This window comes from Streptomyces sp. NPDC093261, assembly GCF_044753645.1.
Lineage (GTDB): Bacteria > Actinomycetota > Actinomycetes > Streptomycetales > Streptomycetaceae > Streptomyces.
In genome coordinates this window covers 165,029-207,485 of sequence record NZ_JBIVNO010000014.1, presented here as the reverse complement: position 1 = coordinate 207,485, position 42,457 = coordinate 165,029, and the positions used below count along the sequence as shown (strand labels likewise).

45 protein-coding genes, 1 tRNA gene and 2 pseudogenes (1 of these 48 only partly in view) are annotated in these 42,457 nt (G+C 72.1%); 26 read left to right on the top strand and 22 right to left on the bottom strand.

The features are described from left to right. From ACIP94_RS27070 to ACIP94_RS27050, 5 genes and pseudogenes are all read left to right on the top strand, one after another. Window positions 1-1,196: AAA family ATPase (locus ACIP94_RS27070; protein WP_402430857.1), on the top strand; the 1,196-nt coding region annotated here is incomplete at its 5' end. Next, a pseudogene (locus ACIP94_RS27065) lies at window positions 1,193-1,599 on the top strand (thioredoxin family protein); the annotation flags it as partial. The gene ACIP94_RS27070 and the pseudogene ACIP94_RS27065, both read left to right, overlap by 4 nt. A gap of 3 nt (window positions 1,600-1,602) precedes the next feature. Then, window positions 1,603-1,881 (top strand): annotated as a pseudogene (locus ACIP94_RS27060) (cyclic nucleotide-binding protein); the annotation flags it as partial. A 46-nt stretch (window positions 1,882-1,927) separates the two neighbouring features. Beyond that, window positions 1,928-2,422, top strand: a complete 495-nt coding sequence (locus ACIP94_RS27055) for an Hsp20/alpha crystallin family protein (RefSeq protein WP_402430855.1) — start codon at window positions 1,928-1,930, stop codon at window positions 2,420-2,422. A gap of 68 nt (window positions 2,423-2,490) precedes the next feature. Further along, window positions 2,491-2,919 (top strand): DUF2267 domain-containing protein, encoded by a 429-nt coding sequence (locus ACIP94_RS27050; RefSeq protein ID WP_402430852.1) that lies wholly within the window; start codon window positions 2,491-2,493, stop codon window positions 2,917-2,919. A gap of 140 nt (window positions 2,920-3,059) precedes the next feature. On the opposite strand, the gene ACIP94_RS27045 is transcribed toward ACIP94_RS27050, so the two are convergent. Then, window positions 3,060-3,290: a hypothetical protein gene (locus ACIP94_RS27045; RefSeq protein WP_402430849.1), complete on the bottom strand. Its 231-nt coding sequence runs from the start codon at window positions 3,288-3,290 to the stop codon at window positions 3,060-3,062. A 230-nt stretch (window positions 3,291-3,520) separates the two neighbouring features. Between ACIP94_RS27045 and ACIP94_RS27040 the strand changes: the two genes are divergently transcribed. Beyond that, window positions 3,521-3,594 (top strand) — tRNA-Pro (locus ACIP94_RS27040). 218 nt (window positions 3,595-3,812) lie between these two features. Here the strand turns inward: ACIP94_RS27040 and ACIP94_RS27035 are convergent. Then, on the bottom strand, window positions 3,813-3,959 hold the full coding sequence (locus ACIP94_RS27035) for a hypothetical protein (RefSeq protein ID WP_402430846.1): 147 nt from the start codon (window positions 3,957-3,959) through the stop codon (window positions 3,813-3,815). Between the two features lie 235 nt (window positions 3,960-4,194). On the opposite strand from ACIP94_RS27035, the gene ACIP94_RS27030 reads away from it, so the two are divergent. Together ACIP94_RS27030 and ACIP94_RS27025 are read left to right on the top strand one after the other, a co-directional pair. Continuing rightward, window positions 4,195-4,638 carry a hypothetical protein gene (locus ACIP94_RS27030; protein WP_402430843.1) on the top strand — a complete coding sequence of 148 codons (444 nt, stop codon included), beginning with the start codon at window positions 4,195-4,197 and terminating at the stop codon, window positions 4,636-4,638. A 10-nt stretch (window positions 4,639-4,648) separates the two neighbouring features. Beyond that, window positions 4,649-4,846, top strand: coding sequence for a hypothetical protein (locus ACIP94_RS27025; RefSeq protein WP_402430840.1), 198 nt, complete (start codon window positions 4,649-4,651; stop codon window positions 4,844-4,846). Window positions 4,847-4,870: 24 nt separating this feature from the next. Here ACIP94_RS27025 and ACIP94_RS27020 read toward each other — a convergent pair whose 3' ends face one another. After that, window positions 4,871-7,552 carry a LuxR C-terminal-related transcriptional regulator gene (locus tag ACIP94_RS27020; protein WP_402430837.1) on the bottom strand — a complete coding sequence of 894 codons (2,682 nt, stop codon included), beginning with the start codon at window positions 7,550-7,552 and terminating at the stop codon, window positions 4,871-4,873. Between the two features lie 282 nt (window positions 7,553-7,834). Between ACIP94_RS27020 and ACIP94_RS27015 the strand changes: the two genes are divergently transcribed. From ACIP94_RS27015 to ACIP94_RS26995, 5 genes are all read left to right on the top strand, one after another. Then, complete coding sequence (locus tag ACIP94_RS27015) at window positions 7,835-8,269, top strand: cupin domain-containing protein (RefSeq protein ID WP_402430834.1); 435 nt, start codon at window positions 7,835-7,837, stop codon at window positions 8,267-8,269. After that, on the top strand, window positions 8,266-9,537 hold the full coding sequence (locus ACIP94_RS27010; RefSeq protein ID WP_402430831.1) for a beta-ketoacyl-[acyl-carrier-protein] synthase family protein: 1,272 nt from the start codon (window positions 8,266-8,268) through the stop codon (window positions 9,535-9,537). Before ACIP94_RS27015 ends, ACIP94_RS27010 begins: the two co-directional genes overlap by 4 nt. Beyond that, window positions 9,534-10,751: a ketosynthase chain-length factor gene (locus tag ACIP94_RS27005; protein ID WP_402430828.1), complete on the top strand. Its 1,218-nt coding sequence runs from the start codon at window positions 9,534-9,536 to the stop codon at window positions 10,749-10,751. Before ACIP94_RS27010 ends, ACIP94_RS27005 begins: the two co-directional genes overlap by 4 nt. Before the next feature lie 107 nt (window positions 10,752-10,858). Continuing rightward, entirely contained in the window at window positions 10,859-11,113 is a 255-nt protein-coding gene (locus tag ACIP94_RS27000) for an acyl carrier protein (RefSeq protein ID WP_402430825.1), read from the top strand. Between the two features lie 2 nt (window positions 11,114-11,115). After that, window positions 11,116-11,592, top strand: coding sequence for an SRPBCC family protein (locus tag ACIP94_RS26995; RefSeq protein WP_402430875.1), 477 nt, complete (start codon window positions 11,116-11,118; stop codon window positions 11,590-11,592). A gap of 195 nt (window positions 11,593-11,787) precedes the next feature. Here ACIP94_RS26995 and ACIP94_RS26990 read toward each other — a convergent pair whose 3' ends face one another. The 3 genes from ACIP94_RS26990 to ACIP94_RS26980 all read right to left on the bottom strand — a co-directional run bounded on the left by ACIP94_RS26990 (window position 11,788) and on the right by ACIP94_RS26980 (window position 16,348). Next, window positions 11,788-12,387 (bottom strand): DUF1707 domain-containing protein, encoded by a 600-nt coding sequence (locus ACIP94_RS26990; protein ID WP_402430821.1) that lies wholly within the window; start codon window positions 12,385-12,387, stop codon window positions 11,788-11,790. Between the two features lie 67 nt (window positions 12,388-12,454). Then, a complete protein-coding gene (locus ACIP94_RS26985) occupies window positions 12,455-14,620 on the bottom strand; it encodes an MMPL family transporter (RefSeq protein ID WP_402430818.1) in 2,166 nt (721 codons plus the stop codon). A 147-nt stretch (window positions 14,621-14,767) separates the two neighbouring features. Continuing rightward, the gene (locus tag ACIP94_RS26980; RefSeq protein ID WP_402430815.1) at window positions 14,768-16,348 is read right to left on the bottom strand and encodes an MDR family MFS transporter; all 1,581 of its coding nucleotides are present in this window, start codon (window positions 16,346-16,348) and stop codon (window positions 14,768-14,770) included. A gap of 115 nt (window positions 16,349-16,463) precedes the next feature. Here ACIP94_RS26980 and ACIP94_RS26975 point away from each other — a divergent pair, with 115 nt between their 5' ends. After that, the gene (locus tag ACIP94_RS26975; RefSeq protein ID WP_402430812.1) at window positions 16,464-17,048 is read left to right on the top strand and encodes a MarR family winged helix-turn-helix transcriptional regulator; all 585 of its coding nucleotides are present in this window, start codon (window positions 16,464-16,466) and stop codon (window positions 17,046-17,048) included. A 74-nt stretch (window positions 17,049-17,122) separates the two neighbouring features. Here the strand turns inward: ACIP94_RS26975 and ACIP94_RS26970 are convergent, their stop codons facing one another. The 5 genes from ACIP94_RS26970 to ACIP94_RS26950 are packed head-to-tail and all read right to left on the bottom strand — an operon-like array spanning window position 17,123 to window position 21,785. Further along, complete coding sequence (locus tag ACIP94_RS26970) at window positions 17,123-17,536, bottom strand: hypothetical protein (RefSeq protein WP_402430809.1); 414 nt, start codon at window positions 17,534-17,536, stop codon at window positions 17,123-17,125. Further along, window positions 17,533-18,915 carry an FAD-binding oxidoreductase gene (locus tag ACIP94_RS26965; RefSeq protein ID WP_402430806.1) on the bottom strand — a complete coding sequence of 461 codons (1,383 nt, stop codon included), beginning with the start codon at window positions 18,913-18,915 and terminating at the stop codon, window positions 17,533-17,535. The genes ACIP94_RS26970 and ACIP94_RS26965 overlap by 4 nt, the downstream gene beginning before the upstream one ends. A 42-nt stretch (window positions 18,916-18,957) precedes the next feature. Then, window positions 18,958-20,019 (bottom strand): NAD(P)/FAD-dependent oxidoreductase, encoded by a 1,062-nt coding sequence (locus ACIP94_RS26960; RefSeq protein ID WP_402430803.1) that lies wholly within the window; start codon window positions 20,017-20,019, stop codon window positions 18,958-18,960. Between the two features lie 10 nt (window positions 20,020-20,029). Then, the gene (locus tag ACIP94_RS26955) at window positions 20,030-21,412 is read right to left on the bottom strand and encodes a class I tRNA ligase family protein (RefSeq protein ID WP_402430800.1); all 1,383 of its coding nucleotides are present in this window, start codon (window positions 21,410-21,412) and stop codon (window positions 20,030-20,032) included. Next, on the bottom strand, window positions 21,399-21,785 hold the full coding sequence (locus tag ACIP94_RS26950) for a cupin domain-containing protein (protein WP_402430796.1): 387 nt from the start codon (window positions 21,783-21,785) through the stop codon (window positions 21,399-21,401). The genes ACIP94_RS26955 and ACIP94_RS26950 overlap by 14 nt, the downstream gene beginning before the upstream one ends. 171 nt (window positions 21,786-21,956) lie before the next feature. Here ACIP94_RS26950 and ACIP94_RS26945 point away from each other — a divergent pair, with 171 nt between their 5' ends. Both ACIP94_RS26945 and ACIP94_RS26940 read left to right on the top strand, forming a co-directional pair. Continuing rightward, window positions 21,957-22,424: a hypothetical protein gene (locus ACIP94_RS26945; protein WP_402430793.1), complete on the top strand. Its 468-nt coding sequence runs from the start codon at window positions 21,957-21,959 to the stop codon at window positions 22,422-22,424. Between the two features lie 29 nt (window positions 22,425-22,453). Continuing rightward, window positions 22,454-22,600 carry a hypothetical protein gene (locus ACIP94_RS26940; protein WP_402430790.1) on the top strand — a complete coding sequence of 49 codons (147 nt, stop codon included), beginning with the start codon at window positions 22,454-22,456 and terminating at the stop codon, window positions 22,598-22,600. Window positions 22,601-22,712: 112 nt separating this feature from the next. On the opposite strand, the gene ACIP94_RS26935 is transcribed toward ACIP94_RS26940, so the two are convergent. The 5 genes from ACIP94_RS26935 to ACIP94_RS26915 all read right to left on the bottom strand — a co-directional run bounded on the left by ACIP94_RS26935 (window position 22,713) and on the right by ACIP94_RS26915 (window position 27,966). Beyond that, window positions 22,713-23,693 (bottom strand): LLM class F420-dependent oxidoreductase, encoded by a 981-nt coding sequence (locus tag ACIP94_RS26935; RefSeq protein WP_402430787.1) that lies wholly within the window; start codon window positions 23,691-23,693, stop codon window positions 22,713-22,715. 120 nt (window positions 23,694-23,813) lie between these two features. Continuing rightward, window positions 23,814-24,497, bottom strand: coding sequence for a TenA family protein (locus ACIP94_RS26930; protein WP_402430785.1), 684 nt, complete (start codon window positions 24,495-24,497; stop codon window positions 23,814-23,816). Continuing rightward, window positions 24,485-24,907, bottom strand: a complete 423-nt coding sequence (locus tag ACIP94_RS26925; protein WP_402430782.1) for an SCP2 sterol-binding domain-containing protein — start codon at window positions 24,905-24,907, stop codon at window positions 24,485-24,487. Before ACIP94_RS26925 ends, ACIP94_RS26930 begins: the two co-directional genes overlap by 13 nt. Window positions 24,908-24,968: 61 nt before the next feature. After that, the gene (locus tag ACIP94_RS26920) at window positions 24,969-26,597 is read right to left on the bottom strand and encodes an FAD-dependent oxidoreductase (protein ID WP_402430779.1); all 1,629 of its coding nucleotides are present in this window, start codon (window positions 26,595-26,597) and stop codon (window positions 24,969-24,971) included. Between the two features lie 64 nt (window positions 26,598-26,661). Continuing rightward, window positions 26,662-27,966 carry a lysine N(6)-hydroxylase/L-ornithine N(5)-oxygenase family protein gene (locus ACIP94_RS26915; protein WP_402430776.1) on the bottom strand — a complete coding sequence of 435 codons (1,305 nt, stop codon included), beginning with the start codon at window positions 27,964-27,966 and terminating at the stop codon, window positions 26,662-26,664. A 356-nt stretch (window positions 27,967-28,322) separates the two neighbouring features. On the opposite strand from ACIP94_RS26915, the gene asnB reads away from it, so the two are divergent. Next, the gene (asnB, locus tag ACIP94_RS26910) at window positions 28,323-30,161 is read left to right on the top strand and encodes an asparagine synthase (glutamine-hydrolyzing) (protein ID WP_402430773.1); all 1,839 of its coding nucleotides are present in this window, start codon (window positions 28,323-28,325) and stop codon (window positions 30,159-30,161) included. A 92-nt stretch (window positions 30,162-30,253) separates the two neighbouring features. On the opposite strand, the gene ACIP94_RS26905 is transcribed toward asnB, so the two are convergent. Beyond that, window positions 30,254-30,964: a SchA/CurD-like domain-containing protein gene (locus tag ACIP94_RS26905; RefSeq protein ID WP_402430770.1), complete on the bottom strand. Its 711-nt coding sequence runs from the start codon at window positions 30,962-30,964 to the stop codon at window positions 30,254-30,256. A gap of 412 nt (window positions 30,965-31,376) precedes the next feature. Here ACIP94_RS26905 and ACIP94_RS26900 point away from each other — a divergent pair, with 412 nt between their 5' ends. From ACIP94_RS26900 to ACIP94_RS26870, 7 genes are all read left to right on the top strand, one after another. Next, on the top strand, window positions 31,377-31,706 hold the full coding sequence (locus ACIP94_RS26900) for a TcmI family type II polyketide cyclase (RefSeq protein ID WP_402430767.1): 330 nt from the start codon (window positions 31,377-31,379) through the stop codon (window positions 31,704-31,706). A 2-nt stretch (window positions 31,707-31,708) separates the two neighbouring features. After that, entirely contained in the window at window positions 31,709-32,176 is a 468-nt protein-coding gene (locus tag ACIP94_RS26895; RefSeq protein WP_402430764.1) for an anthrone oxygenase family protein, read from the top strand. A 74-nt stretch (window positions 32,177-32,250) separates the two neighbouring features. Then, window positions 32,251-33,288, top strand: coding sequence for a methyltransferase (locus ACIP94_RS26890; RefSeq protein ID WP_402430761.1), 1,038 nt, complete (start codon window positions 32,251-32,253; stop codon window positions 33,286-33,288). A 58-nt stretch (window positions 33,289-33,346) separates the two neighbouring features. Continuing rightward, window positions 33,347-34,096 carry an SDR family NAD(P)-dependent oxidoreductase gene (locus ACIP94_RS26885; RefSeq protein WP_402430758.1) on the top strand — a complete coding sequence of 250 codons (750 nt, stop codon included), beginning with the start codon at window positions 33,347-33,349 and terminating at the stop codon, window positions 34,094-34,096. 3 nt (window positions 34,097-34,099) lie between these two features. Further along, window positions 34,100-34,426, top strand: a complete 327-nt coding sequence (locus ACIP94_RS26880) for an antibiotic biosynthesis monooxygenase family protein (RefSeq protein ID WP_402430755.1) — start codon at window positions 34,100-34,102, stop codon at window positions 34,424-34,426. Continuing rightward, window positions 34,423-34,728, top strand: coding sequence for an antibiotic biosynthesis monooxygenase family protein (locus tag ACIP94_RS26875; RefSeq protein WP_402430752.1), 306 nt, complete (start codon window positions 34,423-34,425; stop codon window positions 34,726-34,728). The genes ACIP94_RS26880 and ACIP94_RS26875 overlap by 4 nt, the downstream gene beginning before the upstream one ends. A gap of 78 nt (window positions 34,729-34,806) precedes the next feature. Then, window positions 34,807-35,076, top strand: a complete 270-nt coding sequence (locus tag ACIP94_RS26870; protein ID WP_402430749.1) for a hypothetical protein — start codon at window positions 34,807-34,809, stop codon at window positions 35,074-35,076. A gap of 141 nt (window positions 35,077-35,217) precedes the next feature. Here ACIP94_RS26870 and ACIP94_RS26865 read toward each other — a convergent pair whose 3' ends face one another. The 5 genes from ACIP94_RS26865 to ACIP94_RS26845 all read right to left on the bottom strand — a co-directional run bounded on the left by ACIP94_RS26865 (window position 35,218) and on the right by ACIP94_RS26845 (window position 40,904). After that, complete coding sequence (locus ACIP94_RS26865) at window positions 35,218-36,015, bottom strand: BTAD domain-containing putative transcriptional regulator (protein WP_402430747.1); 798 nt, start codon at window positions 36,013-36,015, stop codon at window positions 35,218-35,220. A gap of 237 nt (window positions 36,016-36,252) precedes the next feature. Beyond that, the gene (locus tag ACIP94_RS26860) at window positions 36,253-37,596 is read right to left on the bottom strand and encodes an acyltransferase domain-containing protein (protein ID WP_402430745.1); all 1,344 of its coding nucleotides are present in this window, start codon (window positions 37,594-37,596) and stop codon (window positions 36,253-36,255) included. A gap of 123 nt (window positions 37,597-37,719) precedes the next feature. After that, entirely contained in the window at window positions 37,720-38,157 is a 438-nt protein-coding gene (locus ACIP94_RS26855) for a cobalamin B12-binding domain-containing protein (protein WP_402430744.1), read from the bottom strand. Window positions 38,158-38,301: 144 nt separating this feature from the next. Beyond that, the gene (locus ACIP94_RS26850; protein ID WP_402430741.1) at window positions 38,302-39,906 is read right to left on the bottom strand and encodes a methylmalonyl-CoA mutase; all 1,605 of its coding nucleotides are present in this window, start codon (window positions 39,904-39,906) and stop codon (window positions 38,302-38,304) included. Further along, window positions 39,903-40,904, bottom strand: a complete 1,002-nt coding sequence (locus ACIP94_RS26845) for a beta-ketoacyl-ACP synthase III (RefSeq protein WP_402430738.1) — start codon at window positions 40,902-40,904, stop codon at window positions 39,903-39,905. The genes ACIP94_RS26850 and ACIP94_RS26845 overlap by 4 nt, the downstream gene beginning before the upstream one ends. A gap of 292 nt (window positions 40,905-41,196) precedes the next feature. Between ACIP94_RS26845 and ACIP94_RS26840 the strand changes: the two genes are divergently transcribed. After that, entirely contained in the window at window positions 41,197-41,667 is a 471-nt protein-coding gene (locus ACIP94_RS26840; protein ID WP_402430735.1) for an anthrone oxygenase family protein, read from the top strand. Window positions 41,668-41,685: 18 nt separating this feature from the next. Next, a protein-coding gene (leuA, locus tag ACIP94_RS26835; protein WP_402430732.1) for a 2-isopropylmalate synthase crosses the window boundary here: on the top strand, window positions 41,686-42,457 show its start. The gene runs 947 nt beyond the window's last position; the window shows 772 of its 1,719 coding nt (coding positions 1-772); it begins with the start codon at window positions 41,686-41,688; its stop codon lies off the right edge, out of view.

Here is a 42,457-nt window from a genome sequence, read left to right as displayed (position 1 = left end):
AGGAACTGGAACAGGTCCGCCACGAGGCGGAGGAGGCCGAACGCGCCTACGACCTGAACCGCGCCGCCGAGCTCCGCTACGGCCGCCTCCAGGAATTGGAGCGCCGGCTGGCCGCCGAAGAGGAGCAACTGGCCGCCAAACAGGGCCAGAACCGGCTGCTGCGGGAGGTCGTCACCGAGGAGGAGATCGCCGAGATCGTCGCCGCATGGACCGGCATCCCCGTCGCCCGCCTCCAGGAAGGCGAGCGGGCAAAGCTGCTGCGCCTGGACGAGATCCTGCGCGAACGGGTCATCGGACAAGACGAGGCGGTCAAACTCGTCGCCGACGCCATCATCCGCGCCCGCTCCGGAATCCGCGACCCGCGCCGGCCCATCGGCTCGTTCATCTTCCTCGGCCCCACCGGCGTCGGAAAGACCGAGCTCGCCAAGACGCTCGCGGCGGCCCTCTTCGACTCCGAGGAGAACATGATCCGCCTCGACATGAGCGAGTACCAGGAGCGGCACACCGTCAGCCGGCTGGTCGGCGCGCCACCGGGCTACGTCGGCTACGAGGAGGGCGGCCAGCTCACCGAGGCCGTGCGCCGCAAGCCCTACTCGGTCGTGCTGTTCGACGAGATCGAAAAGGCGCACACCGATGTCTTCAACACACTGCTGCAGGTCCTCGACGACGGCCGCATCACCGACGCCCAGGGCCGCACGGTCGACTTCCGCAACACCGTGATCATCATGACGTCCAACATCGGCTCGCAGTACCTCCTGGACGGCGTCACCGCCGAGGGGGAGATCAAGCCGGATGCCCGCGCCCTGGTGATGGGCGAGCTGCGCGGGCACTTCCGACCGGAGTTCCTCAACCGCGTCGACGACATCGTGCTGTTCAAGCCACTCGGCGAGGCCCAGATCGAGCGGATCGTGGAACTGCAGTTCGACGAGCTGCGCCGCCGACTCGCCGAACGCCGCATCACCGTCGAACTCACCGACGCCGCCCGCGAGCTGATCGCCCACCAGGGCTACGACCCGGTCTACGGGGCACGCCCGCTACGCCGCTACATCTCCCACGAGGTCGAGACACTGGTCGGACGCGCCCTTCTGCAGGGCGACGTCCAGGACGGCGCGACGGTCCGCGTCGACGCCGAGGCGGGGGAACTGGTCGTCACGTACGACCAGCCCGCGGTCGTGGAAGAGGCGAGGGCCGCATGAGCACCGCGCGAGCGACGACCGTCAGCTGCCCTCACTGCGGGCGCACCAACCCCGTGCCCGTGGCGGCCGAGGGCCGCCCGAGGTGCGGCCCCTGCAAGCAGCCGCTGCCCTGGATGGTCGATGCGGGGGACAACGACTTCACGGACGTGGTCGAGAAGGCCTCCGTGCCCGTCGTGGTCGACCTGTGGGCCACCTGCTGCGGCCCCTGCCGGATGGTCGGCCCCGCCCTGGAAAAGGTCGCCACCGACCTCGCCGGCCGCATCAAGCTCGCCAAGGTCGACATCGACAAAAACCCCCGTTGGCAGGGAGATTCGAGGTCCAGGCGGTGCCGACGCTGCTGGTGCTCGACCGGGGCGAGACCGTCGCCCGGCAGACGGAGGCCGCGCCCGCCCCCGTCCCGCGGGAGCGGGGTTTCGTGCTCACCGGGTCCGAGGCCCAGGCCTGCTCCGTCCCGGAACTGTGGCAGAGCCAGGGCCGCGACTGCCTGACCCTGGAGACCAGCCTGCCCGGTGTCTTCGCGGCCGGTGACGTCCGCAGCGGTTCGGTGAAACGGGTGGCCTCGGCGGTCGACGAGGGCGCGATGGCCATCCACCTCGTCCATCGGTACCGCAGCCGCACGGCCGCACCCGGCAGCACGGACAGTTCACCTCGAACCCGCCCCAAGGAGTGCGCATGGCTCGCCTGACAAGGGCGGCCGACGAGAGCGACAACAAGGAGAAGGAGGCGATGGCATGGCCACGCCCGTCCGGCGTCACGGCGGTGGCGCGATACAAGGCAGGCCCGTCGGTTGGGCACGCAACCCCCTGACCGAGTTCGACCAACTGCTCGGTGAGATGAGCGGCCTGCTCGAATCCACGGTCGGCACCGCGGCGCCCGCCGCGTGGGCCCCCCTTGCGGACGTCACGGAATCCGACGACGCCTTCCACGTCGAAATCGAACTCCCCGGCGTCAAGAGCAAGGACGTCAACGTCGAGGCCAACGGCCAGGAACTGGTGGTCACCGGAGAGATCAGGGAAAAGGAACGCAAGGGCGTCCTGCGCCGCAGCACCCGCCGCACCGGAGCCTTCGAATACCGGCTCCAGCTGCCCGGAGAGGTCGACACGGACAAGATCACAGCCGACATGAAGGACGGCATCCTCACCATCACCGTCCCCAAGGCCGAGGTCGTGAAACCGCGCCACATCGAGATCAGCGAGGCGAGCGGAAGCGGCCAGAGCGGCGGCTGAAGGACGAACCCGGCGGTGCCGGACATTGATCCGGCACCGCCGCGTCCGTGAGCGAAAGGTCCAGGAAAATGGTTGAGACAGGTTTCTCCTCGTTCGACACCATGGTGGACAAGGCCAATCGGCTCCTCAGGGACGTCGAGGAGACCTTCGGATGGCCCAAGGAACGGCGCAAGCAGTCGTACGCCGCACTGCGTGCCGTGCTGCACCCCCTCAGGGACCGCCTGCCGGTCGAGACGGCCGTGCAGTTCGGCGCCCAACTGCCGACCATCGTCAGGGGCATGTACTACGACGGCTGGAAGCCGGCCGAGACCCCTGTGAAGATGAGCAACGACGAATTCTTCCAGCGGGTCCGGAGCGAGTTCCCCTACGCGGTCGAGGGCGGCAGCGAGCACCTGGTGCGCATGGTTCTGAACTCCCTGGCACGCCATGTGAGCGAGGGCGAATGGCAGCACCTCAAATCCCGGGTCCCGAACTCGCTCGCTGCGCTCCTGCCGTGATCCGGGCGACCGGCGGCCCCCCGTGCACCCCGGTCGGATGCGGCGGTGGCGCCCATCGATATCCGCTGAGCGTTGGCCTGCTCGTCCGCCGGCGGATCACGGCAGGGTAGGGCCCCTCGGTGGCTCCCGAAGTGACTGCGTCAGCCGAGCCGGGTGCGCAGGAGCTGCTTGCCGAGTTCGGCGCCCTTGCGACTGTCGGCCTGGGCCTTGCGGAACAGTTCCACGACCTCGTTGTCGTTCTCCCGCTCCGCGTCCTGGATGTAGGTCTCCAGCCGCAGGGCGTTGCTCAGACAGGCCTCGATGAACCAGATGAGGTTGTAGTCCTTGTCCTTGGTACCGGTGACATCGCCGGTTTCCGTGCTGCTGGCCATGGTGTTCCTTCCCTTTCCTTCGTCAGCGAGGACGACGGGCCCTCTAGGTCAGGGTGCGCGACAGGGCTCAAGATCGCCCGGCGGCCGCCTGCCGTCACGGATGACGACGTGACGCCGACCGGGCGGGGTGTCGCGCCTTCGCCGGGCCCTGTCCAGGTCCGGTGAGGTCCCGCAGGAGGGTGCGGTAGGGTTTACGTGCGTGATCACGCGGAATACCGCGGAGGACGCACCGGGACGTGGCGCAGCTTGGTAGCGCACTTGACTGGGGGTCAAGGGGTCGCAGGTTCAAATCCTGTCGTCCCGACGGTGAGGTCGGAAGTTTCCGCAGGTGAGGGGCTCTCTTCGGAGGGCCCCTCATGTGTGGCACGGAGCAGCCCGGCAGCCCTGTCGAGTCGGGCCGGTTCGAGCGGCGCCAGGGCCGGCTCGTCACCCACGGTGGCAGCGGCCTCGACGCTTCGCCTGTGGTTCACCCACAGCCGCCGCCGTGTGCCGGCCGGGATCCGGGTGAGTCCCTCGACCCCGTCAGGACGAGGGCGTCTGCGCCTCGTCGGCCGGAGGGTTGGGTTCGTCCGTGGAGGTCGGGCGTAGGAAGAGGAATTCCTCGAAGGCGGCCATTCCGAAGAGGAAGGCCATCATCACGACCGGCGCGAGGAGGGCAATCAGGATCACAGGACCTCCCGTGGGTGGTCGGCCTGTGCGGCCTGGTGTGGTGGGCCGTTTCAGGATGCGGCCGAATGGCGGAACGCGCATGTCGTAGCGCCCCGTCACGGACCGTTCCGCCCGAGCCCAGGCGCCTGAGGCTCCCCGTGTCACCCGCCGCGGGTGAGGCCCGGACGCGAGGAGGGGCGGCACCCTCGCCGGAGAGCGGCTGCGCGCGGCAGCCGGGCACGGAAGGGAGTTCCCCATGGCCGCCACGACCCCGTCCCCTCAGCGCTCACCCTGCAGCCTGACGGCAGCGGCGGCCATCGGTCTGACGCTGTTCGCCTCCGTGATGCTGTTCTTCTCCGGCGTTCTCGCGATCTACCGAGGCATCATGGCGATCACCCGGGACGGCGTCTTCGTCGCCACCCGCGACTACGTCTTCAGGTTTCATCTGACGGGGTGGGGCTGGGTCCATGCGTTCCTCGGGGTGGTCGCCGTGGCCGTGAGCTTCGGTCTGCTGGCGGCAGCCGCCTGGGCAAGGGTCCTCGGGGTGGCCATGACGGCCCTGCTGATCGCCGTCCACTTCCTGTCCCTGCGGTACTACAGGGAGTGGTCGCTCACCCTGATCGGGCTGTACGGGCTCATCATCTGGGCGCTGTGCGTAACCGACCGCGAGACTTTCCGCAGTGTGCTCAGGCCGATGTGACCGGGCCCGCATGCGCTGCGAGATCCGTGTCGAGGGGGAGCTGACGAGGGCGCTGAGCGAGGCGTTCCCGGAACTGGACAGTTGCGTCGTGTCCGATGAGACCGTGCTGTTCGGCCGGGTCACCGACGAGGCGCAGCTGTACGGCCTGCTGGTGCGCTGCCGCTCGCTGGGCCTGCGGGTGCTGGAGATGCGGCGCCTGCCCGAGTGATCCGCGCCCCGCCCGGGGCAGCCCTCACAGCAGATGCAGTTCCCTGGCCCGGCGTACGGCCTCGCTCCGCCGGGTGGCCCCGAGCTTGCGGTACAGGCTCTTCAGATGGGTCTTGACGGTGTTCACCGACAGATACAGGTCGGCGGCGATCTCCTGCGTCGACATGAGGTGCGCCAGCCGTTCCAGCACCTCGTGCTCACGCTCGCTGAGCGGCTCCGTCACCGGCGCGGGCGCGCCGCCCTCGGCCGCGTCCGGGGCGTGCCCCGTCAGCCCGGCCCCCAGCCAGTCGTGGCCGCCGGTCAGGACCGTCCGGCGCCGCGCCAGGTGCCGTAGCCAGGAGCCGGACTCCAGAAACGGCCGTCGCAGCCGCTCCGGCCGGGCCAGGACGAGGGCCCGGGCGACCAGGCGGTGGGCCATGGCGTCGTCCCCCGCCGCGTCGGCGGCCTGAGCCCGCGCGAGCAGCACCCGTACCGTGATGGCCGGGCCTTCGCCCTGGCCGGTGGGCAGCCGCGCGAGCAGGGCCTGTGCCGCCGTGCCGTCGCCGGCGGCGAGGTGGGCGCGGGCCGCCACGACCACGGTCTCCGCTCCCCCGCCCACGCCCTCCAGCACCCGGCATGCGGCCAGGGCACGGCCCTCGGCGAGATGGGCGGCGGCCCTCGCCAGGGCCGTACGCTCATGGAGCCAGGGGGACGGTTCCACGGAGACGGACGGTGGTTCCAGCTCTGCCACCAGCCGCAGTGCCGCCCGTGGCTTTCCCCGGGCGAGCAGCAGGCGTGAGCGCAGCAGCACCAGGCCCGCGCTGACGAGCGGGTCGCGCGGGGCCGCGGCCGCCGCGTGGTCGAGGTGGGTGCGGGCCGCGGTGAGGTCGTCGCGCTCGATCGCCACGGCGGCCAGCACGAGCTGGGCGACGCCGGCCCGGGCGGTGGGCGGCAGACCGGCCCGCTCGGCCTCGGCGACCGCTTCCCCGGCCCGGGTCTCGGCGCGGACCGGCCAGCCCTGCAGAAAGTCGATCAGGGCCAGCCGGCCGAGGCACTCCTGCCGCAGCGGCGCGGTCTGCGGACCGTCGTCGAGCTGCGTGACGGCGCTCAGGGCGGACCGCGCGGCCTTGAGGCGTCCCGCCCACAGTTGCGTGGAGCCCAGGTCCGAGAGCAGCAGCGCGGACAGTTCCGGGTGCCGGGCGAGACGCTCGGCGGGCAGGGCGCGCCGGGCCGCCTCCGCGTCCCGGGCGGCGGCCTCGGCACGGTCGGCGGAGCCCGTCGTCCTGGCGGCGAGGACGCGCAGCACGGCGCGGCTCAGACGCAGGGCGGCGGAGTCGGGGGCGTCGTCGGCGGGCAGGTGCCGCTCGGCGCGGCGCAGATGGCCAAGGCCCCGGTCGATGTCGTGGCGGGCCAGTGCGCGGGCGGCGCGCACGAGCTCGGGGGCCGGTCCCCGGGCGTCCGGGGGCATCCGGGAGAAGAGGGCGTCGAGGCGTTCGGCGTCGAGTCCGGTGAGCAGCCGCCCGATGGCCGGTTCCGCGACGAACCGGGTGGCGGCCGGCTCCCAGTCGCCGGCCGCCTCGGCGTGCGGGAGGGCCTCGGTGAGCAGACCCGCCTCGCTCAGCCAGCGCCCCGCCCTGCGGTGGAGTTCGGGCTCCAGGCCGGGATGCCTGACGCGCAGATGGACCCGTAGGATCTCGGCGAACAGGGGGTGGAGCCGGTACCAGGCGCCGCCGATGCTCTCGATGAAGGCGTTGGCGCGCTGGAGTTCCGCCAGGATCCGTTCGCCGTCCTGACGGCCCGTGAGGGTGTCCGCGAGTCCGGGATGGATCCGGTCGAGGACGCTGGTGCGCAACAGCAGGTCCTGGGTCTCGGCCGGCTGTGTCCCGAGCACCTCGGCGAGCAGAAAGTCGGCGAGTGTGCTGCGGCCCGCCTCGAAGTCCTTCAGGAAGGTCTCCGGGTCGTCGGCGCCCTGTGCCGCGAGGATGCACAGCCGCAGGCCGGCCGCCCAGCCCCCGGTCCGCTCGGTCAGGGCCCGGATACCGGCGTCCGACAGGCGCATGCCGTGGCGGTCCAGCAGCTCGGCGGTCTCCTCGGGGCTGAGGGCAAGGTCGGCGCCGCGGATGTCGGTGACCTCGCCGGCGGCCCGGTACCGGTGCAGCGGCAGCAGGGGCTCCGTACGGCTGATGACGAGCAGGCGCAGTCCGCCGCCCGCGTGGCGGAGGACGAACTCCAGCTGCTCGGCGACCTCGGTCGAGGTCACGATCCGGTCGAACTCGTCGAGGACGAGGATCAGGGGCTGGGTTCGCCGGCTCAGCCGCGCCGCGAGCCTGGTCAGCAGGGAGTGGTCCACCTCGCCGGGGCGGGCCGGGCTGCCGATGTCCGTGGAGGCCTCGAGGCCGCGGCGGCGCAGGGACTCCAGCGCATAGGTCCAGAACACACCGGGCCCGTTGTCGTCGGGTTCCACCGTCAGCCATGCCACGGGGCCCGGGGCGCCCCCGGCGGTGATCCAGTCGGCGACGAGCAGCGTCTTGCCGGCTCCGGCGGGGCCGTTGACCAGCGTCAGGGGCCCCTGGACGCCCTGCTCCAGCCGCTTGGTCAGGCGCTGCCTGCGCAGACAGGTGCCGGGCGGGGCGGGCACGGTGAACCGTGCCGCCAGGAGGGGGTCGCCGTTCGGGGCCGGCGGGCCCGGTGGCGGATCCCCGTGTCCGCCGGAGGGGGGAAGCGGCATGGCAGGTCCACCAACAGCCCTCAGCTCGTGTAGCCGGACGGTCCCCCCTTGGATCTTCGCCCCGTGCCGGGGAAGCCGCCATCGGAGAGCGTCCGCCCGGATACATGCCGACGGCACGCCGCACGCCCGCCGCCAGACGGGTGGCCGGGCGGCCGGAAACCGCCGGCCGGTGGTCTTCAGATGCTCCCCAGGCTTCTTGGAGAGCCCGTTGTCATTCTTCGACTCGGCCCTGGCGTGCCGCTGTGTGGACGGGGCCCCACCTGGTCGGAGAAGGAGATTGCCATGCCCCCAGCCCCGCGGACAGAACCCGGGAAGGTCGCGTTCGCCGACGTGGAGCCGAATCGTCGCCGGGGCGGCGACCTGCGCGTCCTCCTGAGCCCGAAGACCTGCGGCGCCACCGCCGGCTTCATGGGTGCGGGGACCCTGCTGCCCGGGGAGTTCGTCTCCGAGCACTACCACCCGTACTCCGAGGAGTTCTTCTACATCGTGCGCGGACAGATGACGCTCCGCCTCGACGGACGGCCGGTCAAGCTGTCGGCCGGCGACTCGTTCATGGTGCCGAAGAACGTCCGGCACCGCATGGACAACGACGGCGACGAAGACATGTTCGCGGTGTTCTTCCTCGGCCCGCTGGCCCCGCGGCCCGAACTGGGGCACGTGGACACCGAGGAGCTGCCCGGCGAGGGCGGTCTCCCCCAGGTCGGGGGGCGCGCATGAGCGAGCGGCGTGTCGTCGTCACCGGCATCGGCGTGGCGGCCCCCGGCGGCCTCGGTGTGCCCGCGTTCTGGGACACCCTGATGGCGGGCCGCTCGATGACCCGGCGGATCACCCACTTCGATCCGTCCGGCTTCCGCTGCCAGGTCGCGGCCGAGATCGACTTCGACCCGGCGGCCAACGGGCTCTCCCCGCAGGAGGCCCGCCGCCTGGACCGGGCGGGCCAGCTTGCGCTGGTCGCCTCGCGGGAGGCGCTGGCCGACAGCGGTCTGGACACGGACGCGCTGGAGCCGTCCCGCGTGGGTGTGTCGCTCGGCAACGCCATCGGCTGCACCGAACTGATGGAGCGCGAGTACGTCGTCCTCAGCGACGGCGGCCGCAAGTGGCTGGTGGACCCGGAGTACGCGGTGCCGCAGCTGTACGACGTGATGGTGCCGAGTTCGATGGCGGCCGAGGTCGCCTGGACCGTGGGCGCCGAGGGCCCGGTGGCGCTGGTGTCCACCGGCTGCACCTCGGGTATCGACGCGCTCGGCCACGGCTTCGAACTGGTCCGGGAGGGCAGCGCCGATGTGGTGCTGGCGGCGGGCACGGACGCGCCGGTCTCGCCCGTCACGGTGGCGTGCTTTGACACCCTGCGCGCCCAGTCCACCGCCAACGACGACCCCGAGCACGCGTGCCGGCCCTTCGACCGGGACCGCAAGGGGCTGATCCTCGGCGAGGGTTCGGCCGTGATGGTCTTCGAGGAGCGGGAGCACGCCCTGCGCCGCGGCGCCCGCGTGTACTGCGAGGTACGCGGCTACGCGAGCCGGGCCAACGGCTACCACATGACCGGACTCAAGCCCGACGGGCGGGAGATGGCCGAGGCGATCCGGGTCGCCCTCGGCCAGGCACGGCTCAACCCGGAGGACATCGACTACATCAACGCGCACGGCTCGGGGACCAAGCAGAACGACCGGCACGAGACGGCCGCGTTCAAGGCCAGTCTCGGGCACCACGCGTACGAGACGCCGGTCAGCTCCATCAAGTCGATGATCGGGCACTCGCTCGGCGCGATCGGTGCCATCGAGGTCGCCGCCTGCTGTCTGGCGATCGACCGGGACGCCATCCCGCCGACCGCCAATCTGTCCACCCCCGACCCCGAGTGCGATCTGGACTATGTGCCGGTCACCGCCCGGGAGCAGCGCACCGACGCGGTGCTCAGCGTCGGCAGCGGGTTCGGCGGCTTCCAGAGCGCCATCGTGGTGGCCGCACCGGAGAGGACGTACGCATGACACGCCGAGCGGTGGTGACGGGGCTCGGCGTGCTGGCGCCGACCGGCATCGGGACCAAGGCGTACTGGGCCGCCGCGCTGGACGGCCGCAGCGGGCTCGGCCCGATGACGCGGATGGACCCCTCCGGCTATCCGATCAAGGTCATCGGCGAGGTGCCCGACTTCGTGCCGGGTGATCTGCTGCCCAGCCGGGTGGTGGTGGAGACCGCGCTGATGACCCAGTTCGGGCTGGTCTGCGCCGACGAGGCGTTGCGCGACGGCGAGCTGGACCCTGCGGAGCAGCCCGAGTACGAGATGAGCGTCGTCACCGCGAACGCGACGGGCGGCGCCGAGTTCGGCCAGCGGGAGATGCAGAACCTGTACGCGAAGGGGCCGTCCCAGGTCGGCGCGTACATGGCTATCGCCTGGTTCTACGCGGCCAACTCCGGCCAGATCTCCATCCGGCACGGGATGCGCGGGCCGAGCGGGGTCTTCATCACCGACCAGGCCGGCGGTCTCGACTGCGTCGGGCAGGCGCGGCGGGTGATCCGCAACGGCAGTACGTTCGCGTTGTCGGGCGGCACCGACTCGTCGTTCTCCCCCTCCGGTCTCGTGGGGCAGATCCCGCCGGGGCTGGTGAGCCTCGGCACGGACCCCGCCCGCGCCTATCTCCCCTTCGACGTGGCGGCCCGCGGCTACACACCGGGAGAGGGCGGGGCGATCCTGCTGGTCGAGGAGGCCGCCTCGGCACAGGCCCGTGGGGTGCGCCCGTACGGGGAGATCGCCGGGTACGCCACGGCCTTCGACCCGCATCCGCGCACCGGGCGCGGGCCGAACCTCCGGCGTGCGATCGAGGGTGCCCTCGCCGACGCGCGGACGGCCCCGGAGGACGTGGACGTGGTGTTCGCCGACGGGTACGGCGTGCCGCGTCTGGACCGGCTGGAGTGCGAGGCGCTGGCCGGTGTGTTCGGGCCCCACGGGGTGGCGGTGACCGTGCCGAAGACGGCCACCGGCCGGATGTACGCGGCGGGGCCGACCGTCGACCTCGTCGCGGCGCTGCTGTCCCTGCGGCACGGGGTGATCCCGCCCACGCTGAACGTCACCCACGTCTCGCCCGAATGCCCGGTCGACCTGATCCTCGGGGATCCCCGGGAGGCGCGGGTGCGCACGGCATTGGTGATCGCCCGTGGCCACAACGGGTTCAACGCGGCCGTGGTGGTCAAGGCCGTCGCCTGACCGGCCGGCCCAGGCGGCAGGCGCGGGGCGGCGGCGTCGACGGCCCCCGCCCCGCGCCCCGGCAACCGCTCAGCTCCTCAACGACTCGTCATGGAACGGAGACAGACATGGACGAACTGACCCTCGACGGCCTCCGCGAGATCATGCGGCACTGTGTGGGCACCGGTGAATCGGTGAACCTGGACGGCGACATCGCGGACACCGCGTTCACCGACCTCGGCTACGACTCGCTGGCCGTCCTCGAGGTGGTGACGCAGGTGCAGGGGCGCCTGGGCGTGGCCATCCCGGACGAGGCGCTCAACGACATCGAGACGCCGGGCGCGTTGATCGAGTACGTGGCCGCGCAGAAGGCGGGGGCGTGACCATGGCTGCCGGGCACACCGAGTCCAGCGTGTTGATCGACGCCCCGATGGACCTCGTATGGGGGATGACGAACGATGTGGCGTCCTGGCCGGACCTGTTCACCGAGTACGCGTCGGTGCAGATCCTCGACCGGGACGGTGACACCGTGAGGTTCCGGCTGACGATGCATCCGGACGAGGAGGGCATCCAGCGGTCGTGGGTCTCGGAGCGCACCACCGATGTGCGGACGCGCACGGTGCGGGCGCACCGGATCGAGACCGGGCCCTTCGCGTACATGAACATCTTCTGGGAGTACCGGGCGGTCCCGTCGGGCGGGGTCGAGATGCGGTGGGTGCAGGACTTCCACGTCCGGGACGAACTGCCCTACGGCGACCCGGAGATGGCCGAGCATCTGCTCAAGAACACGAAGGTGCAGATGAGTGCCATCAAGGAGCGGATCGAGCGGGTGGCCCGCGCGGAGGCGGCGCCGGCCGGCTGAGCGGGACGGGGGACAGCGGAGCGCGCCCGGCCGGGCCTGTCGTGGGGGCAGGTCCCGGCCGGGCGTTCCGCTTGCGCTGTTCCGGTCGGTCGTGCGGGGGTGTCGACGGCATGAGTGTGGCCCGGGGAGCACATCGCGGCCGACACCGTCGGACGTGCTCCCCGGGCCACGTGGCCCGTCAGTGCGCGGGGGATGTCACACTGACGGGAGCCGGGGGTTCGAGCCATGACCACGGCCGCCTCGGCCGGGGCGTCCGCCGCCGTGACCGAAGGGGCCGCCATGGCCCATCGGCCCGCCCTGGCGCAGCTGCCCGCCATGGCCCAGCTGCCCGCCATGGCCCGGGATGTGGCCGTCCGGGCCGCCCCGTACGCGGCCCGGACGGCGTTCGTGGCCGGTGCGGTGGGGGCGGCCGCCCAGCAGCGCCACCGCGAACCCGCCCACGAGCAGGAGCCGGCCGGGCCAGGACAGCGGCCAGTCCGCGCCGAAGAGGGCCCCGCCGGCCGCCCAGGCGGCGAGGGTGAGGGCCAGCGCGCGTGTGCCGCGCCGCGACTTCAGACGGGCCGCGGCACCGGCCCAGCGGCCCCGCCGCTTCTGACCCGACGGTGGCTCGGCGGGCCCCGGCAGGTCCCGCAGCACCTCGTTCAGGGCCGGCGCGGTCTCGGCGGCGAGGGCCACACCGAGCCGTTCGTCGAGCTGGCTCTTGGTCAGACGGCCGCTCGCGAAGTGCTCGCCCAGTGTGCGTGCGGCGGCCTCCCGCTCCTGGTCGCCGATGCGGTGGTGGATGGGTGCGGCCATGGTGATCGTGCCTCCTTGGCAGTCGTCCCCGGCGTCGTAGGGCAGTCGTACGGGAGTCGGGCGAGGTTCAGTGGCGGGGTCGCGCGCCGGCGGACTCCGATGGGCCGGGCTCCCCCGCCCGCGCCGGTCCCGGCGCGGGGACCGTGCGCCGGGGCGCCGTCCGCACCGCCGCCTCGCGGGCGAGTGCGCTCGGCCACCACAGCCTGGGGCCGACGTCCAGGGCAAGCGCGGGCACGAGCAGGGTGCGCACCAGCAGGGTGTCGAACAGGACGCCGACGGCGACGAGCAGTCCCATCTGGAGCATGCTCACCGCGGGCAGCACGCCGAGCACGGAGAACGTGGCGGCCAGCACCAGTCCGGCGCTGGTGATGACGCCGCCGGTGACCGCGACCGCGCGCACCACACCGGGCGCGTGGCCGCGGACGGCGGCCTCCTCCCGGGCGCGGGTCACCATGAAGATGGTGTAGTCGACGCCTAGCGCGACCAGGAACAGAAAGCCCATCAGGATGAGCGACTCGTCCGAGCGCGGATGCCCGATACCGCGGAAGAGCAGGACGGAGATGCCGAGGGCGGCGAGGAAGGACAGCGCCACGCTGGCGAGCAGCAGCACCGGCGCGACCAGTGCCCGCAGCAGGGCGACGAGCACCAGGAAGACGACGGCGAGGACGAGCGGGATGACGGTGCGTTCGTCGTGTGTGTAGGCGCGGGCGGTGTCGAGCCGGGTCGCGGTGTCGCCGCCCACGAGAGCCGAGGAGCCGGGCACGGCGTGCACCGCGTCCCTGACCTGTTCGATGGTGTGTTCGGCGGCCTTGCCGTCGGGTGGGTCGGTGAGGACGGCCTTGAGGTGCACCCAGTCGCCGGACCGTTGCGGGTCCAGGACGCGGGCGACGCCGCGGGTGCGCTCGAGTGCCGCGGTGACCTCGGTCGTGCGGTCGGCAGCGGCGTAGACGTCGAACGGGGCGGCGAGGCCGGCCGGGAAGTGCCGGGCCACGATGCTCTGGCCGACGACGGACTCCTGGGTGGTGGTGAACGAGTCCGCCTGGGTCAGTCCGGTGCGCAGGCCGAGACCGCCGAGGGCGCAGGCGGCCAGCGCGACGGCGCCGACGAGCCAGACGGTGCGCGGACGGCGGGCCACCCAGCGGGCGATGCGGCCCCAGGTGCCGTGTTCCGCGTCGGCTGTGGTCTCGGCGCCGGCGCGCGGCACGAACGGCCAGAACAGCCAGCGGCCTAGGATCACCAGCAGGGCGGGGAGCAGGGTGGTCATGGCGAGGTAGGCGACGACGATGCCGACGGCGGCCACCGGGCCGAGACCGCGGGTGGAGTTCATGCGCGCGGCGAGCAGGCAGAGCAGGCCGAGCGTGACGGTGGTGGCGGAGGCGAGGATCGCGGGCAGCGAGCGACGCAGGGCGAGGGCCATCGCCTCGTGGCGGTTGGTGTGGTGGCGCAGTTCCTCGCGGTAGCGGGCGATGAGCAGCAGGGCGTAGTCGGTGCCCGCGCCGAAGACGAGGACGGTCAGCACACTGGCGCTCTGGCCGTTGACGACGAGTCCGGCGTGCGTGGCCAGCAGATAGACGACCGCGTTGGCCAGGGCCGCGCTCAGGCCGACGGCGAGCAGCGGGACGAGCCAGAGGACGGGGCTGCGGTAGGTCAGCAGCAGGACGAGGGCGACGACGGCGATGGTGGCCAGCAGCAGCGGCCCGTCTACGCCGCCGAAGACACCGGCGAGGTCGGCGGCCGAGCCGCCGGGTCCGGTGACATTGACCTGGAGTCCGCCGGGGGCGCCCGTACGGGCCTGGTGGCGGATGTCCTTGACGTGGTCGACGAGTTGGTTGAAGCCGTTGTCGCCACGCATGGTCAGCGGGACCGTCAGCAGCAGCGCCTTCCGGTCCTGGGAGGTGGCGACCGGCGCGAGGGCGCCGTCGCTGTAGCGGGCGAAACGGGCGCGGTCCGCGTCGGCCTTCGCCCGGTCCTCGGGGGTGACGGCGCCGTCGCGGGAGTACACGACCACCGCCGGCAGGGTGTTGCCGACGCCGAAGTGGTGCTTGCCCGCCTCGAAGGCGAGGGTGGACTCGGCGCTCTTGGGCAGCCATGCGGTGGCGTCGTTGCTCTGGGCCGAGGTGAGCTTGGAGCCCAACGGCCCCGCCACGAAGGCGAGTAAGAGCCACAGCAGCAGGACCGCCCACTTGGTGCGGGAGCCCGCGGGCCAGACCGCGAGCCGCTTCCAGACCGGCATGGTGTTTCCTTTCCCGACCCGCCCGGTGAGGCGGGGTTGTGGAGGTACGAAGGTGCGAGGCAGGTACGGGAGTCGCGGGCCGGCGGGGCCGTCCCCTCCCCGCCCGGGGGACGGCGGGGAAGGGACGGCGGGGCAGGCCCCCGCCGGTCAGCCGGTGGCTTCGGCGGGGGTCTCGGTGTCGGCGCCGCCCCAGCCGCGCTGTTCGAGCACGACGTCCTTGAGGAACAGGGAGGCGGCGAAGCCCACGGCGAGGATCACGGCGGCCGTCAGGAAGACCGGGCTGAGGGCGTGCGCATAGGCCTGGGCCAGCCCGTCGCGCAGAGTCTGCGGCTGGTGCTTGAGCCACTCGGGGCCGATGGACCCGCCCGACGGCAGACGGCTCGCGTCCTTCGGCGAGAGGTACCGGGGGATCTCGTGGCCCAGCCGGTGGTTGAGGATCGTCGCGAACACGGAGACACCGAAGGAGGTGCCGAGCATCCGGCTGAAGGTGACCGTGGAGGTCGCGGCGCCCATGTCGCGGGGCGGCGCGGCGTTCTGCACGGCGACGACGACCACCTGCTGGGACAGGCCCGCGCCCACGCCGAGCAGGAACATGTAGAAGCCGGAGGTGACTCTGCCGGTGTCGGCGTCCATGGTGGAGAGCAGGTAGGCGGCGATGCCGGAGACGGCCATGCTGGCGACCGGGAACCACTTGTAGCGGCCGCTCTTGGCGACGGCGCCGCCGACTCCGAAGGAGGCGATCATCAGGCCGAACATCATCGGGAGCAGCAGCAGTCCGGAGTTGGTGGCCGTGGCGCCCGAGGAGATCTGCAGATACAGCGGCAGGAAGAAGACGAGGCCGAAGCCGGTCAGGCCCGCGACCAGCGACACGAGGTTGCAGATGTCGAAGGTGGAGTCGCGGAACAGGTGCAGCGGGATGACGGGTTCGGCGGCCCGGCGTTCCACGAGGACCCAGGCGACCAGCAGGGCGAGGGCGCCGGTGAAGAGCCCGATGACCACCGGGGAGCCCCAGGCGTACTTGGTGCCGGCCCAGTTGGCGGCCAGGACGAGGGCGACGAGCCCGCCGGAGAGCAGCAGCATGCCGAGGTAGTCGATGCGCGGACGCTCCACGTGCGTACGGCCCTTGAGGAACACCGCGACGAGCGCGAAGGCCACGACGCCGATGGGCAGGTTGACGTAGAAGACCCAGCGCCAGGTGAGGTGGTCGGAGAAGAAGCCGCCGGCGAGGGGGCCACCGATGGCGGACAGGGCGAAGACGCCTGCCGAATACCCCTGGTACTTGGCGCGTTCGCGGGGGCTGAACAGATCTCCGGTGAGGGCGAACATCGCGGCCATCACTCCGCCGCCGCCGATGCCCTGCACCACCCGGAAGACGATGAGCTGGGTCATGCTCTGGGCCGCGCCGCAGGCCGCGGAGCCGGCGAGGAAGACGACGGTGGAGGCGAGGAACACCGGCTTGCGGCCGAGGAGGTCGCCCAGTTTGCCGGCGAGCGGCATCACCGCGCTGGTGGCGAGGATGTAGGCCGCGCCGACCCAGCCGATGCGGTCGAGTCCGCCGAGGTCGCCGACGATCGTCGGCACCGCGGTGGCCACGATGGAGGAGTCGAGGGTGGCCATCAGCATCGCGAACAGCAGACCGAAGTAGACGAGCATCACCTGCTGATGGCTCATGGTCGGCGTCGACCGCGGTGCGATGGCACCGTCGCGCGCCTCGTGGGCGGTGGACACGGGCAGCCCCCTGGAACGAAGGATTTATTTGACAATTGCACATATGTGCCAAAGTCAATTACATGCCTTCAGCATAGAAGTGCCTAAGTCACACGTCAACCGCTACCATGAGGACATGACCAAGCCCGTGGATTCGACCTCTCCCTCCGACGCCTCCGAGGCCGCGCCCACGGCCCCTCTCGCCGACGGCGAGCCGGACCCGGCGCTGGTCGCCGTCGAGCGCGCCATGGTCCGCATCCGGCGCAACCAGACCAAGCGGACCCTGGGCCGCTTCGTGACGAGCCGTCTCGACCGGTCCATCGACCTGACGCACACCGTCGTGGTCGACGCCGTAGAGGAGGAACCCGAGGAGCCGGGCCAGGAGGTGACGGTGGGTCTGGTCGCCGAGCGCCTCGCCGTGGACCCCTCACGGGCGAGCCGACTGGTGGCAGCGAGCGTCGAGGCGGGCTACGTGCGGCGGGTGCCGTCGCAGGCCGACAGCCGGCGCGCCTGCCTGGAGCTGACCGAGGCGGGACACGACCTGGCCGCCCTCGCGCACCGGGTTCGCCAGGAGTACTTCGGCGAGATCATGCAGGACTGGTCCGCCAGGGACCGCAAGGACTTCGCCCGGCTGCTGAGCAAGTTCGCGGGTGTCCCCGTCCGCAGCCAGTACGCCTACGACCCGGTCGAGGCCGGCGAGGACGAGCGCGCCGGGCACTGACCGGGCGGACAGACGAACGCGCCGCCGGGGAGGGAGATCCCCGGCGGCGCGTTCGTCTGCCCGGCGCGCCCGCCCTAGGCGCCCTCCGGGGAGAGGACCGTCTCCGCCAGGACGGTCCCGTGAGCGGCGGCCACTTCCTCGATGTACGAGACGCCCGACGAACCCGCCGCATCGAGGCGCCGCCACTCCTCCCGCAGCCGGATCCGGCCGTCCGGGAGGATCTCGGGGGTGCTGGTGCACTCCCCCGCCACCACCGTGCCGCCGTCCAGCGCCTGGCAGTACGCCAGATGGAGGGTGCCGTCCGGGTCGCACGTGCCGACGAGCCGGCCGATGAGCACCTTCCCGCCACGGAACTCGGCCCACACGATCGGCCCCGCCTGGTGGTAGTGCCCCACCGGCACCTCGTGGTCGGGGCCCGCCGTCTCGGCCGCGCTGGAGACGAAGAAGCGGTTGTTGTAGTCCGGGGCTCCCCCGGCCGACGCGGTCATCGGGCGGGCTCGATGTTGTAGTTGGACCGGAAGAAGTTGTCCGGGTCCAGCCGCCTCTTCAGCGCCGTCAGCCGGCGGTGTCCCTCGACGCCGTACGTGCGCACTGCCCGGTCCGCGGCACCGGCTCCGCCCGCGCCGCCGTCCGTCACGTAGTTGATGTAGCCGTCTCCCGACACCGCCCACGGCTGCGCCGCCGCCGACACCGACTTGGCCCAGGCGATCTGCTCCTCGTCGGCCCAGGCCGGCTCCCAGATCGCCATGCCGGTCACATTGAAGCGGGCGCCGCGGAACGGGACCGCCGAGGGCCACTCGGGCTCCCGGCGCACGGCACCGTGGAACGCCTCCAGATAGACGGTGTCGTTGAAGTCGCCGCGCCACTTGCCCGCCTTGAACCGCTGGACGAGCGTCTCCACCAGCTCGTCCGGCAGCTCGTGCGTGCAGCGCGCGCTCCAGTAGTGGCGCAGCCCGTACCGCAGCCGGCCCAGGATCTGCTGCATCGCGATGTACGGCCGTTCCTGGATCTGCCAGTCGAGGACCTCGGGGCCGCGCAGTCTCTTCTCCAGCGAGGCGATGTACTCCGGGTCCGTGCCGCAGTAGCTGACGCTCATCACCGCGGCCGGGATCTGCGCCGGCCCGTACCGCTCCAGCAGCAGGATGCACACCAGCTCGTCGGGCGCCTCGGTCATCAGCTCCCGGAACAGCCGCACCGCGGCGGCCATCTCGTGCTGCGGGTAGGCGACGATGCCGCCGTGCACCCGCTCCAGGGGGTGCAGCCGGAAGGTGAACTCGTCCACGATGCCGAAGTTGTGTCCGGCGCCGCGCAGCGCCCAGTCCAGCTCGGGGTCGGACTCGGGGTCCACGGCCAGCCGCCTGCCCTCGGCGGTCGTCAGAGTGTACGACAGCACGTTGTCGCAGGACAGGCCGTACTTGCCCATCAGGTGGCCGATCCCGCCGCCGAGGGTCAGCCCACCCACGCCGGTGGTGTCGAAGGTGCCCCCGGTGACCGCGAGGCCGTGCCGGGCGGCCGTGGCGTCGAACTGCGCCCAGGTGGCGCCGCCCTGGACCCTGGCGGTCCGGGTGCCGGGATCGAGCTCGACCCGGTCCAGCAGCCTCAGGTCGATCACCAGACCGTCCTCCACCCCTCCGGAACCTGCGATGTTGTGGCCGGCGCCGCGCACCGCCACGGGCAGGCCTGTGTCACGTGCGGCACGCACCACGTCCTGAAGCTCGCCGGGGGTGCGGGGCAGCACGATCAGCGCGGGATGGTGGTCGTACATGCCGTTGAAGAGCAGACGCGTGGCGTCGTAGCGGGGGTGGTCCGGGGTGATCACCCGGTCCGGGCAGATGCCGGCCAGGGTGCGGCGCGCGGCGCGGGCCATGGCGACTCCTCACTGGGTTTGGCGTCCTGACGGGTCGGGCGGTCAGTCGTGGGGCGGGCCGCCGAGCAGCTCTCCGGCCGCCCGCCTGCCCGCGGCGAGCGCGGACTTGGCGGCGCCGCCGCTGCCGCCGGTGAAGGTGAACAGCGACGGCAGGGCGGTGGGCCGCAGCCCCAGCAGCCCGGAGGCGCAGTAGGCGTCCGCGGCCACGACACCGCGCCGGTGGGCGACCAGCCCGAGGCCCGGCAGTCGCGTCGCGGCGTGCTCTTCGGCCCGGGCCCGCTGGGCGGTCGAGATCCGCAGCCGCTCCGCCTCCTCGTCCCAGCTCTCGCTCGGCACGCCGAGCAGCATGCCGTCGGTGCCGTCCGGCCGCCCGTACAGGCCGCACGTCTCGTCGACGAAGGCCGGCGGCCGACGGCCGGAGACGGTGTACAGGTCGTACTGGACGAGCTTGACGCGCAGCCCCTCGGCGGGCAGTCGGCTGCGGTGCAGCAGGGCGCCGGTGCGCCAGCCCGTCGCCAGGACCACCACGTCGAAGCGGCGTTCGGCGTCGGGGCAGTCGACCACCACTCCTCCGTCGGAGGACGGCAGGACGCGGTGGGCCAGCCCCGTGACAAGGGTGCCGCCACGGTCGAGCACATCGCGGATGACCGCCTCCCGCAGCCGGGCCGGCCGGATATGGCCGGCGGCCCGCTCGACGATCGCGTACGCGTGCTCGGGCACGACGATGCCGTGCTCACGCTCCAGGGCAGCGGCGTCGGCGAGTTCCGCCGATCCCGTCAGGAACTTGTCGATCAGGGCCAGTTGCTCGGCCGGCTGCGGGGTCTGCCGCCCGTCGTGCGCGTACACAGAGGGACCCTCGCGGTACTCCGCCCATCGGGCGAGCCGGGGATCCGAGCGCAGCTCGGCCAGGCTCTCGCAGGCGAGCCGGCAGGCGGCTGGGTCAGGTTCGTAGCCCCGCACCAGGCCGCCGGAGGCCGCCGTGGCCTCGCCGGGCAGCTCGCCGGGCGCGGCCAGCAGCTCCACCTCGCTCTTCGGGTCGGCCCGCAGCAGATGCCAGGCCAGCAGGGTGCCGGCGATGCCCGTACCCACGACACAGATCCGCATCGGCTCTCCCTCAGCGCCCGGGGCCGCCGGAGCGGCCGGTGAGAAGACCCAGCAGTTGCTGCGCCCGCGCATGCCCGGTGTCCAGTGCCGCGGGCAGCAGGCAGCGGGCGGCGAGAGCCGGGTCGAAGGACTCCCAGGACAGGGCCTGTTCGGCCCGGTCCAGCTCGGCGCGCACCAGCGCGAGGTCCTGGCGGGGGCCACCGGCGCCGGCCCCGGTCGCGCTCAGCGGCCAGCGCCGTACGCTCGCCTCGAAGGCGTCGGCGGTGAAGTTGCTGGCATGGGGGGCCGGGCGGTCCCAGGACAGGAAGAGACGGACCGCGCGCGGATCCCGCTCGGCGAGCGTCTCGTGCGCCCAGACGGCGTGACCGCGGCTGGTGGAGAACTTCCGGCCGTCCAGCCGGTAGAACTCGTTGACCACGAGCCCGGTCAGCGCCTTGTCGCGGGGCACCCCGACGGCCACGGCCAGTGCCGGGAACAGCACGGCGTAGTAGAAGGCGTTGTCGAGGCCCAGGAAGGGCCACAGGGCGCCGAGTCCGGCGAAGGCCCGGGCGTGCTCCGCCAGGCTGACGGCTCCCGGAGCGAGGTGACGCCCTATCACGTACAGGTAGGCCAGACCCATTTCGAACCAGACGTCGAGCCGTTCGGTGCCGTCGGCAGTCTCGATGCCCCAGTCCGTGGGATAGGTGACCGGGACGTCCGGCAGCCCCTGCTCCAGCAGCCGGGCCAGCAGGGCGCGCACCCGGGGCGGGATGTGCGCCCGGGACCAGATCTCGGTCAGCGCCTCCCGGTGCGGGCCCAGCGCGAACACCGGTCCGCGGTGGCGCACCCGGCGCGGGACGCCCCCGCAGCCGGCGCAGCGCACATCGGCGAGGCCGGCGGCGGTCGTGAAGCCGCCGCAGCCCTCGCAGGTGCCGCCGCCCATCGACGCGCCGCAGGACGGGCAGGAGCCGGTCGCATAGGCGTGGTGCAGGGTGCGCCGGCAGGAGTCGCACACCGCCATGGTCCACGCGCCGTCCTGGACAAGCCCGGCCTCGCGCAGTTCCTCGAGGAACCGCAGGACCGCGGACCGGTACCCGGCGTCGGTGCGCGGCGCGGTGAACACATCGTGGCCGATGCCCGCCAGGGAGAACGCCTGCTGGATCAACTCCCGGTATTCGTCGGCGACTTCCTCGGGCTTGCGGCCCAGCTGCTCGGCCTTGGTGACGACGTAGTTCTGATGGTCGTCGGTCCCGCACACGGCCAGCACCCGTTCGCCCCTGGCGCGGGCCGCCCGGGCGGCGATGTCCGCCGCGAGGTAGGGCCCGGAGAGATGGCCCAGGTGGAGCGGGCCGTTCGGGGTCGGCGGGGGGCTCAGCACGGCGACCGGCCCGCGCGCGCCGTCAGCGGGCGTCACGGGCCACCTCGGCGTCCCCGGCCGTACCGGCCGTACCGTCCTCGGGGAGCCAGTAGATGCTCAGCAGCGTCACCGGCTCCGTGTCGGACAGATTGTGGATGACGTGCCCCTCCTCGGGGTCGAGCAGGACGGCCGTGCCGACCGGGGTGGGCTCGGGCTCCCCGCCCTCGACGGCGAAGGCCGCCCGTCCGCCGACGACGACGGCGAGTTCGACCTCCGGGTGACGGTCCGGGGCGCTGCTGCCGCCGGGCGGGACCACGCACCACATCGCGCCGAAGGGCAGCGCCTCGCTGCCGGCGTACTGGCTCCACCGTCCGATCCGTATCGCGTACTCGTCGGTGAGAACCGCGGATTCGCTGCTCAGCCTGCGCACCTCGCACCATCCCTTTGTCGGTGGACGCGCCCTGTGTCGGTGGACGCGCTCATCGTGGCCCAGCGCGCTGGTGGGCATCTCGAAGGCCGCTCATGGTCGGCACGCCCGGGCAGGGCCGGGCTTGTGGCCGCCACCAGCGGGTCCTCAGAAGCCCCGCCTACCCTGCGGGCCATGGCTGTGGGAGAAGTTCCGCTGGTGTACGCGCCCCGCCGCATGGTGGCCTACGCGCCCGACGGCGTACGGGGCTGGACGGTCAAGCGATACGGGATCTCGGCCACCCGGCCGGCCCCGCCCGAGGAGGTGGTTCAGGCGGCGCGCGCCGCGGTGGAGCGGACGCTGCCGGAGGCGTACGGCGACGCGCTCGCGTACGGCTACAGCGTGCTGCACGAGGATCCCGACGGCTGCTACGTGGTCGTCGGCTGGTGGAGCCGCAACAAGGTCATCCTGCACACCCGGACCTGGCTGTCGACCTGGGACGACCCGGCCGACTGGCAGCCCGCGCCCCACTGCGCCACCGCGTGTGTCTGGGAGATGGTCGCGATGGCGCACGAGCGGGACGCCTGGGTGCGGCATGTGGTGCAACCCGGGACGCCGGATCTCGCGGGCTATCTGGCCTCGACGGTCAGCGGCGAGTTCTGACGACGGCGACACCGAGGGAGGCATCTGCCGTGACACTCGCTCTGCTGCTCCTGCTGCTGGGAGTACTGCGCTACCTGGGTGTGGGCCGGGAGAGGATCGACCGGTGGGGCGCGGCGGTCCGCCGCCGGATCGGCCGGCGTCGTCCCGACGCCGAGGGCGAGGTACCCGAGTCCTGACGCCGAGGAGGATGTACCCGAGTCCTGACGCCGAGGGGGCCTTCGGAGTCCTGACAGGACCGGGGCCGGAGCGTGCGGCGCACGCTCCGGCCCCGGTTTCCGCCGGGTGCCCCTACCGCCCCGCCGGGACGATCTTCGCGATCTCGGGCACCACCTCGGCCCACAGGTCGAGCGCACCCTCCTCCGCCGGGTTCGGCGGTTCCACGATCGCGTGGTCGACGCCCAGCTCCGCGAGCTGGTGGAACCGTTCGATCGCGCTCTTGACGGTGTACGAGCCGTCGGCGCCGTCCTTGGTCAGCGCGCCCGTGCCCAGAGTGGTCTTCTCGATCTCGCCGTATGGCCGGCCGGCCTCCTCGCACCGTTCGCGCAGCACCGCGAACTGCTTGCGGATCACCTCGGCCGGCTTGATGTGCGCGTTGCGGCGCATAGGGTGCTGCGGCGGCAGCTTGGCCAGCTTCTCGCGGATCATGTCCGGGTCGGGAAGCTCGTAGACGTTGCAGGCGTCCGCGTACCGCGCCACCAGCCCGAAGGTCTTCTTCGGTCCCTGCCCGCCGATCAGGATCGGCGGGTGCGGGCGCTGGGGGGTGTTCGGCTCGTTCAGCGGCCGCTCCAGGCGGTAGTGCCGGCCCTCGTACGGCTCGGTGGTGCCCGCCCACATGCGCCTCGCGATCTGGATGGCCTCCTCCAGGCGCTCGAAGCGCTCCGCCTTCGGTACGACGGGGATACCAAGGCCGCGCTGTTCGTCCTCGAACCAGCCGGCCCCGATGCCGAAGTACATCCGGCCGCCGGAGAGCGCGTCGAGTGTGCTGACGGTCTTCACCAGCACCCCGGGGTGCCGGTTGACGACGCCCGTCACCAGGGTGCCCAGGCGGATGCGGGAGGTCTGCCCGGCCACGAAGCCGAGCGTCGCGTACGCCTCCGGACAGGCGCCCTCGGGCCCGCGGTTGAGCGGTGTCTGGAAGAAGTGGTCCATCACCCAGAAGCTGTCGAAGCCGACCTCCTCGGCGGTGCGGGCGATCCGCCCGAGCACCGGGCCGAGGTTCTCCGGAGAGCCGGGCCAGCTGAAGTTGGTGAGGTTGAGTCCAAGGCGCATGCGCCCCTCCGATCGGCGAGTAGGGCGGCTCGGGAGCCGGACGGTCAGACGGGCCGGTCGATCCGGCCCGGGAGCGGAACGGGCGGACGGGCCGTTCCGGCCGGCTCGGAAGCCGTACGGTCAGATGGGCCAGTCGAGTCGGTGCAGGGCCGCGTCGAGGAAGGACCACTCGTAGCGCGCGGCCGTCAGGAAGGTCCGCGTCAGCCGGTCCCGGTCGTCCGCCGAGGCCCGCTCGCCCACCTCGTCGGCGACGGCCAGGAACTCCTCCAGCACCTCGCGGTAGTCGTCGCCGGGGTGCAGGGCCTTGACCCAGTCCGCGTAGCGGGTGGTGGGGTCGTGCCGCTCCTTCAGGTCGTCGGCGATGCTCAGATAGAACCAGGAGCAGGGCAGCAGGGCCCCGATCGCCTCGGCGAGGGAACTCGCGGCGGCCGACGAGAAGAACGAGGTGTAGGCGTGGGTGACCGGGTCGGCCGGTGCCGTGCGCCAGGAGTCGTCCCCGTCGCCGAGCTGTGCCGCCATGATGTCGTAGCCCATCGCCATGGCCTGGCGGGCCTCCAGAGTGCCGACCGCCATCCGGGCCAGCACCATCGCGTGTGCGTCGTCGTGGGCGAGCGCGGCGGTACGGGCGAGCGCGCGGCCGTAGGCCGGCAGCAGGAAGTCGGCGTCCTGGCGCGCGAAGTGGAGCAGCGCGGCCCCGTCCAGCGTGCCGTCCCGGAGCCCGGCGAAGAACGGGTGGTCCTTGATCTTCGCCAGCGTCGGGGCGGCGGCGGACTCGAGTTCGGTGCGCAGCATCAGTCGAACCACTCGCCCTGCTTCATGCCGAAGAAGGCGTTGCCGCGCAGCTTCAGCTTGCCGGTGATGAACGCCTTCTGGCCGCTGAGCTTCCCGGTGGCCAGGTGCAGCATGTCGGCCAGCTTGATGCCGATGATCACGTCGGCGCCCTCCCGGGTGCCGTGCCCGACGACACAGGTGTCGTTCTCGACATGCAGGTAGTACTCCTTGGTCCCCTCGGCGGTGGTGACCTCGTACTGGAAGGTGCCCTGCTCGCCGCCCGCCTTGGCCGGGTTGAAGGTGGAGGCCAGCTTCTCGTAGACCGTGTCGAGGGCCGCGTCGACGCCGCCGGGCCGCTCGGCGAGCAGCTTCTCCAGGTCGTCCTTGGGGGTGGCGTCGACGAACGTGACGAGTTCCGCGAAACGCGAGGCCGTCTCGGACATGGCGAATCTCCTTGGGAGGTGGGTGACGAGGTGAGAGGTGTGCTCTTCGGCGCGGTGCCGGCTAGCGCTTGACGGCCAGCACCTGGGCCAGCGCGTCGGTGAGCCGGTCGTCCGCGCCCGTGGCGTCCGTGCCGCGCCAGGCGACGAATCCGTCGGGGCGCACCAGGACGGCGCCGTCCTCCTTGACGCCGTGCCGGCCGGCCCAGTGGCCGAGGGGGTCGTGCACGTCCGTGCCCACCCGGTACACATCGAGGTCGACGCCGAGGGTCTCGCGGGCCCGGGCCGCCGCGGGCCCCCAGGCCTCCCCCGCCGCTCCGGCGACCAGCGTGAAGCGCGGGCCGTACAGATCGAGGGTGGACACGGTCTCGCCCGCCCGCTCCAGCGGCAGATGCGGGGCACGGGTGCCGGGCAGTCCGTTGAGCTGATGCGGCGGGTAGGCGGGGCGGTCGTCGTCGTCCTCGGGGAGGACGGCTGCGGAGCGGTAGCGGTAGCCGAGGACCACGGACCACCAGTCGTGGACGTAGACGCCGCCGACGTCGGCGGCCTCGTTGCCGGTGCGCCCCACCATCTGCGCCATGGCCTGCTCCATGGTGAACTCCGAGACCGGGCGGCGCTCGGCGTCGTAGGTGGCGAGGAGGTCCTCGCCCGCGTCGCCGCGCAGCACGGCGGCCAGCTTCCAGGCGAGGTTGTGGGCGTCCTGAATGCCGGTGCTGCCGCCGAACGCGCCGGTCGGGGGCACGATCCGGGCAGCGTCGCCGGCCAGGAAGACCCGGCCCTCGGCGAAGCGTTCGGCACAGTGCGCGCCGATGACGAAGGGCAGCACCGACGTTCCCTCGCTGGGCAGCTGGGGGATGAGACGGCCGGTGAGGTCCGGCATGCCCACGGCCTGGCGGAACAGCTCCAGGCAGCGTTCCTCGGGGTAGTCCTCGACGGTCTCCCCCCGGTCGGGGTGGTAGGGCACGCCGAAGCACCAGCGCTTGGCGCCGTCGTGCGGGAAGATGACCGAGCCCTTCTCGGGCTTGTCGAGGTAGGCGAAGCCGAAGCGGCGGCCGCCGAGGACGGCGTCGATGTCGGCCTCGACGACCATGGACAGGGTGTGCAGCAGGATGCCCGGGCCCTCGACGGGGATGCCGAGCGCGTGCCGCAGCGGGCTGCGCTGGCCGTCGGCGGCGATCGCGTAGGCGGCGCGTACGGTGCTGCGCTCGCCCGTGCGGCGGTCGCGCAGCACGGCGCTGACGCCGTCGGCGTCCTGGGCCAGCTCCTCGCACTCGGTGCTGAAGCGTATCTCCGCGCCCAGACCGGTGGCCCGGTGCCACAGCGCGATCTCCAGCCGGTCCTGGTCGACGGGGCACCACTCGCAGGGGCTCACCCCCTCCGCGTCACCGGTCGCCAGGTCCAGGAAGTCATGGTCCTGGCTGGCGAGGGACTCGGCGATGAGCATCCGGGAGGACTCCTCGTCGGAGGCGACGATGCCCTCGGCCCGCTGGGCGAACAGGGTGTCCTCCAGGCCGACTTGGCGGTACAGCTCGACGGAGCGGGCGTTGACGCCGCGTGCCCGGGGGTGGATCAGGGTCTCGGCGTGCCGTTCCACGAGCAGGGGCCGCACACCGTGCCAGGCCAGGAACACCGCGGCCGACAGGCCGACCATGCCACCGCCGACGATGAGGACCTGGGTCCGTTCGTCCTGCATCTGCTGTTCCTCCAAGGAGTGTTGAGCGATCGGGGTCGTGCGCGGGCATCGGGGAGAGCGGTCCTCACGCCCAGAGCGTCTGCACCTGCTCGTCGCGGATGGGGAACGCCTCGCGTTCCAGCAGGGAGTTGAGGATGGCCGCGCTGCGCACCGACAGCAGGCTCAGGTTCGGGTCGGCCACTCCATGGCTGGACTGGGCGCGGTTCTGTACGAAGACCTTGTGGCGGTCGGCGTGCTTCCAGCGCAGTGAGTAGTCGGCTTCGACGTACGGCTCCTCGCCGGGCTCCAGGTCGAGGACGTCCGGTGCGAGGGGCAGCGGTGCCGGGCGGCGCCCGGTGGCGAGGACGACATGGCGCGCGGTGTGCCGCTCGTGTCCCCCGGCCGCCCGGCGGCAGCGCAGCACCACCAGGTCGTCCTGGTGCGCGGCCTCGACGACGTCCCGCCCGGGAAGCATCATCACCGGGGAACGGCCCTCGCTGAGCCATGTCTCGTAGTTGGCCTGGTAGAGCTCCTGGAGGGTGGACATCGACACGCCGTCGCTGGTGAGGATCTGCTCGGCGACATACCGCTCGCGGACCTGGCCGGGCAGGGCCTGGAAGTGGCGCAGATAGGCCGGGCGGAAGAAGTCGTTGGCGGGCGGCGAGTCGTCCAGCGGCGCGAACCAGGGGCGGCGGCCGATCCAGCGGATCTCCCGCAGTCCGTAGCTGAGCAGCGCGAGAACCGCCTCGGCACCGGTCTGGCCCCCGCCGACCACGACCGCGGGCTCGTACGGGGCGCAGCGGCATGTCTCGAAGTGCTCGCCGATCTCCTCCGCGAGGAGCACACCGGGGATCCGGCGGTCCCGGAAGCAGTCGGGGACGTGGGGCCGGGTGCCGGTGCCGACGACGAGGTGGTCGCTGGTGGCGACCGGGCCGTCGGCGTCGTGGAGCACGAATCCCTCGCCCGGCCCGGCGAACCGGACGTCCCTGATGTCGACGCCGTAGCGGATGTTGGTCAGCTGCTCGGCGGCCCAGGAGAGATAGCGGTCGTACTCCAGCCGCGGGATCGCGTCGAACTGCGCGTTCAGAAAGGCGTAGACGCGGCCGGTGGTGACCAGGTAGTTGAGGAACGACAGACGGTTGCGGGGGTCGACCAGGGTGGTCAGGTCCTTGATCCAGGAGGTCTGGAGGCGAGCCCCCGGGTGCATCAGACCGGGGTGCCAGGCATGGGCCGTACGCCGGTCGAAGAGCACCACGTCGTGGGGCAGGACGTCGTCGGCCAGGGCCGCGAGGCTCAGGTTGGCCGGGCCCGCGCCGATCGCGGCGACCCGGTGGTGCGGGATGCCGTGCGGTGCGGGGTGGTTCGGCGCATGAGCGGAAGTCGACACCATGGACGGACACCTCTCCGTACGGACCGATGTGCCCACAGCGTGGCCGGGGCCGGTGGTGCAGGAATCGAGAACGTCTGAGAGCGGGGCGAGTGCGGGGTACGCCGCGTTCGGGGGACGTCGTGAGCCGGGTCGAGCCGCACGGACCGCGCCGAAGTCCCGGCCGGGCGGGCCGGGCGCCCCGCCCGGCCGGTGTCCCACGGCCCCGGTGTCTCGTTCAGACGTGCTCGACCCGCCTCCCAGGGGCCGAATCCACACTGTGCGGGTATCGCCCCGCCTCGGGTCGCAGGGCCGGCCCGCATGCCGGGTCCTCCCCGTGCCGGGCATCCCACCAGGCGTCTCGCGACAAGGAGTTCCGCATGAGCGGTATCGCCGGCTGGATCCGCTTCGGCTCCGGCCCCGGACACACACGGTCGGTGCTGGACGCGATGGCCGCCACCATGAGCCGGGACGTCCCCGCCGAGCTGCGCACCTGGCGCGGGACGCGCGGGGCGTCCGCCGCCGCACCCGGCGCCACCGCCGAACAGCGGCCGGCCCAGGCCGTCGAGGGCGACGGCCCGGACGTGGCCGTCGTCTTCGACGGTGTCCTCCACGACACCGGCCCGCTGCGCGCCGCGCTCGCCGCCCGGGGCCACCGCCCCCGCCAGGGCACCGACGCGGAGGCCGCGCTGCACGCGTATCTCACCTGGGCGGAGGACTGCGCCTCGCATCTCGACGGCGCGTTCGCGTTCGCGGTGTTCGACTTTCGGCGCGACCGCCTGCTGCTGGTCCGCGACCGGCTCGGCGTACGCCCGCTGCACTACGCCCGGCTGAACGGCACCGTGTGCTTCGCGTCGGAGCCCAAGGCCCTGCTGGCGGGCTCCCTGCTGGAGCCGGTCCTCGACGCCGACGGGCTGCGCGAGCTGTTCTCCCAGGCCAAGACGCCGGGCGCGAGCGTCTTCCGCGGCATCGCCGAGGTGCGGCCCGGTCATCTGCTCGACGCCACACACGGCGGTGTCGTCGAGCGGGCGTACTGGACGCTCCAGGCACGGCCCCACACCGACGACGCGGAGACCACGATCGCCACGGTCCACTCCCTGCTCGCCGACAGCGTCGGCCGGGCCGTCTCGGGCGCCACCCTCCCCGTCTCGCTGCTCTCCGGCGGCCTGGACTCCGGCGCGATCACCGCGCTCGCCGCCCAGGCCCTGGGGGACCGTGGCCGGCTGCGCACCGCGACCGCGACGTTCATCGGCTACGCGGAGAACTTCCGCCCGGACAATGTGCGCGCCACCCCGGACGCCCCGTACGCGGCCGAGGTCGCCCGTCATATCGGCTCCGACCACACCGACGTCGTACTCGGCACGGCGGACCTGCTCGATCCACGGCTGCGCAGGGCGGTGCTGCGGGCTCAGGACCGGCCGACCCCGTTCGCCGAGATGGACGTGGCCGGACTGCTCATCTTCCGGGCGGCCCGGGAGCACTCCCCCGTCGCGCTCTCCGGCGAGGGCGCCGACGAGATCTTCGGCGGCTTCACCGGGATGTGCGAGCTGGACGCCGGGGGCCCCGAGCAGTTCCCGTGGGTGGCGTACGAGCGGTCCCACGAGGCGTCCCGGCACGGTCTGGGCCTGGGGCTGTTCGACCGGGGACTGCTGGGGAAACTGGACCTGGCCGCCTACGGGGCCGACCGCTACCGGCAGGCCGTCGCCGAGGTGCCCCGGCTGGACGGCGAGAGCGAGCGCGACCGGCGCCTGCGCGAGGTCTGCCATCTGTACCTCGTGCGCTGGCTGCCCCGGCTCCTGGACCGCGACGACCGGCTCAGCCGGGCCGCCGGTCTCCAGGTGCGGATGCCGTTCTGCGACCACCGGCTGGTGGAGTATCTCTTCAATGTTCCCTGGGAGCAGAAGTCCTGCGACGGGCGGGAGAAGAGCCTGCTGCGGTCCGCGGTGGGCGAGCTGCTGCCCAGGTCGGTGGTGGAGCGCCGCAAGAGCCCGTTCCCGGTGAACCAGGACCCCGCGTACACCCATGTGCTGCGGCGCGAGCTGACTCGGGTGCTGGACGATCCCGGCTCGCCCGTGGCGCCGCTGCTCGACCCGGTGGCCGCCCGGGCGGCGAGCGCCGAGGCGCGCGGCGGGGCGCACTGGCTGACCCGCACGAACCTCGAGATGGTGCTGCAACTGCACCTGTGGCTCACCGAGTACGGTGTCCGGCTGGCCCTGTGACACCGGCGGCCCCCGGCCGCGCACAGCACAGCCCACCGCCCGTCGCCATGGATCCCTGCGACGGGCGGTCGGGACGCTCGGTCCGCGGGTCCTTATGAGACGTCCGCGGAGAGCATCTGCAGGCGCCGCATGGTTGCGGCGCCGAACTCCCCGGGCCCCGTCGCGTCCCGCCGGTCGGCGAGGTACGGCAGCAGGCCCTCCTGTGTCTGCGCGGCGATGCCGCTTGCGGTCAACTGCTCGACCACGGCGCCGAGTTCTCCCTCGTACTGCACCGCCCACACCAGGTAGTCGTCCTTGACGAACGCCGCCGACGCCAGCAGCGGGCCGGCGGGCCCGTCGAAGAGCGTGCCCTGCGCCTTCTCGAAGACCTCACCGAGTGCGTCGTCATGGCCGGGGGCGACGCGGTAGGTCCAGGCGGCCAGCTGTGCCGAGCGCTCGGCGCGGGCCTCCTGGAAGACGCACTGCATCAGGGCGTTCTGGAAGTACTCCCGGAAGCCCTCCACGGTCTGTGTGTCACGCGGCACCTGGAGATAGGGCGAGAGCCGGCGCTCCGCCTCCTTCACGCCCTCCTGGGCGCCCATGTGCGGGCCGATCTGCCGCAGGTCGCCCTCGAACTGCACCACACGGGTCATGAACTCGCCCCGGATGAACAGCCCGGTGGAGACGTTGCGGCCGGCCGGCCGGCCCTCTCCGTCGCGGTACTCGGCCGAGTCGGCCCGCCTGAAGTTCCGCTCGGAGAATATGTCGGCGATCTCCTCCTCGTGGCCCGTCCGGACCTTGTAGCTGATCGCGATGAAAGCCATGACGCTCCCTGTCCGCCGATGGGCTTGTCTGTGACGGATCGTGCAGCCACCCGGTCCACGCCATATCGAAGACGTCTGAAGCCACGCCGCTCCGCGCATGCGCCCGGCGGGGGTCCGGCCTGCTGGGGCCGCGGGGCCGGCGGGAGTTGCGGGGTCGGCCGGAGGGTGGCCGGCGGACGGCGGGGGCAGCCGGTTCCCCTTGGCGCGAGGCCCCGTCAGCACCCACGGCCCGGAAGCGGGCGGGCCGCCGTCATGACCCGGGGGGCGCTTCAGGCGGACTTGAGAAGCCTTGGAGGTCCCGTTGCCACGATGGCGCCCGACCACAGCCGGGGCCTCGCGGCTTGACCGTACGACCCGCGCGCCACGGTGCCCCTGGGAGCCGACGCCGCGGGTCTGGAGAGGGAGATCGCCCATGGAACACACCGACCGGACGCTCATCGTCGCCCGGCTGGACCCGGCCGACGCCCCCGCGGTGGCGAAGATATTCGCCGAGTCGGACGCGACGGAGCTGCCGCGCCTCATCGGCGCCAGGCGGCGCACCCTGTTCCGTTTCCACGATCTGTACTTCCACCTCGTGGAGTCGGACCAGGACATCCAGCCGGACCTCTACAAGGCCCGCAGCCACCCGCTCTACCAGGACATCCACGAGAAGCTGGCCCAGTACATGCGGCCCTACGACCCGGCCTGGGCAGAGCCCAAGGACGCGATGGCGCAGCCGTTCTACACCTGGCGGCGGGACTGACCGTGGGCGCCGTACGCGTACTGCTGCCCTTCGCCCTGATGGGCAACGGCCTCGCCGCGGGCGGTCTGATGATCGCGGTGCTGGGCGGGGCGCCGCTGCTGCTGTCCCTGCCGACGGAACGGTACGTGCCCACGCACCAGTTCATGGTGACCCGGTTCGACCCGTTCATGCCCGCGTGCATGCTCACCGCGCTGCTGTGCGACGTGGCCCTGGCCTTCCTCGCGCCCACGGCGCGTGCGAGCGCCCTGTTCACGGTCTCCGGGCTGCTGCTGGTCGGCGCGATCGTCGTCTCCCTGACGAAGAACGTGCCGATCAACCGGTGGATCGCCACGGTGGATCCCGGCCGGCTGCCCGCGAACTGGGAGCAGCTCGACCCGCGGGTGCGGTGGAGCAACTGGAACCGGGTGCGGACCGCGCTGGTGGTGTGCTCCCTCGCGGTTCTCGTCGCCGTCACCGGCACCCTCCTCTGAATCCCTCCCGAAGGACCTCCCCGGTCCGTCAACGGCCTTTCAGAAAGGGCTGATCGCCCATGAGCGTGGCACCCATGACCGGTGGCCCTCCCGATCCCGAGTCGCTGCCCGCCCCGGTACGGCTCGTCCTGCTGACCAATGGGCGGCGGGTCTCCGAAGTGCTGTACGTGCTGGCGGAACTGCGGATCGCCGACCACCTCGCCGACGGGCCGCTGGAGGTGGAGCGGCTCGCCGAGAAGACCGGCACCCATGCCGACTCCCTGTACCGGGTGCTGCGCTGCGCCGCGGCGTTCGGGGTGGTCGCCGAGGAGCCCGGCCGGCGGTTCGCCGAGACGGACCTCACGGTGGGCCTGCGCAGCGACATCCCGTTCAGCGTGCGCGACCTGGTCCTGTACAACAGCTCCGAGTCGGTGCGCCTGCCGTACGGCGAGATCCTGCACACGGTCCGCACCGGCGAACCGTCGTTCGAGCATGTCTTCGGACAGGGCTTCTTCGCCTACCTGTCCGGGCACCCCGAGGCGGGCGGCCTGTTCGACCGGGCGATGACCCAGATGAGCCGCTCCACCACGCATCTGTTCCTGTCGCAGTACGACTTCACGCGCTTCGCCAGCATCGCGGACATCGGGGGCGGTCGCGGCTATTTCCTCGGCGCCGTTCTGCAGAACGTGCCGGGGGCCCGGGGGCTGCTGTTCGACCAGCCCTCCGTGGTCGCCGAGGCGGCCGAGCACCTCGCCGAGGCGGGGGTCGCCGACCGGGTCGAGGTGGTGCCCGGTGACTTCTTCGGGCCGCTGCCCGCCGGCTGCGACGCGTATCTGCTCAAGCAGGTCCTGCACGACTGGGGCGCCGACGACGCCGTACGCATCCTGCGGGGTGTTCGTAGCGCGATCGGGGACCGGCCGGAGGCGCGGCTGATCGTTCTCGACCATGTGCTGGCGCCGCCGAACCAGTGGGACCAGGGGAAGTTCCTCGATCTCGACATGATGCTCCGCTTCGGCGGGCGCGAGCGGACCCTGCCCGAGTGGCGGGAGCTGCTCGCCGCGGCCGGCTTCGACCTGGTCAACGAGCCCGTCCAGGGCCGGTGGACGGTCCTGGAGTGCCGTCCCGTCCCGTGACCGGGCGCCGTACGGCGTCCGGCGACCCCGCACCGACCATCACGAGAAAGGCATCACCATGGACGTCGATCTGACCGGAAAGAGGGTGCTCGTCACCGGCGGCACCCGCGGGATCGGCCGCGGCATCGTCCTGGCGTTCGCGCGGGCCGGCGCCAAGGTCGTCACCTGCTATCGCAGCGACGGCGAGGCGGTCGAGGGCCTGGTCAAGGAACTTGCGGCCATCGGCGGCGACCACCATGTCCTCAAGGCGGACGTCAGCGACCCGGAGGCCGTGGCGCGGCTCGTCGACGAGACGGAGGCGCGGCTCGGCGCGCTGGACGTGCTGGTGAACAACGCCGGGGTGATCAGCCATGTCCCGTTCGCGGAGCTGCCGCTGGACGAGTGGCGAAGGGTGATCGACACCAATCTGACCGCGCCCTTCCTGGTGATCCAGAAGGCGCTGCCGCTGCTGAAGGAGGGCTCCTCGATCATCACGGTCGGCTCGCGCGCCGCCGTCGTCGGCATCCCGCTGCGCGCCCACTACACGGCGGCCAAGGCGGGGCTGATCGGGCTGACCCGTTCGCTGATGAAGGAGCTGGGCCCGAAGGGCATCCGGGTCAATCTGGTCGCCCCCGGTGTCATCGAGACCGAGGAGTTCGAGAAGGCGTCCCCGGAGGAGCTGGAGCGCGTCCAGACCCGCTACCGGGGCCTGACCGGCATGGGCCGGCTCGGCCGCCCCGACGAGATCGCCGGTGCCGTGCTGTTCCTGGCGAGCGACCTGTCGGCGTATGTCACCGGCGAGACGCTTCACGTCGACGGGGGGATCTGAGCCATGGCGACCGGCAGCTTCCGGGTCCTGCTGCGGGCCGAGATCAAGCCCGGTATGGCGGAGGACTTCGAGCGCACCTGGCTGGAGGTGGGGACCGGGGTCACCGGACACCCCGCCAATCTGGGCCAGTGGTTGATGAGGAGCGACGAGGACGAGCACGTCTACTACATCCTCAGCGAGTGGGTGGACGAGCCGAGCTTCCGCGAGTTCGAGCAGAGCGATCAGCACCTGGAGCACCGCACCAGGCTGCACCCGTACCGCTCGGGCGGTGCCATGTGGACCATGACGGTGGTGCACGCGCTGGACAAGCCGCGGGCGGTGACCGGGTGAGCGACCGGATCCGCATCCTGCTGTTCTGCCGGGCCCCCGCCGAGGGGCCGGAAACCATCGAGCGGGCGTACCACGAGATCAGCCGGACGCTCGCGGAGACGCCGGGGCTGCTCGGCAACGAGCTGCTGCACTCGCTGATCGAGGACGACGCGTTCGCGGTGATGAGCGAGTGGGAGAGCCTCGAGGCCTTCCACGCCTGGGACGAGGGCCCCGACCACAAGGGCCAGACGGCAGGGCTGCGGCCCTACCAGGACCGTACCCGCCGGCCCTGGGACATGTACGCGGTCCGCGCGTCCTACTGAGAACTCCCCCCATCCGGGGCGGAGGTGATGACGCATCACCTCCGCCCCGGCTTCCGCACGTCCATCGGAGGACCTGCCATGCCGCCGACCCACGGCACACACCGGCTGCTGCTCGCCCTGCGGAGCGTGGGGCGGACCGCCGTCGACGGGCTGATCATGCTCGGGGCGTACCACGGCGCGGTGCCGCCGGCCCATCTCGCGGCTCTGCTCGGCAAGGCAGCCCGCGTACGACGCGGCCGCCGCGCCCCGCTGCGCCCGGTACCCGCGCCGCCGTCGGCACCGCCGGCCGACACCCTGCTCACCGAGGCCGAACGCCGGGCCTGGGAGCGTCTGGTGGAACGGTTCTGACGGGGCCGCGGTACGCCAGAAGGCCCGCGCCTGGGGCGGCGGGCCTTCGCGTCTGCGGGAGGTGTGTCTCGTACGGGGCACGAGCGGCGTGGGGACGTTGCCGTGCTGCGGCGGACCGTGAGCGAGCGGGTCGTCTGCGCGTCAGCGGACGGAGGGATACACGCGGTCTATCCCGTACCAGCTCGTCGGCTCGCAGTTGAGTATGTCCCTCTGCACCTGCTGTATCTCGTGGTTGGGCTCAAGGCCCAGCTCCTCCTGAAGGACGTGGCGGTAGCGGTGGAAGGTCTCCAGGGCCTCACCCCGCCGGGACGACAGATGCAGAGCGATCATTAATCGGCTCTGGAACCACTCGTGCAGGGGATGGGTGACGGTGAGCGACTTCAGCTCGGAGACGAGTTCCCGGTGCCGGCCGATCCGCAGGTCGGCGTCGATGCGAAGCTCCAGTGCGTTCATCCGCTCCTCCTCCAGGTACGCCGCGTGCCCTTCGAGCACCGGCCCGCTGCGCACGCCCCCGAATACCGGTCCCTGCCACAGGGACAACGCCCGGTGGAGAAGATCGGAAGCCCTTTCCGGACGATGTTCTTCCAGAGCGCGTCGGCCTTGACCGAGCAGGCTGCGGAAGCGCACCAGGTCGACTTTTTCCGGGTCGACGTTGAGCACATAACCGGAAGGGTCGGTTCGGGTTCGAATCATTCCTTCCCGATCGCGACCGTCGGCCCCCAGGGATTTGCGCAACTGATAGACATACGTCTGCAGGGTGGCCATCGCGGTGGGCGGCGGGTTGTGCTGCCAGAGCTCCTCGGCCAGCGTCTCCGTAAGGACCAGCTTGTTGGCGCGCAGCAGCAGAGTCGCCAGCACTCTGCGTAGTTTCGGCGCGCTGGGCGTGCAGTCGATGTCCCCTTCTCTGGCCATCAGCGTGCCCAACACCGCGAACTCCATGTTTCCCCCATCCGGATTGGATGATCCATTCCCGACACTGAGCCGCACTCAACTTCCGCGGGGCGTGCCGTGTTCACAGCAGCGGTAACGGGATTCATGAACGTTGAACCACATTTCCTGACGAAAAGCTGACACAGTTGCTCACTACCGTCGAGTAACCACGGAGATTTGACTCCGCAGGCTATCCGCACGGAAAACAACCGCTCAAGGGGGCCTAAGTAAAGGGAGGAAGTACTTTCAAACAGGGCGCCCGGATTTTGCCATCGCATTAACCGCCCCCCAGTCGAGAGAGTGCCCCTCGGTCCACAGCCGGGCCGCGGCCCACAGGGCCTCCTCGCGGTCCGCGCTCCCGGTGGCGTCCTCTCTCGCGGGCAGCAGGGCCACCGCGTCGCTCCCCCCGCGGGCCACCGCCGGATGGCGCAGGGCCAGGGTCGTCAGGGCCCGGCCGGGACCGGCCTCGACCAGCAGAACCTCGTCGTCCGCGAGCAGGGTGTCGAGCGCCGGCCCGAAGAGCACCGGGTCGGACATCTGGCGCGCCCAGAACCGCGGCCGGGTCGCCTCCTCCTCGCTCACCCGGGCCCCGGTGGCCGACGAGTACAGCGGCACGACCGGCGGTGTCAACCGGACCTCCGAGAAGGCCGGTTCGAACAGCTCGGCCGCGACCAGGGCGTGCGGGGTGTGAAAGGGCTGGGGAATGCGGGCACGCCGGGCGAGGAAGCCGTCCTCGCGCAACCTCCGCTCCACCTCGGCCAGTTGGCTCTCGGGAGCGCCCAGCACCGTCTGCCGCGGCCCGTTGACCACGGCCACGCTCACCCCGCCCACCGTGTAGGGGGCGAGTTCCTCGACAGCGGCGGCGACGGCGAGCAGTCCGCCCGCCGGAACCGGCGCGTAGGTGTGGGACCGCGCGGCCATCAGCCGCGCCCCGTCGTCCGGCCCGAGGACACCCGAGACGGTGGCCGCCGCGAGTTCGCCGACGCTGTGCCCCAGCAGGGCCGTCGGCCTCGGACCCCAGCTCTCCACCATCCGGGCCAGCGCCAGGCCGACCGCGTACAGCAGCGGCTGGCCCAGCTCGCCGGAGTCGATGGAGACGCTCGGGTCCTCGGCGAGCCACTCCTCGGTCAGCGGCTTGCCCCCGGCGGCCTCGTAGCCGGCGAAGAACTCGTCCATGGCCGCGGTGAAGGCGGGATCCCGGCGGTACAGCCCGGCCCCCATACGGGGCCGCTGGGAGCCATGGCCCGGGAAGAGGAGGGCGACCGGGCGCGGCCCGGAGCCCCGGCGGACGCGGGCCTCGGAACGGGCCGAGCGCAGCAGGGCGACCGCGCGCTCGGCGTCCCGCGCGACCACCGCGCCGCGCACGGTGTGATGCGAGGTACGGGCCCCGCCGAAGCGGCGGACCGTCGCGTCGGCGGTGTCGCCGAACTTCTCGGGCGCCGTCTTCCGCAACCAGGTGGCGAGTTCTTCCCGGAGGACCGTTTCTCCCCTCTCGTCCGGCGCCGACCAGATGAACAGCCGCGGTTCGGCGGTGCCCGAGGACCCCGCCGCGCCACCGCCACGCTCCGTCCGTCCCCCGAGGTCCTTCATCTGGCCCGTGCCTCCCGTCGGTGTACGCCTTGCTACCGGTGCCCGGACGGATGCGGATCCGGTCCGGACCGGCCAGGCAGCTCGATCGAAACACCGCTGTCTGGAAGCGTTCTAAAGGCCATCTCAGGCCATCGCGATACCTTCGGTAACGGCAGGAGCCCTCCGGGCCGCGCGCCGCGCGACCTCGTCCCTGATCGTCCGCGCGATCGTGACCAGCTCACTTCCGGGTCCGAAGATCTCGTGCACACCCGCCGCGCGCAACACCTCCGCATCGGCGGACGGCACAATTCCGCCAAGGAGCACCAGAACGTCGTCCAGCCCGGAGGATCGCAGTCCGGCCAGGATGGGCGGTACGGTCGCCAGATGGTTGCCCGAGAGGCTGGACAGCCCCAGCACCTGGGCGTCCTCGGCCAGTACGGTCCCCACGATCTGGTCGGCCGTCTGGTTGCCGACGTAGACGACCTCCATGCCCTGCTGCACCAGATAGCGGCTGACGACCATGGTCCCCCGGTAGTGGGAGTCGAGGCCGGGCTTGGCCATCACGACGCGAATGCGGTCCACTTGGCTCTCCTCGTATCGTTGCGGAACCCCGGTCGGAAGACAGCGGCGGTTCGGGACGACGGCGGTGGGGGACAACGGCGGTGCGGGACAACGCCGGTACGAAGACTCCGGGCGGCGGACGGCCGCCGCCCGGCACGGTCAGGGTCAGATGAGCGGCTGCCGCCAGCCGCCGTGGAGGGCACGGAAGACCTCCGAGCACTCCCCGAGCGTCGCCCCGGCCCGCACGGCGTCCAGCAGGGGCGGCATGGTGTTGCGGTCCGAGGCGGCCGCGTCGCGCAGGTCCTCCAGCGCCGCCCGGACCCGTGCCCCGTCCCGGCCGGCGCGCAGCCGGCGCAGCTTGTCCTGCTGTGGCTCCAGGGTCGCGGGCACCCGGAACGGGTCGATGTGCAGCGGCTCGTCGGAGCGGAAGCGGTTGACGCCGACCACCGTGCGTGTGCCGTCGTCGATGGCGAGCTGGCGGTCGTAGGCGTTGGCGAGCAGGTGCTTGTGCACCCAACCCTGTTCCACGGCGGCCACCAGACCGCCCAACGCGTCGATCCGGGCCAGCAGTTCGCACACCCGCTCCTCGACCGCGTCCGTGAGGCTCTCCACATAGTGGCTGCCCGCCAGCGGATCCGCCGTACGGTCGACTCCGGTCTCGTGGCGCAGGATGTGCTGGGTGTGCAGGGCGGTCAGCGCCGCGCTCTCGGAGGGGATGGACAGGGCCTCGTCGTAGGCGCTGACGTGCAGCGACTGGGCGCCGCCGAGCACGGCCGCGAGCGCGTGGTACGCGGCCCGGGTCACGTTGTTGAGGGGCTGCTGCGCGGTGAGCGCGGACCCGGCGGTCTGCACGTGGTAGCGCAGCATCCGGCTGCGCGGCTCGCGGGCGCCGAGGCGCTCGGCGAACACCCTGGCGTAGACGCGACGCGCCGCACGGTACTTGGCGATCTCCTCGAAGAAGTCGTTGTCCGCGCTGAAGAACGCGGTCAGCCGGCTCGCGAAGGAGTCCACGGGATGGCCGCGGCGGACCATCTCCTCCGCGGTGGCGACCGCGTGCGCCACGACCAGCGCGGCCTCCTGCACGGCGTCCGCCCCGGCCTCTCGGTAGTTGTAGCCGGTGTAGCTGATCGCGTTCCAGCGGGGCACGTGCTCGAGGCAGTACTCGACGACGTCGGTGGACAGGCGGAAGGCGAAGGCCGGCTCCAGCACGCTCGGCGCGGTCAGGACCACCGTCTCCATCATGAAGTCGTTCTGCAGGGTGCCGGCGAGGGCCTCCGGCCGGTAGCCGCGGCGTTCGGCGGCCACCAGGTACATGGCCAGCACGACTCCGGCGGCGACCGGGTGGGAGACCACGATCGAGACGCTCACCTCGTCCAGCGGGATCCCGGCGTACAGCGCGAGCATGTCCTCCACGCTGTCGACGGCGACCCCGCCCTGGCCGGCGTCCGCACGGGCCAGGGGCGCGTCGCTGTCGTAGCCCCGGTTGGTGGGGAAGTCGAAGACGGTGTTGACGGCCGTGGCCCCGTGCTCCAGGAGCAGCCGCAGCCGCCGGTTGCTGTCCTCCGGGGTGCCGAACCCGGCGAGCTGGCGCACGGCCCACGGCCGCTCGCGGTACATCAGCGGGCGCACCCCGCGGGTGAACGGCGGCTCGCCCGGCGGCTCGGGGGTGCGCACCGGATGCCGCTCGGGGGTGTAGACGGCGTCCACGGGGATCCCCGCGTCGGTGGTGGCAACGGCCACGGCATCGGTGTCCTGCGGGCGTCCGCTCATGGCAGCCGCACCACTTGGGCCGCGTAGGTGAGGCCCGCACCGAAGCCGATGAGCAGCGCGAGGTCCCCGCTCGCGGCCTGACCGACGGTGAGCATGTGCTCCATGGCCAGCGGAATGGACGCCGAACTGGTGTTGCCGGTGGTGACGATGTCGTCGGCCACCACAACATGGGCGGGCAGCTCCAGTTCCTTGGCGAGGACCTCGGTGATGCGCATATTGGCCTGGTGCGGGATGAAGGCGGCGAGGTCGTCGACGGTCACACCGGCCGCGCTCATCGCCTCCCGGGCCGTCTCGGCCATCGCGTCGACCGCCCAGCGGAAGACACGCCGCCCGTCCATCCTCATCACGGGCGGCGGACCCGCGGCATCGTGCCGGTAGTCGCCCCAGGAGCGGGTCATGACCACGGCCTCGAGCTGATCACCGTCCGCTCCCCAGACCACGGGCCCGATCCCGGGCTGCTCGGACGGTCCGAGAACCGCGGCGCCGGCCCCGTCGGCGAGCAGGAAGGCGATCTGCCGGTCCGTGGGGTCCACCAGGTCCGTCAGCCGCTCCGCTCCGACCACGAGGACATGGTCGGCCTCCCCGCCGCGGATCATCGCCGAGGCGGTGCCGACCGCGTAACAGAAGCCGGCGCAGGCGGCGTTCAGGTCGAACGCGCCCGCGCGGCGCGCACCCACCCGGTGGGCGACGTCCACGGCGACGGAGGGCAGCGAGACCAGGTTGGTCGTGGTGGCCACGATGACGCAGCCGATGTCCAGCGGATCGAGTCCCGCCGCGGCGATGGCCTTCTCGGCCGCCGCGGCGCCCATCACGGCGTGGGTCTCCTCGCGCGTGGCGAAGTGCCGGCGCCGTATCCCCGACCTGGTCTCGATCCACTCCTCGCTGGAGTCGATGGACCGGCAGATCTCACCGTTGTCCACGACCCGCTGCGGTCGGTAGCCCCCGACCCCGATGATGCGGCCGAAGCGTGGCTCCTGGCGGCAACTGGCTCGCAACACGCTCTTTCCTCTCCCTCGGGAACGTCGGCCCCGCCCGGCGCGGACCCGGCCCGGACCTGCCGCGGTCCGGGCCGCCCGCGGACGCGGGCCGGTGCGGCGATGGTCTCCGGAGCGGCTCTACGGGACATCGAGCACGACTGAAGGAAGCGCAGGTACGGCCCTCGCACGCGAGGTGGCCGGGAAGCGGGCCGGGCCGGGCGTTCAGGCGGGTCCTAGCGGCCCACCAGCGGGCGTTGCCAGGGTGGCTGGCGCTTGCCGCGCCGAGGGGCGAAAGACGTAGGAGGCGAACACGTTGAGCACCTTCTTCACCCATGGACTGAGCGTGCTGGTGCTGCTGGGCAGCGGCATCGTCTCCGGGGTCTTCTTCGCCGTGGCCGTCAGCGTCATCCCGATGGCCATGGACCTGCCCGTCGACCGCTATGTGGAGGTGCACAAACTGCTCGGCCGCAACTACGACCCGATGATGCCGATCATCGTGATCACCTCGATCCTCGGGGACGTGGTGCTGGCCGTGCTGGTGGACCGTGCCTGGATCCAGGTGCTGTTCGCCCTGTCCGGGGTGCTGCTGCTCGGGGTCTCCGTGGTCTCCCGGGCGTGCAACGTCCCCATCAACCGCCAGGTCGCCCTCGTCGACGCCGGCACCATCCCGGCGGGCTGGCAGGACCCCCGGCCGCTGTGGCGCGGCTGGCACCACCTGCGCACGGTGCTGGCGCTGCTGGGGCTGGCCCTGAACGCGATCGCGGTGGCCTGGGTGGCCGTGTGACCTCGAAGGAGCACTGACATGACCGACCGACAGCGGCCCGGGCCCCTGCCGGCCCACCGCTACCGGCCGCCCGCGACGGTGGAGCTGCCGGACCGCACCTGGCCGTCGCGGACGGCCCGCACCGCGCCGCGCTGGCTCTCCACGGACCTGCGCGACGGCAACCAGGCACTGATCGACCCGATGGGCCCGACCCGCAAGCGCCGGATGTTCGACCTGCTGGTGGCGATGGGCTACAAGGAGATCGAGGTCGGTTTCCCGGCCGCGAGCCGTGCCGACTTCGACTTCGTCCGCTCCCTCGTGGAGGACGGGGCGATCCCCGAGGACGTGACCGTCTCCGTCCTCACCCAGGCCCGCGAGGAGCTGATCGCCCGCACCGTGGAGTCGGTGGCCGGCGCGCCCCGGGCGACCGTGCACCTGTACAACGCGACCTCCCCGCTCTTCCGGCAGGTCGTCTTCGACACCGACCGGGCCGGCTGCACCGCGATCGCCGTGGAGGGCACCCGGCACGTGATGGCGTACGCCGAGAAGACCCTGGGGCCGGAGACCGACCTGGGTTTCGAGTACTCGCCGGAGCTGTTCACCGACACCGAATCCGACTTCGCGCTGGAGATCTGCGAGGCGGTGATGGACGTCTGGCAGCCCGGTCCCGACCGGGAGATCATCCTCAACCTGCCCGCGACCGTCGAGCGCGCCACCCCGAACGTCTACGCCGACCAGGTCGAGTGGATGAGCCGCCACCTGTCCCGTCGCGCCTGGGTGTGCCTGTCGGTGCACCCGCACAACGACCGGG

Bases quoted from the DNA above. Each gene is read 5' to 3' on its own strand.
- ACIP94_RS27030 (WP_402430843.1), top strand. From the start codon at position 4,195: ATGGCCGCCACGACCCCGTCCCCTCAGCGCTCACCCTGCAGCCTGACG.
- ACIP94_RS26905 (WP_402430770.1), bottom strand. From the start codon at position 30,964: ATGGCTTTCATCGCGATCAGCTACAAGGTCCGGACGGGCCACGAGGAG.
- ACIP94_RS26970 (WP_402430809.1), bottom strand. From the start codon at position 17,536: ATGACCGCGTCGGCCGGGGGAGCCCCGGACTACAACAACCGCTTCTTC.
- ACIP94_RS27010 (WP_402430831.1), top strand. From the start codon at position 8,266: ATGAGCGAGCGGCGTGTCGTCGTCACCGGCATCGGCGTGGCGGCCCCC.
- ACIP94_RS26885 (WP_402430758.1), top strand. From the start codon at position 33,347: ATGGACGTCGATCTGACCGGAAAGAGGGTGCTCGTCACCGGCGGCACC.
- ACIP94_RS27055 (WP_402430855.1), top strand. From the start codon at position 1,928: ATGGCCACGCCCGTCCGGCGTCACGGCGGTGGCGCGATACAAGGCAGG.
- ACIP94_RS26945 (WP_402430793.1), top strand. From the start codon at position 21,957: ATGGCTGTGGGAGAAGTTCCGCTGGTGTACGCGCCCCGCCGCATGGTG.
- ACIP94_RS26935 (WP_402430787.1), bottom strand. From the start codon at position 23,693: ATGCGCCTTGGACTCAACCTCACCAACTTCAGCTGGCCCGGCTCTCCG.
- ACIP94_RS26990 (WP_402430821.1), bottom strand. From the start codon at position 12,387: ATGGCCGCACCCATCCACCACCGCATCGGCGACCAGGAGCGGGAGGCC.
- ACIP94_RS26880 (WP_402430755.1), top strand. From the start codon at position 34,100: ATGGCGACCGGCAGCTTCCGGGTCCTGCTGCGGGCCGAGATCAAGCCC.
- ACIP94_RS27025 (WP_402430840.1), top strand. From the start codon at position 4,649: ATGCGCTGCGAGATCCGTGTCGAGGGGGAGCTGACGAGGGCGCTGAGC.
- ACIP94_RS26960 (WP_402430803.1), bottom strand. From the start codon at position 20,019: ATGCGGATCTGTGTCGTGGGTACGGGCATCGCCGGCACCCTGCTGGCC.
- ACIP94_RS26965 (WP_402430806.1), bottom strand. From the start codon at position 18,915: ATGGCCCGCGCCGCGCGCCGCACCCTGGCCGGCATCTGCCCGGACCGG.
- ACIP94_RS27020 (WP_402430837.1), bottom strand. From the start codon at position 7,552: ATGCCGCTTCCCCCCTCCGGCGGACACGGGGATCCGCCACCGGGCCCG.
- ACIP94_RS27000 (WP_402430825.1), top strand. From the start codon at position 10,859: ATGGACGAACTGACCCTCGACGGCCTCCGCGAGATCATGCGGCACTGT.
- ACIP94_RS27015 (WP_402430834.1), top strand. From the start codon at position 7,835: ATGCCCCCAGCCCCGCGGACAGAACCCGGGAAGGTCGCGTTCGCCGAC.
- ACIP94_RS26995 (WP_402430875.1), top strand. From the start codon at position 11,116: ATGGCTGCCGGGCACACCGAGTCCAGCGTGTTGATCGACGCCCCGATG.
- ACIP94_RS27045 (WP_402430849.1), bottom strand. From the start codon at position 3,290: ATGGCCAGCAGCACGGAAACCGGCGATGTCACCGGTACCAAGGACAAG.
- ACIP94_RS26850 (WP_402430741.1), bottom strand. From the start codon at position 39,906: ATGAGCGGACGCCCGCAGGACACCGATGCCGTGGCCGTTGCCACCACC.
- ACIP94_RS26915 (WP_402430776.1), bottom strand. From the start codon at position 27,966: ATGGTGTCGACTTCCGCTCATGCGCCGAACCACCCCGCACCGCACGGC.
- asnB (WP_402430773.1), top strand. From the start codon at position 28,323: ATGAGCGGTATCGCCGGCTGGATCCGCTTCGGCTCCGGCCCCGGACAC.
- ACIP94_RS26870 (WP_402430749.1), top strand. From the start codon at position 34,807: ATGCCGCCGACCCACGGCACACACCGGCTGCTGCTCGCCCTGCGGAGC.
- ACIP94_RS26860 (WP_402430745.1), bottom strand. From the start codon at position 37,596: ATGAAGGACCTCGGGGGACGGACGGAGCGTGGCGGTGGCGCGGCGGGG.
- ACIP94_RS26925 (WP_402430782.1), bottom strand. From the start codon at position 24,907: ATGTCCGAGACGGCCTCGCGTTTCGCGGAACTCGTCACGTTCGTCGAC.
- ACIP94_RS26985 (WP_402430818.1), bottom strand. From the start codon at position 14,620: ATGCCGGTCTGGAAGCGGCTCGCGGTCTGGCCCGCGGGCTCCCGCACC.
- ACIP94_RS26890 (WP_402430761.1), top strand. From the start codon at position 32,251: ATGACCGGTGGCCCTCCCGATCCCGAGTCGCTGCCCGCCCCGGTACGG.
- ACIP94_RS27050 (WP_402430852.1), top strand. From the start codon at position 2,491: ATGGTTGAGACAGGTTTCTCCTCGTTCGACACCATGGTGGACAAGGCC.
- ACIP94_RS26975 (WP_402430812.1), top strand. From the start codon at position 16,464: ATGACCAAGCCCGTGGATTCGACCTCTCCCTCCGACGCCTCCGAGGCC.
- ACIP94_RS26900 (WP_402430767.1), top strand. From the start codon at position 31,377: ATGGAACACACCGACCGGACGCTCATCGTCGCCCGGCTGGACCCGGCC.
- ACIP94_RS26920 (WP_402430779.1), bottom strand. From the start codon at position 26,597: ATGCAGGACGAACGGACCCAGGTCCTCATCGTCGGCGGTGGCATGGTC.
- ACIP94_RS26865 (WP_402430747.1), bottom strand. From the start codon at position 36,015: ATGGAGTTCGCGGTGTTGGGCACGCTGATGGCCAGAGAAGGGGACATC.
- ACIP94_RS27005 (WP_402430828.1), top strand. From the start codon at position 9,534: ATGACACGCCGAGCGGTGGTGACGGGGCTCGGCGTGCTGGCGCCGACC.